Raw genomic sequence first — 57,671 nt, 5'->3', positions numbered from 1 at the left:
TCGGTATAGCGATTGCCACCTAACGGAATATCCCGAGTAAATAGGGACGACCCCGCGCGGATGATATTGACGTTCATGACGCTGGCTCCAAGATTCACCAGCGCGGTCGTTTCTTCTTGTGCCATTGGATAGTTGATCGCATGCATATTCTCGATGGCAAAGGCATCAACATCCATGACCATTGGAATCAACCCCGCTGCCTTGACCAATTCCGTCAATTCATTGATCTTATCTTTTTTCGCAGCTACGAGGATGACCGCCATGTCGCCCTGTCCATCGTGCACCTCGTCAGGAGGCAACACGTGGAAATCAATGTTGACCTCGTTGATGTCAAAGGGGATATACTGCTCAGCAGCCAGCCTTACTTGGCCTTCCAATTCCTCATCCGGCATAGGCGGCAAACTAATCTTCTTGACGATAACGGCATGCCCTGAGATTGAGATGGCCACATGCTTGTTCTTGATGTTCGCTTCATCGAAAAGTTCTCGGATAGCCGCAACCACGCGGCCCTCATCCATGACAGTGCCGTCGACAATCACTTCTGGCTCGAGCAGTTTGACCCCAAACTTTTGTAGAAGGTACCGCCCCTTCGTTTCCTTCAGTTGCGCTACCTTAATTGCGCTCGACCCAAGATCTAACCCAACGAGCTGGCGGCGAGGCGTCAGCATTGAAATAATGTCAGTTTCAACGAGTTTTTTGAGTGAACCCATCATTTTGCGCTACCTGCTCGTCTACGCGACCGCTTTGCGGGCACGAATGACTTTTTCGATTTCATCCACATTCTTCCTCGTGTAGAGACGCCAGTTTCTCCAGTCGCGACCCGGCTGCGTAATCACTCCCTCTCGCTCCCATCGAAAGAGTGTGGCCTTAGAAATATCGAATAAATCGCATATTTCATAGGCCTTAAACCCTTCTTGCCTTGGTACGTTTTTAGGCTTTTTCACTTGCGTAATATTCTCTTAGTAGAAGGCTGTCAATATTCACAAAATTAAGTATAGTCAATATGTTCTACCTGTCAAGGAAAGTGCTGGAACTGGCGATTAGTGGGAAGGAGAAGATTGCAGCTATCGCTCAAATACTCTAGGTTTTATCGATATCTCGGTGCTTGAGTCCGACCTTGTATCCCAGCGTCCCGAGGCTTTCGCAGAAATGGCCAGCAATAGCCACCGACCGGTGACGCCCTCCGGTACATCCAATGGCAATGGTCAGATAACTGCGCCGCTCCCTTTGAAACAGTGGTAGAAGGAACTTTAATAAATTGCCGACGTGGTCGACAAAGGCGGTGGCTTCTGGGTCCGTCAACACAAAGTGACGAACCCGTGGGTCGGTCCCAGGAAGTGGCTTAAGGTCTGGCACAAAGAAGGGGTTCTTCAGAAATCGCACATCGAAGAGGAGATCAATATCATAGGGCACTCCAAATTTATATCCGAAGGTTAAAAATGAAATGGTCAGTCGTCCTTCGGATGATTCTCGTTGAAACTCCTTGGCTAATAGCTCCCCGAGTTCATGAACCGTAAGATCTGAGGTATCGATGATCCGATCTGCACGTCGCCGAAGTTCCGTCAAGCGTTCTTTTTCGAATCGGATCCCTTCCAGGACTGGTAGATGCGGCAAAAGCGGGTGCGGGCGCCTTGATTCTGAAAAGCGCCGGATCAGGACCTCTTCACGTGCCTCAAGAAATAGCAATTTGAGCGAATGGCCCATCGTTTTGACTCGTTCCAGAATGCCCACAAGATCCGAGAAAAACACACGTTCGCGCACATCGATACCGAGTGCAACATTGGCTATTTCATGATGTTGTTGGTCGCACAGGTCCACAAAGGTTGGAAGTAAGGCGGGAGGAAGGTTATCAATGCAGAAATAGCCCGCATCCTCAAACGCCTTAAGCGCGTAGGATTTTCCTGATCCAGATAACCCGCTGATGATCACGAGGTTGAGTCGTGCCATAACACCAAACCGTCTCAGCAGAGATACGAGTTACGGCATCACAGCTGAACCGCAGACGCATATCCCCATTCCTATTTTCTCGAGATACGAGGTGGCGAGGGCTCCTTCTCGATCCAGATTTCCTGCATCAAGCAACCATTCATTTGAATACAACGCCAACACAAACTCTTATACCGTTCTTCTGCGCAGTGTTCAGATCACTAATCATGACTTCTTAGATTTGGCTGGCTTATGATGAACAAGGCGATCTTTCCATTTGCGAAACTGAGCATCTACCCGATCGACAAGTGCATCAATGGTGGCATACATCTCAGGGGTGGAGGTCTTCGCCTGTATGCGCTTTCCGCTCACAGCCCCAGTCACTTCAGCCTTATGTTGAAGTTTTTCAACGCCCAGCACGACCTGGAGAGCCTCCACCTTCAACTCATAGCGATCCAGTCGACTAAATCTCGTCTCTACGTAGTTTCTCAAGGCAGGGGTAAGGTCCATATGCCGACTCGTAATGCGCAAGTTCATGTCCACCTCCAATTTCTTTATTTCGTTGGATGCAGAGCAGCGAGCATCAAAAATATCGTCTGCGTTGACTGGCCGATGGAATATTCAATTCTGCTCGATACTTGGCTACGGTTCTCCTCGCGATACGTACTCCTTGAGTGCTCAGTCGGGCCGCAATTTCTTCGTCTTTCAACGGGCGCTTCCCATCCTCTTCCCCCACCATATTTTTAATTATGTCTCTGACGGATATGGAAGAATGCATACTCGACGGTTCATCGGTTCGCTGGAGTCCGGCATTAAAAAAGAACTTGAGCTCTAACATGCCTTGCGGGCAGTACATGTACTTGTTAGCCGTCACACGGCTAATCGTGGATTCATGCATTCCAATATCCTCAGCCACTTGTTTAAGGACTAACGGCTTAAGGTATTGTACACCATGCTCAAAAAACTGCTCCTGAAATTTCACAATACTCGACACCACCTTGACGATCGTTCTATTCCGCTGTTCAATACTTCGAATGACCCATTGAGCAGCTCGCAATTTTTCATCCATGTACGCTTTTGTTTCAGGGGCCCCGCCCTGTTCAGAGGAAATAAGTTGCTTGTAGTAGGGGCTGATTCTCATCCGTGGGAGCCCATCGTCGTTCAACAGCACCACCCACTCTCCTTCATTTTTGACTACAAACACGTCCGGCACGATCACATAGTTCTGGGTATTCGTGAAGGGTCGGCCTGGTTTTGGTTCAAGCTCACCGATGATTTTAGTAGCCTGGAACACATCTTCGATACTGACGTTTAAAGCTTTTGCGATTTTGGGATACTGTTTCTTCTCAAGGTCTTTCAAGTGGTGCTTGATGACGCTCTCGATGACTGATCCTTTAAGCGCTCCAGGGGGAGATCCGAGCGAACCGAAAAGATTGCGACCTAAATGTCCGAGCTGGAGCAGAAGACATTCCGATAAATCTCTTGCAGCAACACCTGTAGGGTCAAACATCTGAATGTCCCTGAGCACAGACTCGGCTTCCGTTTCCGTAAATGGCGAACCAGCCACAATTTCGGCCATAGGAATGCGAAGATAGCCATCATCATCAAGGTTGCCGATAATCAAGCGACCAAGCTCTTTCTCTCGATCGGAAAGTGTGGACAGAGACAATTGCCACAGAAGATGCTCTTCAAGTGAGATCGCCTTCGCCACCGTTTGTTCATATGAAGGGAAATCGTCAGACGTTCCCGAATATTCAGACTGCCCGTCTCGCCGATCCCTCCCGAAGTATTCTTCCCATCCAGAGGCGGAAGATTCCTCCGGAGATCCTCGTTCTTCCGGTGTTTCTGCTGTACCCCCCTGTTCTTGCCCAGATGAGACCGCGATCTCCCCTACTTTCCCCTCAGTGACCGACGGCTCGTTTTCATCGCCGTCGGATTGGATCTCATCCAACAATGGATTCTCAAGGAGGTGCTGTGTAAGGCTCTGCTGCAATTCAAGCCGTGACAGTTGCAACAACTTGATAGCCTGCTGCAATTGTGGCGTCATGATCAATTTTTGGCTGAGCTTTAGGTCAAGACGCAGTTTCATGGCAGAGTGCACATCCTCTACAACTTGAATTGTTCACCGAGATACACTGCTCGAGCAGTTTCGCTCTGAACGATAACTTCTGGAGTGCCTGATTCCAAGATCAACCCCTCATTAATGATGTATGCTCGATCGACTATCGAGAGCGTTTCCTGCACATTGTGATCGGTAATTAAGATTCCAATGCCTTTATCTTTCAAGCGAGTGATGATCTGTTGGATATCGGCGACAGCGATAGGGTCGATTCCTGCGAACGGCTCGTCCAGGAGCATGAACGACGGCGTGGCCGCCAAGGCACGCGTAATTTCTAAGCGGCGACGTTCTCCACCTGACAGGGCATAGGCCATACTTTTACGAATATGGAGCAGATCCAATTCTTTGAGGAGTACATCCACCCGCTGATTCCGTTCATTGCGAGCATACCCTAGCATTTCAAGAATCGCCAAGACATTATGTTCTACCGAAAGCCGTCGAAAGACCGATGATTCCTGAGGAAGATATCCTATCCCTCGCCGTGCTCGCTTATACATTGGCAAGCCGGTGACGGACTCTCCTTTGAAGGTAATATCTCCTTCATCGGGCTGGCATAGACCCACAACCATATCAAAAATGGTAGTTTTCCCCGCACCATTAGGACCAAGAAGGCCTACCACCTCACCAGCATAGACTTCGATTGCCACACCCTTGACGACTTTCCGACTACGGAAACTCTTGACCAATCCAGTGGCCCGTAGGCAGTCGGCATTGTGGGGTGAGTTCGAATGGGTGAGGGAGTCGGCTCGCGCAGAACCGCTCGGAGTCATGGCGTATTCGCTCCCTCACCCTCGATACGAACGTGAGAGCCACCCTCTACGACGCTGCGTTCTTCGGCTAGGAAAAGCGTGATCTGTTGACCACTCACACGCGTTCCCCGCTCCCATGCCACGGGATTACCGGTGAGCACGACTTTTTCACTGTCGACTAAATAAACGGCCTTTTGGCATGTGGCATTGCCATTCTCATATTCGATCTTAACATGGTGCGAATCCGCCGTCGCTTCGATACGACTGACAGAACGATTCGAAATCGTCGATGCAGCCCCGCTACCACCTTCTTTTGGTGGAGAGAAACTCTGTACCGGTGCTCTGTGGTTTGTGCCATTAGGCGATTTCTGCTTGGGATCGGGCTGACGCGAACGGAACGACACAACCATTTTGTCAGAATGAACAACCAGAGCCCCCCTCGTCAGCACAACCATCCCCTCAAATACTGCCTGACCGTCCTGATTTCGGACGGTCATTTTTTTAGATGTAATGGTAGTTGAGACTCCTGGCGCCTCAACGCTCTGCTTCAGAGTCCCTGATTCTGCGGAAAGTGCGGCGACTGCGCCTTCAATACATAGGACACTAAGAAGCAGGAACGAGATCCACGTGAACATCGCGTAGAACCTCAAATTCTTCTGACTCCATTCTCCCGAGCAACCCAAGACCTCGTACCTCCAATCCATGCCCGACAATGCGCACAGGATCCTCTGTCCGTATTTCTTTGGATTTATCCGTCCAGACCAAATGGTTGGTATAGATCGTGTACCCACTCCTGGTTATCACGGTGACAGGCGCATCACGATTCGATAAGGCAAAGTTTTTGCTCGCGGTATCGAGCATACCCTCGTCGCCATAGACCCTCACCTCCTCACCTTCGCCCCCATAAAAGGTAAGGGAAACATCCTGCAACAACGTTCGCTGGTCTTGTTCAAATACTCGAGCCTGTTTCGCCTGAACTTGCCATTGGACCACCTCGCCTTTCGATTGTGTAAAAGTAAATTCCGAGAGTTTGGCGTCAGCTTGTTCCATGGTTTCAGGGACAGTCGATTGGCTAGTCGACACTACATTTGCATTTCTGACGAGAAGATATCCGAGGAATACAGCCAATAGTACACTCGCTGCGAGAAGAGTGCGTCTCGCAATAAGCTCCCACATAAGTTCGGTGTGCTCCCCTACTCAACTCATAACAATACCTGGCACGATCGTAGCATGCACGGGCAATCATGTAAACGTCTGTTAGGGTCTAGATACGCAAAGCCTCCCACATGTGCTCATGTGGGAGGCTTTGCTAATGCTGACCGACATTGTCAGGAGAGCTTACGTTGATGCGCCCGAATCTCCTGACGCCGGAGGCGTCGGAGAAACAGCCGTTGCTTTCTTGCGAGGACAATTTCTTGGCGAGAAACCAATTCAATTGCGACCATTTCCGCCGCATCACCAACACGTCGGCGCGTTTTGATGATCCTGGTATACCCCCCTGGCCGATCCTTAAAACGTGCAGCGACATCATCGAAGAGCTTGGATACCACGGCCTTACTACGGAGAAAGCCAAGCGCTCGTCGTCTTGCCGGGAGAGTACCTTCCTTTCCAAGAGTGATCATACGATCAGTAAATCCTCGTATTTCCTTGGCTTTAGCCCCGGTTGTTTCGATTCGCTCCTGCTCCAACAATGAAGTAACTAAATTTCTAAATAGTGCCCTTCTGTGCTTGGTCTGCCGCCCAAGTTGTCGTCCATTTTTCCTATGTCGCACGGTGTTCCCCTCGGCTAGAAAACATCATTCAGGTTTTGGACTTCCATTGTGTGGGGTAGCCCCATCATCTACTTTAGTCCCAAGAGAAAGCCCCATCTCCGTAAGAATCTCCTTGATCTCATTGAGAGACTTTTTCCCGAAGTTCTTCGTCCTGAGCATTTCACCTTCCGATTTTTGCACAAGATCGGCAATCGTCTTGATATTCGCATTCTTGAGGCAATTGGCTGCTCGAACCGATAATTCCAATTCATTGACACTGCGCGAGAGATTTCTATTCACTTCTCGCTGAGACTCCTCGTAGCCTGCTTCACTCTTTCCTTCGCTTCGTTCTTCAGGATTGATAAAGATATCCACATGTTCCCGCAAGATACCGGCCCCCGTTGAGAGCGCATCTCTTGGACTGATGGTGCCATCCGTCCAGATCTCCATGGTCAGCTTGTCATAGTCAGTCATACGTCCAACCCGAGCATTCTCCACAAAGAAATTCACTCGTTTAATCGGCGAGAAAATGGAGTCGATTGCAATCACTCCAATCGGCAACCCTTCTTCCTTATTGCGCTCCGCCGGTACATAGCCCCGCCCATGTTTGATGGTCATTTCAATATCAAGTGTCGCATCTTTATCAAGGGTGGCGATATGCAGATCAGGCGTCAAAATCGTCACATCACCGTCATGGAGAACGTCAGAACCCTTTGCCTCCCCTGGCCCCTTCTTTTTCAGCCGAATGGTCTTTGGTTTATCCGTGTGGAGCGCCAAACGCAAACTTTTAATATTGAGAATAATCGCTGTAACATCTTCGGTTACACCGGCGATCGTCGAGAATTCATGGACGACCCCTTCAATCTTTACAGTGGTCACTGCGGCCCCAGTCAGCGACGACAACAAAATTCGACGGAGGGCATTGCCAATCGTCGTACCAAACCCTCGTTCGAATGCTTCAGTTGTAAACCGCCCGAATGTGGGGGACTGTGCATCCTTGTCGACTTCCACCCGCATCGGGATCTGAAAGTCCTTCATCGCTTTGATCATGACCGATCCTCCATACCATCGAGTAACAAACACATTGACAGATGACACTGAACCGACAGAACGAAATACCGAGGTGGCCTAGCGTGAATACAATTCCACCACCATTTGTTCGTTCACCGGTAACGCGATCTGCTCTTTCGCCGGCAAGGACCGCACAACTCCCTTAAATGCACCCTTATCCAATTCGAGCCAGTCAGGAATCCCTCGACTATCGACGGATTCCAATGCGGCTTGGATCGCTACCAAATCCCGACTTTTCTCACGAATCTCGATCACATCGCCAGGCTTCACCAGTGCGCCAGCTACCGTGATTTTCCTGCCATTCAGTGTGAAATGACCGTGACTCACCATCTGGCGTGCCTGCTTGCGTGAAGCACCAAATCCAAGCCGATAGGTTACATTATCCAATCGACACTCAAGAAGGCGTAACAACGAGTCGCCGGTGACGCCAGTCTGTCGTTCCGCACGTTCAAACACGCCACGGAACTGGCATTCCTGCAGTCCATAGATACGTCTCAATTTCTGCTTCTCCCGAAGCTGAAGGCTATAGTCGGAGGTCCGTTGACGCCCCTGCCCATGTTGCCCAGGTGGATAACTTCGCCGTTCGATGGCACACTTTTCCGTCATGCAGCGAGTTCCCTTGAGAAAGAGCTTCTCACCTTCTCGTCGACACAACCGACAGACAGGACCACGATACTTTGCCACTGCGTCCTCCTCCGGAATTAACTTACAGATTCACCGACAGATGACCATTCTGGATTTTCAAAAGAACCGAGCCTTCTATTTCATATGCTTAAACACGCCGCCGCTTGGGCGGCCGACATCCATTATGCGGAATTGGCGTGACATCCCGAATGAGGTTAATTCGCAATCCAGCCCCTTGCAGTGAACGAATCGCGGACTCTCTACCGGAACCTGGACCATTAACATACACGTCGATCTGTCGCATCCCACTTTCCATCGCCTTTCGCGCTGCCGCTTCCCCAGCTCGCTGAGCAGCGAAGGGGGTGCTCTTACGCGATCCTTTAAACCCTTGGTTACCAGCACTGGCCCACACCACCGTATTGCCGCTCATATCGGTGATCGTTACGATCGTATTGTTAAATGACGCTTGAACATGCGCCACTCCGCTTTGAACGATTCGCCGTTCTTTCTTTTTCCCTTTTTTGACACTCATGACAAACCCCTCCTGACGCCCAGGCCGGCTAGGCACCCGCCCCTTTTGAACCCCTTGGTCGCGGTTTACTGCTTACTCCGGCACGACGTCCTTTACGTGTTCTGGCATTGGTTTTAGTACGCTGCCCCCGAACCGGTAATCCTTTACGATGACGCAACCCTCGGTATGTCCCGGTATCGATGAGTCGCTTGATATTGAGGGATACCTCTTTGCGAAGGTCCCCTTCGACTCGATGATCGCGCTCGATAATTTCACGTAGCTTGACGATCTTGTCTTCGCTCAGATCCTTGACACGAATCGAGCCATCAATACCGGCTTCATCGAGGATCTGTTGGGCTGATGCCCTCCCGATCCCGTAGATGTAGGTCAATCCAATATCAGTTCGTTTGTTCCTTGGCAAATCGACGCCAGCAATACGTGCCATTCTTCCTCCAACTAGCCTTCTTCAGCCGTAATCTTTTCAACCCATTTCTTGTTGACTGTGTCCGCCTTGCCACCTCGGGCCTGGCGTTTCACTGGTTCTTTAGCACTCTCCTTCAGCTATCCCTGTCGCTGCTTGTGGCGCGGATTCTTGCAAAGAATGCGGACAACGCCACGACGGCGGACAACTTTACATTTTGCACAAATGGGCTTCACTGATGATTTGACTTTCATACCAATTCCCAACTCCCATTTATTTAAAGCGATAGGTGATACGGCCTCTTGTCAAATCATACGGAGACATTTCAACCGTGACCTTATCGCCAGGAAGAATACGAATGAAATGCATCCGCATTTTCCCTGAAATATGAGCCAGTATGACATGGCCATTATCGAGCCTGACTCGAAACATGGCATTTGGGAGCGTCTCCGCTACCGATCCCTGCACTTCGATAATGTCTTCTTTTGCCACGTCGTGTCGTGTTCTTTCCTATAAATCAATCGCTACATGCTCTACAACTGGCTTAAAATACGAGGATCCCCGGTTGACTGTATCGCGATCGTATGTTCAAAGTGGGCAGACAAACTGCCGTCGACCGTGACAGCCGTCCATCGATCGTCGAGAATACGCACTGCACTCCGCCCCATATTGACCATAGGTTCAATTGCCAACACCATCCCCGGCTGTAATCGAGGGCCTTGACCAGGTTTTCCGTAGTTAGGAACTTGCGGTTCTTCGTGTAATTGCCGTCCGATCCCATGGCCCACGAACTCAGTCACAACTGAGAACCCTGATGATTCAACATGCTGCTGAACGGCATGCGAGATATCCGCTAAACGATGACCAACCACTGGCCTGCTGAATCCCAAATAAAGAGCCTCTTTCGTCACTTGAACTAACTTTTGCGTCGCATCGGGAATCGCCCCAACTGCAACTGTCACGGCAGAATCTCCATAGAAGCCTCCAACAATTGCCCCGAGGTCTAACCCAATGATGTCCCCTTCTTTGAGCTTTCGCTTTGAAGGGATCCCGTGAACGACCTGTTCATTCACGGATGCACAGAGCGTCTTGGGATAGTTCCGGTAACCTTTGAATGCCGGGAGCGCCCCTCTTTTCGTATCTCCTGTTCCGCGATCGCATCAAGCTCTTCCGTGGTAATCCCTGGTTGGACTGCTTTCCGCACAATGTCCAGCGCTTCAGCAACCACTCTTGACGCCTGTGCCATGACTTCAATTTCAGCAGGCGTTTTTAAAATGATCATGCCGTCTAGCGCGTCGTCAAGATACGCACAAGGTTCTGATAGACAGCATCCACCGACTCAGCCCCATTGAGACGGGATAGCAAACCTTGCTTCTCATAAAAGCCGATCAACGGGGCCGTTTGCTCTTCATACACGCGGAGACGCATCTCAATCGCCTCCCGTTGATCATCACTACGCTGGGTTAAGGATTCACCGCACCGTTCACACGCAGTTCCCATTTTTGATGGGGCAAGGTCTACATGATACGTCGCTTGACACTTTGGGCAACTTCGCCGCCCACTCAGACGTTTGACGATTTCCCCTCGAGGAACCTCGAAACTAATCACCTGATCCAGATGTTCACCTCGTTCGCGCAAGACATTAGCAAGGGCCTCAGCCTGTGGAACGGTTCTCGGAAACCCATCTAAGATAAATCCAGACGCACTAGATGCATCTGCCAGCTTTTCTCGGACTAACCCAATGACCACTGAATCAGGCACTAAGCCCCCCCGATCCATGTGTTCTTTTGCTTCTAGACCAAGCGGCGTCTTAGTACGGACTGCCCCCCGAAGCAGATCACCGGTCGAGATCTTACAGATGGAAAACTGTGTGGCGGCCTTATCAGCCTGAGTGCCCTTTCCGACCCCAGGCGCGCCAAGAAACACAAGCCGCATTAGCCTACCCACTTCTTCCACGTAACGGGGCCATCCCTTTTCCTAAGAACCCTCATAGTTGCGCATTAACATGTGGGATTCAATCTGCTGAGCAGTATCAAGACCCACACCGATCACAATCAGCAGCGAAGTGCCACCAAAATAAAAGGGAACATTCAGCTTGTAAATGAGGAATTCTGGAATCACGCAGACAACCGCGAGATAAATGGCTCCTGCAAATGTGATCTTCGTCAAGACGTTGTAAATATAATCAGACGTTCGCTGCCCAGGCCTAATCCCAGGGATAAACCCTCCATACTTTTTCATATTGTCAGCCATATCGACGGGATTCAGAACAACCGCCGTATAGAAGAAACAGAAAAAGATGATTAACCCCACATACATCAATGTATAGAGTAGTGAACCGGGAGCCAGTTGTACCCCAATCGCCTTGACCCATGGCGTTTCAAAAAACCCTGCGATGGTAGCAGGAAACGCAATGATGGACGACGCAAATATGGGAGGAATCACACCTGCGGTGTTGATCTTCAACGGAATATGCGTACTCTGCCCTCCATAAACCTTTCGCCCAACGACGCGCTTTGCATACTGTACCGGTATTTTTCGTCGGCCGCTTTCCAAAAATACGATCGCGGCCACGACCACAACCATCAACACAGCTAGAGCCACGAGCAGGAACGCATTGAGCTGACCGATCTCATAAAGGTTATACGTCTGGGCGACGGCTGATGGCAGACGCGCGACGATCCCAGCGAAAATGATCAACGAAATCCCGTTCCCCACCCCACGCTCGGTGATCTGCTCGCCCAACCACATCAGGAAACCAGTCCCAGCTGTAAGCGTGATGACCGTCATAAGACGAAATCCCCAGCCTGCAGTGAGCACGAATGCCCCTTGATTCATTTGCTCCAATCCAACTGCAATACCAAACCCTTGAATCAGAGCAATGCCGATCGTTCCAAACCGTGTATACTGAATAATTTTTTTTCGGCCTCGCTCACCCTCCTTAGCTAACTTGGTCAAGTGCGGAATGACGACCGTCAGCAATTGAAGTATGATCGACGCGCTGATATAGGGCATGATGCCCAGCGCAAAGATCGTCAGACGCGACAACGACCCGCCTGAAAAAATATCGAGGAACCCCAGCAGCGCGCCACCCTGCTTTTGCAAAAACTCAGATAGCGCATCACCGTTGATTCCGGGCGTCGGTATATGAGACCCGACACGGTAGACCACCAGCATGCCGAGCGTGAACAAAACACGAGTCCGAAGCTCGGGGATCTTAAAGATATTCTGAAAACTGGTGACGAGCCGTTCAAGCACCGCCGATAACCTCGACTCGCCCTCCGGCTGCTTGGATCTTCATTTCTGCAGATTTACTGAATTTATGGGCCTGGATGACGAGTGCCTGTTTGAACTCACCGTTCCCCAGAATTTTGATCGGCAGGTTTTTCCTCTTCACCAAGCCAGCATCAACCATTACCTGCGGAGTGATGGTCTCGTTCTTTTTCCATTCTGCAAACTTTGCAAGATTCACAATCGCATAGTCCACCCGAAATGGATTTCTAAAGCCAAATTTGGGAGTCGCCGCACTAACGGCATCTGTCCGCCTTCGAACCCTGGGCGCTTCCCTCCTCCGGAACGGGCCAGGATACCCTTATGCCCTTTGGTCGCCGTTTTCCCATGACCGGATCCGGGGCCCCGGCCGATTCGTTTGCGTCGTTTTGTCGCCCCTTTTGCAGGGCTTAAGTCATGAAGATTCATGGTCTGACAACCTCGAGCAGATAACCGACTTTATGAATCATCCCTCGCACTTGTGGAGTATCAGGACGAACGACCGTCTGCCGAATATGTCGAAGCCATAACCCACGCAAGACAAGACGATGCCCTTGTGGCGTACCTATTGGACTACGCCTCAGCGTCACGCGCACATGCTGAGGTTTCACTGCAGGAGCTTTAGATGACTGTGCTGCGCCCATTTAAACCGTCGCCCTTTCTCGCCCTTCATCAACGGCCTGGCGGCGGAAGCGAAGGACATCATCCAAGTTTCTGAGTTTGAGTCAGACCGTCGAGTGTTGCGCGAACTGTATTGAACGGATTGCCTCGCCCAAGAGTTTTGGCAATGATATTGTGAGCCCCGACCAGCTCTACAACGGCACGCACAGCCCCTCCCGCGATGATCCCGGTTCCATCAACAGCAGGTTTCAGCAACACATGCTCTGCCCCGAAGAGGCCATGGACTTCATGTGGAATCGTTCCTCCCTTGAGGGGGACATGCACGAGATGTTTTTTGGCCTGTTCGACAGCTTTGGAAATCGCAACGGGGACTTCAGCAGCCTTGCCTTTCCCAATTCCCACCCATCCGTGACCGTCTCCAACGACCACAAGAGCGCAGAAGTTGAAACGCTTCCCACCCTTCACGACCTTTGCCACACGGTTGATAAAAACGACCTTGTCTTTCAGACTCAGTTCATCGGGATTGACTCGCACGCTCTTACCCCTCAGTCCTAAATTCGTCGACCATTCATTTCATTAAGAGGCTTACCTTCGACACGGTACAAGCCTCATACTTCATCTTGAGCTTAGAATTTCAATCCCCCTTCACGAGAGGCATCCGCGAGTGCTTTGATGCGGCCGTGATACATCCGTCCACCACGGTCAAAAACTACCGCGGTGACCTTGCGGCCTTGGCTCGGTCGGCTATCAACTTACCGACTGCTTTCGCCGCCTCAACCCCACCGGTCGACTGAAGGGATTTTCGAAGCGCTTTATCCAGGGACGAAGCAGCGGCTAATGTTTTCCCCTGAATATCGTCTATAACTTGGGCATAAATATGCGCCGCGCTTCTAAAGACGTTCAATCGTGGCCGCTCGGCTGTCCCGAGAATCGACTTTCGCACTCTCCGTCGTCGTCGCTCAAGCTGTTGAACCTTGTTAGCTGAATTCATTGGTGATTCCTACTTTCCTGTCTTGCCTTCTTTTTTACGCAAGACTTCACCTGCGTACCGAATGCCCTTTTGCTTGTACACATCTGGCGGTTTAATGGCTCGTAGATCTGCCGCAACCTGCCCTACGAGACGTTTATCGACGCCTTTGACATTAATGAGCGTCTGTTTATCAACCTTCACATCAATACCGGTCGGAACCTGATACATCACCGGGTTAATGTACCCAACGTTGAAGCTTAACGTCCGACCTTGGAGTTGAGTCTTATAACCAACTCCCGTAATTTCAAGAGAACGTTCGTATCCCTTCGTAACCCCCTGAATCATGTTGCTCAGTTCAGCACGAGTGAGACCATGCAACGCTCTCACCTTTCGATCTTCGCTTGCGCGATCGACGATGAGTTGACCATTATTCACAGCTACTTTCACGCCATCCTTGAGAGACCAATCCAGCTTACCCAAGGGTCCCTTCACTGAAACCGTTGACCCAGCAACCTTGACCTCCACCCCACCAGGAATGGCAATCGGCTTTTTCCCAATACGAGACATGGCTTATTCTATCCTTCGGTCGAGAGTGAACCAGCTCACCACACTGAGCACAAAACTTCGCCCCCTAGATGATTTTTACGCGACTCCTGATCAGTCATAATTCCCTTTGAAGTGGAAAGGATTGAGAGACCGATGCCATTACGAACCTTTCGAATCTCTTGAGTTCCCACATAGACACGACGCCCTGGCTTGCTGATACGCTCCAACCCCGTAATCATGGGCTGCCCCTCACCTACATATCGAAGCCGAACACTTAGAACAGGATGACCATCCCGCACTTCATCGTCGATCGAATCAAGATAACCTTCCCTCCTCAAGATCTCCAAAATAGCACGTTTGAGTTTTGAGGTTGGGACGGTGACGGTTTCAAAACGACGCTGAGCACCATTCTTCAAACGAACAAGAAGATCACCGACTGGATCAGTAACCATACGATACCCTTCTATTCTCTGTTGACGGTCATTGGAACGGAAGTACCTGCTACCAACTCGATTTCCGAACCCCGGGAATCTCCCCACGCAACGTCATCACGCGAAAACAGATCCGACACATCCGGAAACGCCGCAGATATCCTCGCACTCGACCACACACACCACAGCGATGATACTCTCGCGTGGAAAATTTTGGTTTCGCGGCTGCCTTATTTCTTAGCGCTAATCGTGACACAAGCACTCCTCCTATCCCGAAAAACCATCACAGTTCTGTCGTGTTTCACGTACGAAACGGCATACCGAGGTGCTTCAAAAGGGCTTTGCCTTCATCATTTGTCTTGGCCGAGGTGACCACTGTAATATCCATCCCATGAATTGAAGCCACTTCGTCATATTTAATTTCAGGGAAAATAAGTTGTTCTTTCAATCCAAGCGTGTAATTACCTCGACCATCGAACGCTTTCGGTGACACTCCCCGAAAGTCACGAATACGGGGAAGTGCCAATGAGACCAACCGGTCGAAGAATTCATACATGCGCCGACTACGCAGTGTGACCTTCGCACCAATCGGCAGCCCCTGCCTTAGCTTGAAACCAGCGATGGCCTTTTTTGCTTTCGTGATCACAGGCTTTTGACCAGTAATCATGCCTAATTCTGTTACTGCACTCTCCAAAAGCTTGACATTCTGAATGGCTTCGCCCATTCCAACATTCAACACCACCCGCTCAAGCTTCGGCACTTGCATCACGTTCCCATACCCAAATTCTTTCATGAGCGCTGGAACGACCTGCTGCTCGTACATGTCACGAAGCCTTGGACGGAACTTGGATTCCTCGCTCCCCTGGTCTAACTGAGGAGCTGAGGCTTCTTTCTTCGCGCTCTTTCGTTCCGACGGTTTACTTGATCGACTTTTTGGTTCCTTGGCCATCACCTAACCTATTCCACAGTCTCGTTGGATTTCTTGCTAAAGCGCACTCGTCGCCCATCTTCTAAAGTTCGAATCCCGACTCTTGTACCTTTTTGACTCACTGGACAAAAAAACATGATGTTGGAGATCTGCAGAGGAGCCTCTCGCTCCAATATGCCGCCTTGCTTGACCTTCTGATTTGGTTTTGTGTGTCGCTTAATGATATTCAATTTCTCGACGATCACCTTACCAGCACGAAGGTCAATCGAAAGGACCTTCCCTGTCTTGCCTCGCTCACGGCCAGAAATCACGACGACCGTATCTCCTTTTCGAATTTTACTTTTTCTCAGCGCTTCCACGATACTCCTCGCTCGCTTCTTTACAAAACTTCAGGTGCTAAAGAAATGATTTTCATGAATTTTTTCCAGCGGAGTTCACGGGCAACAGGACCAAAAATGCGTGTTCCAATTGGCTCGCCCTCTTTATTGATCAGGACGCAAGCATTCCGATCGAACTTGATATACGATCCATCTTCCCGGCGAACCTCTTTCGTCGTTCGAACAATCACTGCCCGACTCACATCGCCTTTCTTGACGCTTGCCTGAGGGATAGCTTCTTTGACAGCTACCACCACAACGTCGCCCAACGAAGCATAACGTCGCCTGGTTCCGCCAAAAACATGAAAGCACATGGCTTGCTTCGCGCCGGAATTATCAGCGACATCCATATAGGTATAATTCTGAATCATTGCGATCTTCCTACGGGTGTTACAAGTAAAGAGGCTCTTGAGAAGCCTTATCTATTTTTCCGGTTGCCCCTTTTCCATGACCTGAACGACACGCCAATTTTTCTCTTTGCTTAGCGGTCTGCTCTGGACAAGCTTGACCCGATCCCCCACTTTACAGATGCCACCTTCGTCATGCGCTTTCAATCTTGTCACCCGCCTGAGAACTTTTTTGTAGATCGGATGAACGACCGACCGTGAAACAACTACAACGACGGTCTTCTGCATCTTATTACTAACCACATCGCCATACCAATGACGACGCTTCACAACTTCAGCCATAGCGTCCTTTACCTCTTAGGCCCTTCAGCTCGGTCCATCCCCTCCTGAAGAATTGTCTTCACCCGGGCGATATCCCGCTTGGTTTTCCGAATCTGCATAGGATTTTCAAGGCGACCAGCACCGAACTGAAAGCGCAGATTGAACAGTTCTTGCACAAGCTGCTTTTCCTTGTCGGCGAGTTCGTCTGCCGTCATATTTCTCAGCTCTTTAACATCCAACGCCATATACCCAACACTCCTGACTTCTGGTCACACCCGCAAGAACCTATCCGAATTCTCCGCGTACAACCAATTTTGTTGCTATGGGCAACTTATGGGACGCGAGACGAAACGCTTCTCGAGCAGTTTCTTGGGTCACGCCATCCATCTCATACAGAATACGACCAGGCTTTACGACAGCCACCCAATACTCAGGATTACCTTTTCCTTTTCCCATTCGGGTTTCTGCTGGTTTTTTCGTAATGGGCTTGTCTGGAAAAATACGGGTCCAGACCTGTCCACCGCGTTTCACATGCCGGGTAATGGCAATACGTGCAGCTTCAATTTGACGACTGGTGATCCAGCCTGGCTCTAAGGCCTTTAGGCCGAATTCTCCTAGAGTGATTCTGCCGCCGCGGTAGGCCTTGCCCGTCATCCGGCCTTTTTGCATTTTTCTGAATTTAACTTTCTTAGGCGCTAACACTATTCGATCTCCTCACCCAAACCTGCGATCCAATGATGACTCTGCTTTTATAGGCTGAACAGGAAGGAGCTCCCCCTTATAAATCCAGGTTTTCACTCCAATCTGCCCCATCGTCGTATGCGCTTCAGCAAATCCATAGTCAATTTCCGCACGAAGCGTGTGCAATGGAACGCGCCCCTCTCGATACCACTCGGTTCGCGCAATTTCAGCACCACCCAACCGACCAGCGACCATAATCTTGATACCTTGAGCCCCAAGCCTCAGAGCAGACTGAACGCTGCGCTTCATCGCTCTACGAAATGCCACCCGCTTCTCAAGTTGGGTCGCGACATTTTCACTGACAAGCTGGGCATCTAGTTCAGGTTTTTTTATTTCCTTTACGGTGATGTAGACCTGCCCGCCATATTGCTTCTCGAGGTCCGCCTTCAACTTATCAACCTCTGCGCCCTTCCGACCAATAATGATCCCTGGGCGAGCGGTATGAATGATCACCCTAGTCTGATCACCAGAACGTTCAATCTCAATCTTCGCCACTCCAGCATGGTAAAGCCTTGCCTTGACCATCTTTCTAATTTTGACGTCCTGATGGAGAAGCTTGGCATAGTCCTTTCCCGCATACCAACGGGAGCTCCACGTATAGTTATAACCCAGACGATAACCTATAGGATGTGTTTTTTGCCCCATGCGCTATGTGCCTCAATAAAGAAGAATGGTCTATTTTCGCTTGTTCTGATTTTCAGGCGCCGCCACAACAACAGTGATATGACTCGTACGCTTCTGAATTGCATTTGCCCGACCCATGGACCTAGCCCGGACACGTTTATAGGTTGGACCACAATTGACAAACGCCTTGGAGATGACCATGGATTCGCTATCTCCCATCTCCTTCAATTCAGCATTTGCCACGGCAGAACGGACGATTTTTTCCACAACTCTAGCTGCATGTCTCGGAGTATGCTTCAAAATTGCCAACGCCATCGGTACTTGCCTGCCACGAATCATATCGATCACTGGCTTTGCTTTACGCGGCGCAACACGAACAAACCTTAAAATTGCATGTGCTTCAGTCATCTTCAAACCCTGTAATCGGTGAACCGAGACCCGTCAATCTTCTATTTCAGCGCAACAGCCTTCTCCGTTTTGGCCTGGCCATGTCCTTTAAAGAAACGCGTGGGGGAAAATTCACCAAGCTTGTGACCAACCATGTTTTCCGTTACAAACACGGGAATAAACTTCTTCCCATTGTGAACGGCAAAGGTATGACCGATCATATCAGGCACAACCGTCGAACGACGCGACCAGGTCTTAATCAGCTTACGATCTTTTACCTGATTCATCTGCTCAACTTTCTTCAGCAAATGATCGTCGATAAACGCTCCTTTACTTACCGATCTAGGCATTGCGCACCCCTGACTTTCGTCGAGCGATGATAAACTTTTCAGTCTTTTTATTCTGCCTGGTCTTGTAGCCTTTTGTTGGAAGACCCCAGGGGGAAACAGGATGAGGATTCCCCTGCCCCGACTTACCTTCTCCACCACCGTGCGGGTGATCAACCGGGTTCATGACCACACCACGAACGTGCGGCCTCTTCCCCTTCCATCGACTGCGTCCCGCTTTCCCAACGCTAATATTCTCATGATCAACGTTTCCCACTTGCCCAACGGTGGCCATGCAGACACCCAAAATCCGGCGCATTTCACCGGACTTTAGGCGAACCTGCACATAATCCCCATCACGCCCCATAACCTGTGCGAAGCCACCGGCACTTCGGATCAACTGCCCACCCTTGCCGGCCTTCATTTCCAAATTATGGATCGTCGTGCCAAGAGGCATGTTGCTCAATGGAAGCGCATTCCCAGGTCGAATCTCTGCCTGCGAACCGGATTGAACCTCATCATTCAGATTAAGACCCACGGGAGCCAAGATATATCGTTTCTCCCCATCGCGATATTTCAGCAACGCAATCCTTGCAGATCGATTCGGATCATATTCGATCGCTGCAACCTTCGCAGGCACACCAACCTTGTCCCGACGAAAATCAATCACACGATATAGTCGCTTATGCCCACCCCCACGAAACCGGACTGTTACCCGCCCATTATTGTTCCGGCCACCACTCCGCAAATGGAATGAAGTTAATGACTTCTCAGGCTTCTTCTTCGTGAGATCCTTAGACACCACAGCCGTCATACCTCGACGACCTGCAGATGTTGGACGATACACTTTTAATCCCATACACTACCTCTTACGCTCAATTCCTCGTTGACTCGAACGTGCTCAGCGTTAGGCACTCTCATACATCTCCAATTTTTCGCCTTCCTTGAGCGTGACAAAAGCCTTTTTCCAATCAGACCGCTTACCAGAGAAACGACCAAGCCGCTTCACCTTGCCGCGAACATTCACCAGATTCACCTTCTCAACTTTAACCTTAAGAAGCGCCTCAACGGCTTGCTTGATCTGAACACGATTAGCCTCACGATGAACGACGAAACCCACCGTGTTAGTCTTCTCTCGAAGCCCAGTGATCTTTTCAGTCAATAACGGTTGAACCAGGATCCTATGCATATCTACCTTCATGACCAGGCCTCACTCACAGGGCCAAGCTCTCCCTGTGAAATCAAAATCACATGAGCACGCACAATATCATAGACGTTCAGTTGATCGGCACTAAGAACCTTAACATCGGTCAGATTTTCAGCTGCCCGGAAAATTTCTGTCTGCGACTTCCCGCTGATCACCAACACATGCTCACTTCCACAGAAGTGCCTTAATGCTTGAGCCAACAATTTCGTCCTAGGCTGTTGTAGAGATAGATCTGCCACGACAAACAATTTCCCCTCGGCGACTTTGGCTGATAAAGCACTCTGAAGAGCTGCCCGATATTTCTTCCTCGGGATCGAGTAGGCATAGCTCCTAGGCTTCGGCCCAAAGACACTTCCACCGTGCCGCCAAACCGGAGAGCGAAGCGAACCGGCTCTTGCACGTCCGGTATGCTTTTGCTTCCAAGGCTTCTTTCCAGACCCACTCACCTCACCTCGGCGCAAAGTCGAGGCCGTACCTCTGCGTTCGCATGCACGCTGCATGATCACTACCTCATGGACCAACGCGGCACGCGATTCGCATCCAAAGACCTGTGGAGACAGATCAACAGTCCCCACCTTTTTTTTCTGTAAATCCACCAGATCAATAGTAGGCATGCTAACTCTTCTTTGACTTACGCACGACAACAACGCCGTTCGCCGCTCCGGGAATCGCCCCGCGGACAAACAGGAGATTCTCTTCCAATCGGGACTCAATGACTTTCAAACGATGAACCGTAATCCGCTCTGATCCCATATGACCTGGGAGCGTTTTCCCCTTCCAAACACGAGACGGGAACGAACTTGCTCCAATTGATCCAGGAGCTCTGTGAAACATGGAGCCGTGAGATTCAGGACCGCCAGCGTAATGATGTCGCTTAACAACGCCCTGGAACCCCTTTCCCTTCGACACACCGATCACGTCAACCCAATCCCCTCTCTTAAACATCTCCACCGTGACTAACTGCCCCACTGCCGCCTCACCGTCCTTCTTGAATTCACGTAAGATACGGCTAGGCGGGGCATCATTCTTCTTCAGATGACCAAGTTCTGGCTTCGAAAGCTTTCGCTCTTTGACTTCACCAAACGAAAGTTGAATCGCTTCATACCGGTCTCGCTCCTTCGTCCGCACCGCGACAACTCTACAAGGACCCGCCTCAATCACAGTCACCGGAGTCAACCGACTTTCATCGAACACTTGCGTCATCCCGAGCTTCTTCCCGATCAGTCCGTTTGTCATATTCGTCCAGTACTGTATGTTGCGTTCTGCGTGCTATCGCTTAAAAATTGAGCGCTTAGCACCCAGGACTCATAACTTTATCTCGACGTCCACACCAGCGGCTAAATTGAGCTTCATCAACGAGTCCATAGTCTCAGGAGTTGGTTCCATGATATCGAGGAGCCGCTTGTGAGTACGCATTTCAAATTGTTCACGCGATTTCTTATCGGCATGCGTCGATCGCTCAACCGTAATGTTCTCGATTCGAGTGGGAAGTGGAATCGGCCCAACCATCCTTGCTCCACTACGCCGAACAGTTTCAACAATTTCACTTACAGACTGATCGAGAACTCGATAGTCAAAACCTCGCAACCTAATTCTAATTCGCTGATCGACTTTCACGTCGTTACTCCTAATCCATCCACTGGACGCTTGCCAGATTCGTTACGCCAGAATTTCCGTCACGACCCCCGAGCCGACCGTCTTCCCGCCCTCGCGCACCGCAAACCGCAACCCCTGATCCATCGCGATCGGACTGATCAACTCCCCCGTCACACTCACGTTGTCCCCCGGCATCACCATCTCCACCCCCGGATTCAACTGCACCACCCCCGTCACGTCCGTCGTCCGGAAGTAGAACTGCGGCCGATACCCATTGAAGAACGGCGTATGCCGCCCCCCTTCTTCCTTGGTCAACACATAGATCTCCGCCTTAAACTTGGTATGCGGCGTGATGCTCTTCGGCTTCGACAACACCATCCCCCGTTCCACATCCTCTTTCTTGGTCCCGCGCAACAACACCCCAATATTGTCTCCCGCCTGCCCCTCATCGAGCACTTTGCGGAACATCTCCACCCCGGTGACGATGGTGGTCTGCGTTGCCCGCAATCCCACGATCTCAATTTCATCCCCCACTTTCACGATCCCGCGCTCACACCGCCCCGTCACGACGGTCCCGCGGCCACTGATGGTGAAGACGTCTTCGATCGGCATGAGAAACGGCTTGTCGATCGGCCGCTGCGGTGTCGGAATGTAGGTGTCGACGGCCTCGAGCAACTGCATGATGGCCGGCACGCCCAACGGCCCCTGGTTGCCCTCCATGGCCTGCAACGCACTGCCATGAATGATCGGGGTCTTGTCCCCCGGAAACCCATACTTCGAGAGCAGCTCCCGCACTTCCAACTCCACTAACTCCAACAGCTCTTTGTCGTCGACTTTGTCGGCTTTGTTCAAGAACACGACGATGTAGGGCACCCCGACCTGCCGGGCTAAGAGAATATGCTCGCGGGTCTGCGGCATTGGGCCGTCCGCGGCACTCACCACCAGAATCGCCCCGTCCATCTGGGCCGCTCCGGTGATCATGTTCTTGACGTAGTCGGCATGGCCCGGACAATCCACGTGTGCATAGTGCCGGTTGTCGGTCTCGTATTCCACGTGACTGATGGCAATGGTCATGATCTTGGTCGCGTCCCGGCGCCCTTGGCTCTCCGAGGCTTTCGCCACTTCGTCATAGCTGATGAATTTCGCCATCCCTTTGTCCGCACACACTTTCGTCAACGCTGCCGTCAACGTCGTCTTCCCGTGATCCACGTGCCCGATCGTCCCAATGTTCACGTGCGGCTTCTTCCGCTCGTATTTCGCCTTCGCCATAACCCAACTCCCTCCCGTATTTCAGTAACCCCTACTTCTTAATAATGGCTTCCGCAATGTTCTTGGGCACCTGCTCGTAGCGATCGAACTCCATACTGTAGGTAGCACGACCCTGCGTTCGAGACCGGAGGTCGGTCGCATAGCCGAACATCTCCATCAATGGCACAGCGGCATCAATCGCTTGCGCTCCAGCACGAACCTTCATGCCCTGCACCTTACCCCGCCGACCATTTAGGTTCCCAATAACATCCCCCATAAACTCCTGAGGTACCAAGACCTCAACTTTCATGATGGGTTCAAGCAAAACTGGATCGGCCTTCTTGCACGCATCAGAGAAACCCATGGAACCGGCAATCTTAAACGCCATCTCATTGGAATCCACATCATGATACGATCCATCAATAATGGTCACTTTCACGTCCCTAAGAGGATAGCCCGCAACAACTCCGGTCTCCATCCGCTCACGAACCCCTTTCTCAATGGCAGGAATGTATTCTCTTGGAATCGCTCCGCCAGCAATTTTGTTCACAAACTCCAGACCCTTCCCAGGCTCCGCAGGCTCCACCGTCAGCACAACATGCCCATATTGACCGCGACCACCAGTCTGCTTGATGTACTTCGATTCCGCCTCTGCTTTTCGTCGTATCGTTTCTCTAAAGGCAACTTCAGGCTTCCCTACGTTCGCTTCAACCTTGAATTCCCTCAACATTCGATCGACAATGATCTCGAGATGCAACTCCCCCATGCCGGCAATGATCGTCTGAGCAGTCTCCTCATCAGTCCGCACACGGAACGAGGGATCCTCTTGAGATAACTTCTGTAGAGCAAAGCCCATTTTTTCCTGATCTTGCTTAGTCTTGGGCTCGATCGCCATCGCAATAACCGGCTCAGGAAACTTCATAACCTCCAGCAGGACAGGCTGCTTTTCATCAGCTAACGTATCCCCCGTAGTGGCCCCCTTAAGCCCTACCGCTGCAGCGATGTCTCCTGCATGAACTTCATCAATATCTTCGCGCTTATTCGCATGCATCTTAAGGAGACGCCCGATGCGGTCCTTGGTCCCCCTCGTCACGTTCAGAACTGGGGTACCCGTCTTGAGCGTACCTGAATACACACGGAAGTATGTCAATTGACCGGCAAACGGATCCGACATGATCTTGAATGCGAGCGCTGCAAAGGGCTGAGCATCATCCGCCTTACGCTCGACCTCTTTACCGCTATTCGGCTCAACTCCCTTCACTGGAGGGATATCAAGAGGTGACGGAAGGTAATCCACTACGCCGTCCAACAGCTGTTGTACTCCCTTATTTTTAAAGGCAGAACCACAGAGGACCGGTGTAATTTTCATAGAAATGGTTGCGGCACGGATTGCACGCATCACTTCTTCCTCTGTCAACGGGTGGCCATTCAGGTACTTTTCCATCACTTGGTCATCAAACTCCGCGACTGCGTCGAGCATTTTCTCTCGATATTCAGTTGCCTGGGCGAGCAAATCAGAAGGAATCTCATCCACCTTGTACTTAGCACCCAATGTCTCGTCGTCGTAGAAATACCCCTTCATCCGAACGAGATCGATTGCTCCCCGAAACTCAGCTTCCCGGCCGATTGGAATTTGAATCGGGACAGGCTTGGCACCGAGGCGATCAATGATCGATTGAACACTTCCATAAAAATCAGCCCCTACCCGATCCATCTTATTCATGAAGGCAATGCGTGGCACATGATATTTATCCGCCTGTCGCCAAACCGTCTCAGACTGAGGCTCAACGCCCTGCACGGAATCGAAAGCTGCCACTGCCCCATCAAGCACACGGAGCGACCGCTCAACTTCAATCGTGAAGTCAACATGGCCCGGAGTGTCAATGATATTGATGCGATAGTCACGCCAGAAACAGGTCGTCGCGGCAGATGTAATCGTAATACCACGCTCCCGCTCCTGCTCCATCCAATCCATAGTCGCCGCACCCTCATGAACCTCACCTAATTTATGAGTCATGCCGGTGTAGTAGAGAATACGTTCGGTGGTCGTAGTCTTCCCAGCATCAATGTGAGCCATAATGCCGATGTTTCTAGTATGTCCTAGCGATGTTTGACGCGCCACTTTACTCCCCTAAAAACAGCTGTGCCGCAGATCAAGCCGCACCACACTGCTGCGATATTAAGCACTCAAGCCTGCGATCGCAGCACGGCCCGACTGCAGCACAGAACGACGCTACCAGCGATAATGGGCGAATGCCTTATTCGCCTCTGCCATCCGATGTACGTCTTCCCGTTTTTTCACTGCAGCCCCGGTATTATTTGATGCATCCAATAGCTCGGCTGCAAGTTTCTCTCGCATACTCTTACCGGCTCGCGTACGCGCAAATTGCGACAACCAACGAAGCGCCAACGAAACACGACGCGCCGGCCTGATCTCAACGGGAACCTGATACGAAGCTCCACCAACACGACGAGATTTAACCTCAACTATCGGCTTCACGTTGTCAACCGCAGCCTTGAACACCTTGAGCGGGTCGCCACCAGTCTTTTCCTGAATGGCATCGAATGCCCCGTAACAGATGCGCTCAGTAGTACTTTTCTTCCCGTTGATCATCAATGTATTAATAAATTTCCCCACCAGCTTGTCGCGATACCGCACATCTGGAAGCACTTCCCGTTGGCCCAAAAATCTACTGCGTGGCATAATGTCCTATTGTTGATGTCTTGGTTAGAGTCAGGCAACCAGTCCGCCTACCCACTTACTATTTAGGCCGCTTCGCGCCGTACTTTGAGCGGCTCTGCTTTCTATCCGCCACCCCTACTGCATCCAGCGCCCCGCGAACCAAATGGTATCGCACACCAGGAAGGTCTTTAACACGCCCTCCTCGCACGAGGACAATTGAATGCTCCTGAAGATTATGACCCACCCCCGGGATATAGGTCGTAACCTCCATCCCGTTCGTGAGACGAACACGAGCAACTTTTCGCAAGGCCGAATTTGGCTTTTTGGGCGTTGTTGTGTAGACCCGTAAGCACACACCTCTTTTCTGCGGACAAGACTTCAACGCTGGGCTCTTGGTTTTTGCCTTCACAAAAACTCGCCCTTTCCGAACCAACTGATTAATTGTCGGCATCTGTTTAGACCTTCTTCAAAAACCAAAATTACTTACACGCAAGCCCAAAGCCGCAGGATTATAATGATCAACTATACGGCTGTCAAGTGGAGAAGTTTCATTTTCGTCAAGATCGAGCTGCTTCTCCGGTAGCTGCTGGGGCCGTAGCATCTGGTGTGGTAGCTGTTCCTGCAGAACCTACACCCACTGGTACAGGTTCCGGTTTTTCGCTAATGACAAATGTGTCACGATACTCTTCAAATCCCGATCCGGCTGGAATCAGGCGACCTACGATAACATTTTCCTTCAACCCCAACAGATCATCCTCACGACCGTTGATCGCCGCCTCCGTGAGAACACGCGTCGTCTCCTGGAAGGAGGCCGCCGAAATAAAGCTGTCGGTAGTCAACGCGGCCTTCGTAATGCCAAGTAAAACGGGTTTGCCGAGGGCCGGACTTCCATCCTTCTCAAGAACTCGTTCATTTTCTTTTTCAAAGACACTCTTGCTCACCTGGCTACCCGGCAAAAACTGCGTATCACCAGGGTCTTCAACCCGCACTTTCCGCAACATTTGCCTGACGATGATTTCAATATGCTTGTCATTAATCGACACGCCCTGCAATCGATACACATCCTGCACTTCATCAACGAGATACTTTTGCAATTCATTCGGCCCAAGCACATCAAGGATGTCATGAGGATTCGCCGATCCATCCATCAATGGCTCCCCAGCTCGCACCCAATCACCTTCATGCACATTGACGTGCTTCCCCTTGGGAATAAAGTACTCCTTCACGTCACCCATTTTATTATCGACGAGGACCTTTCGTTGGCCCTTCACGAAGCCGCCGTATGAAACTTCTCCATCGATTTCGGTAATAACGGCTTGCTCTTTTGGTTTCCGTGCTTCGAAAAGCTCAACCACACGTGGCAGACCACCAGTGATATCTTTGGTCTTCGTCGTCTCACGAGGAATCTTTGCTAACACATCCCCCGGAAACACAGTGGCGCCCTTCTCGACAAAGATATGCGCGCCAACTGGCAGTAAGTACCGGGCAACCGCGCTCGACCCGCCAGCAGCTTTGGCCGTCTTTCCGCCCTCGTCTTTAATAGACACTCGAGGCCGAAGCGTCTGACCAGTATGCTCGATGATGACCTTACGCGACAAGCCGGTCACTTCATCAAATTCGTCTTTCATGGTGACACCCTCAACGATATCACCGTAAGCGACTCTTCCACCAACTTCAGTCAGAATCGTGAGAGAATACGGATCCCATTCGACCAACTTCTGACCCACAACGACTGGATCGCCATCCTTGATTTTTATTTTGGCTCCGTACACGACTGGATACTTCTCACGCTCTCGCCCACTGTCGTCAACAATTGCAATCTTCGTGTTGCGATTCATCACAACCCACTCACCCTCTTTGTTTCGAACCGCAATCCCGGCGTTGTGAACGTCCGTATTTTTCTTCGCATCGAAGCTCATAAACTTGATTCGTCCGGCATGCTTTGCCTCAAGGACCGTCTGCTCAACAACCTTACTCGCCGTACCTCCGATGTGGAACGTACGCATCGTCAACTGCGTACCCGGCTCACCAATGGACTGCGCGGCAATGACACCGACCGGCTCACCCTTTTCAACCAAACGCCCACGCGCTAAATCACGGCCATAACAGGCACGGCACACACCACGCGGCGATTGGCGTTAGGACCGACCGAATCTCTGACCCGGTCAACTCCTGCTTCCACGATCGATTTAGTCAACTCTTCATTAATCTCTTCGTTCCAGGATACAATGATCTCACCTGTAACGGGATCGCGAATGTCTTCTGCCGCCAAACGACCAAGTACGCGTTCCTCTATCGGCTGGATAATTTCACCGCCTTCGACCAACGCGCTGACAAGAATACCGTCACGCGTTCCGCAATCGATCTCATTAATAATGACATCCTGAGCGATATCAACCAAACGCCTCGTAAGATACCCCGAGTTGGCAGTTTTCAATGCCGTATCGGCAAGTCCCTTACGAGCACCGTGAGTCGAAATGAAGTACTGCAACACCGTCAACCCTTCGCGGAAGTTGGCTGTGATCGGAGTTTCAATAATTTCACCGGACGGCTTGGCCATCAGTCCACGCATCCGCCCAATTGCCTGATTTGCTGCGAGCTCCCTCGAGCACCGGAATCCGCCATCATAAAGATCGGGTTGAACGATTCCTCCTTCGCTGGATCGCCTCCCGCACCGAGCTCTTTCATCATCTCATTGGCGACTTGCTCAGTAACGTGCGCCCAAATGTCGATCACCTTGTTGTACCGCTCTCCGTTGGTGATCAAGCCGTCTGAATATTGTTTCTCGATCTCGCTCACTTCACGTTGCGCTTTCCCGATAAAGTCTTCCTTCTTGCTCGGGATATGCATATTATCGATGCAGATCGACAACCCAGCCCTCGTGGCATTGGTAAATCCAAGGTCCTTGATCTTATCAAGAAACTCGACGGTGTCACGGTGACCGGTCTGACGATAGACGGAATCGATAAGCTTCGTCATCTCCTTCTTGGTCATCAGCTTGTTCGCATTTGCGAATGGCAAGCCCGCAGGAAGGATTTCGGATAACAACACACGGCCGACGGTCGTTTGTACCAGCGCGCCCGCGATGCGCACCTTGATTCTCGCATGCTCTTCTACCTCGCGTGCATCAAAGGCAATCCGAACCTCTTCGGGAGACCCAAATACCTTCCCCTCACCCTTAGCGCCCAATCGTTCCTTGGTCAGCCAGTAGCACCCCAGCACCATATCCTGTGACGGCACGGCAATCGGTTTGCCGTTGGCCGGTGAGAGAATGTTATTGATCGACATCATCAATACCCGCGCTTCAACTTGCGCTTCGACGGACAATGGCACGTGCACCGCCATCTGATCTCCGTCAAAGTCGGCATTGAAGGCTGCACAGACGAGCGGATGCAATCGAATGGCTTTCCCTTCGACCAACACAGGGTCAAAGGCTTGGATACCCAATCGGTGAAGCGTGGGAGCACGATTCAACAACACCGGATGCTCTCGAATCACTTCATCCAAAACATCCCAAACTTCCGGTCGCTCTTTTTCAACCAGCCGTTTCGCGCTTTTAATGGTGGTGGCCGCCCCTCGCGCCTCCAGCTTGTGAAAAATGAACGGCTTGAACAACTCGAGCGCCATTTTCTTAGGCAACCCACATTGATGGAGGCGTAGCTCTGGGCCAACCACGATGACCGTACGGCCGGAGTAATCGACCCGTTTCCCCAGCAGGTTTTGACGGAACCGCCCTTGCTTCCCCTTCAACATGTCGCTGAGCGATTTCAGCGGACGCTTGTTGGGACCACGAATGGCACGTCCACGGCGACCGTTATCAAACAATGCATCGACAGCCTCTTGCAGCATCCGCATTTCATTTCGAATAATAACGCCGGGAGCCTTCAGCTCCATCAATCGCTTGAGGCGATTGTTTCGATTGATCACACGACGATAGAGATCATTCAAATCAGATGTGGCAAACCGTCCGCCATCGAGCGGAACCAAGGGACGCAACTCCGGAGGAAGGACCGGTATAACATCCATGATCATCCACTCCGGCTTATTCCCGGACTTGCGGAACGCTTCCAAGACCTTCAAGCGCTTGGCATATTTCTTCTTCATCGCAGCCGAAGTTGACGCCTTCGCTTTTACTTGGAGATCATCCCACAGCGCATGAATATCGATCTTTCTCAGTAAATCCCGAATGGCTTCAGCACCGATACCGACCTTAAACCCGCTTGATCCAAATTCCGAGATGAGCGTGCGGAGCTTATCTTCCGGAACCAGCTCTTTCTCAGCAAGCTCCGTCGAACCTGGATCCACACAGACATAGCTTTCGAAATAGAGAATCTTTTCCAGTTGCTTGAGGCTCATGTCGAGCAAGGTTCCGATTCGACTCGGGACCCCCTTCAAAAACCAAATATGCGCGACAGGCGCAGCTAGTTCGATATGGCCCATACGCTCACGACGGACCTTCGATTGAATGACCTCAACGCCGCACTTATCACAGACAATCCCGCGGTGCTTCATCCGCTTATACTTACCGCAATTGCACTCCCAGTCCTTCGTGGGACCAAAAATCTTGGCACAGAACAGCCCGTCTTTTTCCGGCTTGAATGACCGATAATTGATCGTCTCCGGCTTTTTGACCTCGCCATACGACCACGAGCGGATTTTCTCGGGCGATGCAATGCGAATACGCATCGAATCGAACGACACAGAATCCCGCTGCTTCTCGAACAATGTATATACGCCTTCCAAGGTAGTGACCTCCTCTGATGCCGGTTTTCCTCCGGCACACAAGCGGTTAGTCTTGCGATTTGACCAACTCTACATCGAGTCCCAAGCTCTGTAATTCCTTGACCAACACGTTAAACGACTCCGGTAAGCCAGGCTCGAGAAACGGCTCGCCTTTAACAATCGCTTCATACATGCGCGATCGCCCCGGCACATCGTCTGATTTGACGGTGAGAAACTCTTGCAGAGTCGACGCCGCACCATAGGCTTGGAGCGCCCAGACTTCCATTTCTCCTAACCGCTGCCCACCAAACTGGGCCTTACCACCTAGCGGCTGCTGGGTGACCAAAGAATATGGACCGATGGAACGAGCGTGGATCTTGTCGTCTACAAGATGGTGAAGCTTGAGGACATACATATACCCGACGGTAACCGGACTGCCGAACGGCTCACCCGTCTTACCATCAACGAGCTGAGACTGACCGCTCAGCGGCAGCTTCGCCTTCTTGAGCAGGTCCTTAATCTCTTTCTCAGACGCTCCATCAAATACCGGGCTCGCGACCTTAATACCCAACGCTTTTGCCGCCCAGCCCAAGTGAGTCTCTAGAATTTGTCCCACGTTCATACGGGACGGCACGCCAAGAGGGTTCAGGACAATTTCTACCGGTGTTCCATCGGGCAAATAAGGCATATCCTCTTCCGGCAGGACTCTCGATACGACACCCTTGTTCCCATGGCGACCAGCCATCTTGTCGCCGACCTGAATCTTGCGCTTCATCGCGATGTAGACTTTGACAAGCTTGATGACACCCGGAGGCAGTTCATCTCCCCGCTTCAAACGACCAACTTTCTCATCGTACAAGGTCTGGAGAATTTCAATCTGCTCTTTTGCCCGCCGTTCGACGTCCTCCAGTTCCTTCTGCTCATCAGGATCGCTGAGAATAATGTGACGCACCGTATCGTCGGGCAATCGACGCAGAATCTCCGCCGTCAACTTCCCCTTCTTTTTCAAGATGACGTCGCCGCTCTCTGGATCCATGAGATCGCGACCCACCACCTTACCAAGTAATAATTTCCGTATCTTCTTCGTCTTCTCTTCATCGATGATCCGCAGCTCTTCGTGGTGATCCCGCTGCAGCTTCATCTGGTCATCGGTCTCGATGCTCTTTGAACGCTCGTCCTTATCCAGCCCTTTACGCGAAAAGATTTTCACGTCGACCACAATACCCTCTACGCCCGGAGGGACGGTCAGAGACGTATCCTTCACATCTCCAGCTTTTTCACCAAAAATCGCGCGAAGGAGTTTTTCTTCAGGGGTCAACTGAGTTTCGCCTTTCGGCGTCACCTTGCCGACCAGAATGTCACCTGGTTTTACTTCCGCACCAACCCGGATAATGCCGCTCTCGTCCAAGTTCCGCAGCGCCTCTTCGCCGACATTAGGAATATCTCGAGTGACATCTTCCTTGCCTAACTTGGTATCCCGAGCTTCCACCTCAAACTCCTCGATATGGATGGAGGTGAAGGCATCTTCACGAACCAATTTTTCACTGAGCAGGATAGCGTCTTCGAAGTTGTAGCCACCCCATGGCATAAACGCCACAAGCACATTTTTACCTAGCGCCAATTCTCCATGATCAATGGCCGGCCCGTCGCCGAGTACCTGCCCTTTCTTGACCGGCTGGCCTATCCGAACTACGGGAGTCTGCGTGATACATGTATTCTGATTCGAGCGCTGGAACTTGATCAGATCATACACATCGAGCCCGGAATCCTTTCCCTTCTTGCCGTCTTTCGAATCGGCCCGCACCACAATCCGAGTCGCATCAACGCTTTCAACGACCCCGGATCGGCGGGATTGGATCACATATCCCGAGTCTCGAGCCACGACGGCTTCCATCCCGGTCCCGACCAGCGGTGATTCGGACGTCACTAGGGGGACAGCCTGGCGCTGCATATTGGAACCCATCAACGCGCGATTAGCATCATCATGCTCCAAGAACGGCACGAGAGCAGTCGCGACGCTGACGACTTGCTTTGGCGAGACATCCATATATTCAATGCGATCTGGATCCGCCAGGACAAAGTCTCCGCCATGCCGACACGAAACCGTTTCCGATACGAGCTTCCCAGACCCATCGAGCTTCGAGTTGGCCTGTGCGATGATGTATTTGTCGCCCTCAATCGCCGAAAGAAATTCGATTGCGTCCGTGACTCGCCCCTTCGCAACCTTGCGGTACGGCGCCTCAATGAACCCAAACTGATTGATACGTGCGTACGTCGCCAACGACGTAATCAACCCGATGTTGGGACCTTCAGGCGTCTCAATGGGACAGATACGGCTATAGTGAGAGGGATGGACGTCCCGAACTTCGAACCCAGCGCGTTCTCGCGTGAGCCCTCCTGGCCCCAACGCTGAAAGTCGACGCTTATGCGTAATCTCAGCCAACGGATTCGTTTGGTCCATAAACTGAGAAAGCTGACTGCTGCTGAAGAACTCTTTCACTGCCGCCACAACTGGCTTGGCGTTGATCAGGTCGTGTGGGAGTACCGTTTCCATATCGAGGAGATTCATGCGCTCCTTGATACTTCGCTCCATCCGCACCAACCCTAACCGGAATTGATTCTCCAGCAATTCTCCCACGGAGCGGACACGGCGATTCCCCAAGTGGTCAATGTCGTCGATTTCCCCTTTTCCGATCTTGAGATTCACCAGGTAGCGGATGACTTCCACAATATCTTGGGCCGTCAAGGTTCGCTGCTCAAGCGGCAAGTCCAATCCGAGTTTCTTATTGAGCTTCAGGCGGCCGACCGGAGACAAATCGTACCGTTTGGAGTTCAAGAACAAATTGTCAAATAACGCTCGGGCGGTGTCGACCGATGGCGTTTCACCAGGACGGAGGCGGCGATAGATTTCGACCATCGCCTCTTCTTTTGACCCTATCTTATCCATCTCCAAGGTATCAAGGATCACCGGCGTCGCCGTGGCCATATCGAGATAGATCACCTTGAATTCTTCAACGTCGCTCTCGGTGATCTGTTCGACAATCTCTGCAGTCAATCGCTGGTTCTTCTCCGCGAGCTTCTCATTTTTTGAATCGACTAATTCCGTGAGAATGGCACGCCCCACCAACTCAGTGGGAAGCATAGGAATTTCTTTCACTCCTGCCGCTTTGAGCTTGGCAATGACCCCCTTGGTCAGCCTGGCACCTTCCCGCACCAACGGTTCCTTGCTATTTTTATCCGTGACCTCGACCGAACATCGAAGTCCATGGTGGATTTCCTGATCAAGCTTACGGAACATCTTCCCCTTCGACACCCGAATTTCTTCGACGGGGTAGTACATCTTGAGCAAGTCGTCACTCGAAAATGCGAACGCTTTCAGTAAAATAGTGGCCGGCATTTTTCGACGGCGATCAATGCGGACATACAGAATGTCCCTGGCATCGAACTCAAAATCGAGCCATGAGCCCCGATAGGGAATGATTCGCGCAGAATACAGGACCTTCCCGCTTGCGTGTGTCCTACCTTTATCATGCGTAAAGGATGCACCCGGCGATCGATGCAGCTGACTGACGACAACGCGCTCCGTCCCGTTGACGATAAACGTTCCTCGCTCAGTCATGAGCGGCAATTCACCGACATAAACCTCTTGCTCCCGCACATCGAGCACTTTCTTGCGAGGACCCTTATCCTCCTTATCAAACACCACTAGACGGACACGCAACTTAAGCGGAACCGCGAAGGTCATTCCCTGTTCTAAACATTCGCGCTCATCGTACTTCGGCGTCCCTAACGTGTAGCTCGAAAACTCGAGCATGGCGGTATTATTATAGTCCGGTATGGGGAAGACGCTGGCCAACGCCGCCTGCAATCCATGATCTTTTCGACGCTCAGGCTCGGCTTCAAGTTGTAAGAACTCTTCATAGGAACGCTTCTGAATTTCGATCAGATCTGGAATATCGATGTTCGTTCGGATGCGAGAGAAATCTTTTCGCTCGACGAAATCTCGCAGAGTCGTTTCGGACATTCCTACCCCTCCACACGGTTAGCGGTGAACAGCAGTCGCCAGCCTTATCACAAGGCAACAGAGCCGACAGATGACTCCATCACTTCTGAATACACAACTGGCGACTATGACGAATTCCTTCGTTATTTGATTTCGACTTTGGCACCGCTTTCTTCGAGCTTCTTCTTCATCGTATCAGCCTCTTCCTTGGTCGCCCCGGTCTTGACCGGCTTCGGTGCACCCTCGACAAGATCCTTCGCTTCCTTGAGCCCGAGACTCGTCAGCTCTCGCACGACTTTAATGATTTGAATTTTCTTGTCAGCCGGTGCGGACGCCAGCACGACGTCAAACGCCGTCTTTTCCTCGGCGGGAGCTGCAGCTCCACCACCAGCCGGTGCCGCGACCATCGCAACCGGAGCTGCTGCCGTTACACCAAATCGCGTCTCCAGCCCCTTCACCAGTTCGGCGAGATCCAACACGCTCATGCCTTCGATCGCCTTAATCAATTCCTCTTGTGACAATTTTCCCTCTGTAGCTGGCATATCCCCTTCTCCTTTCCGTTTATCCTGAATGGCTGCAATGACTCGCACAAATTTCGACAAGACCGCGCTCAATGTATAGACGACTCCACGAATCGGCCCCTGCATGGCCGAAAGCAACATCGCAATAAGCACTTCTTTTTTCGGAAGTTTCGCAACGGCCGTCAGTTCATCCGGCTGGAGAATCTTGCCCTCCAACACCCCGGCCGTCATTCGAAGCTTTTCTTCACGCTTCTCCGCACTGATAAAATCTCTTAAAATCTTAGTCGGTAATACAGGATCATCATATCCAATCACGACACCGGTTGGACCCTTCAGATGCGTCTTGAGTGCGGCTAATACGGTCCCTTCAGCAGCACGAGCGGCAAGGGTATTTTTTACGATTCGATATTCCGCCTTGACTCCACGGAGCTGCTTGCGCAACTCCGTCACCTGATTGACCGGAAGACCGACGCATTCCGTCAAGATGGCTAGACGCGCGCGACCGAACTTTTCAGCCAATTCCGCTATTGCCGTAACCTTTTCTTCCTTCTTCATCGCTCTCCTTCTTCGAACGATCGCCAACCGTCAATCGAGAAGTCCGAAATGATCTGACCCGCCATCCAACGAAAGACGTCGTTCGATTAACTCCATTGCTTCGCCAGTGCGATGGTATCCAATTGCACACCAGGACCCATCGTACTCGAAATCGTGGCACTCTTGAGATAACGCCCTTTGCAGGAGGCAGGCTTTGCCTTGAGGACAGACTCAATGATTGCAGATGCATTGTCATACAGCTTTGTTGGCTCAAAAGACACTTTCCCGACCGGAACATGCACGATGCCGGCTTTTTCGACCTTGAACTCAACCCGGCCCTTTCTGATATCCGAAACCGCTTTTCCAACCTCGAAGGTCACGGTACCGGTCTTCGGATTAGGCATCAGTCCCCGAGGCCCCAGGACCTTTCCAAGTTTCCCGACCGACGCCATCAGATCCGGAGTGGAGATCGCACAGTCGAACTCCATCCATCCGCCCTTAATTTTCTCCATCAAATCATCCGCGCCGACGTAGTCGGCTCCTGCTTGCCTCGCTTCCTGCTCCTTTTCACCCTTCGCAAACACGAGAACCCGCACCTTCTTCCCTGTCCCATGGGGAAGAGAGGCCGTGCCTCGAACCAATTGATCTGAACGCTTCGGATCAATCCCCAACCTGAGGGCAAGATCGACCGATTCGTCAAACTTGACAAAGGCCGATTTCTTGACCGTCTCAACCGCTTCACGCAACCCATAGGCACGCGGCTCTACGTTCTTGATGGCCGCACTCATTTTCTTCCCCATTGCCGCCGCTCCTTCGCTCTAAAATTACCCCTGAATGACGACGCCCATACTGCGGGCAGTTCCTTCAATGATCTTGGATGCTCCCTCGATATCAGCCGCATTCAAATCGGCCATTTTCTTGCGCGCAATCTCATTCAACTGTTGCCGCGTAATAGCCCCCACCTTGTCCTTCTGTGGCACGCCGGAGCCTTTAATGACCCCCGCAGCTTTTTTCAAAAGATCCGACGCAGGAGGCGTCTTCATGATGAAGCTGAAGGTACGATCTTTATACACGGTGATGACGACAGGGATAATACTGTCGCCTTCCTTCTGAGTCTTGGCATTAAACTGCTTACAAAATTCCATGATATTGACGCCGTGCTGACCCAGCGAAGGCCCGACAGGAGGGGCTGGATTGGCTTTGCCGGCCGGAATTTGCAACTTGATCTGCGCCGAAACTTCTTTCGCCATGACGTTTCTCTTTCTCCTTACACGACCGGCAATCAGCGCGCAGTCGCCATACGCGACCACAAACTGACGGTGCTCGATCGGCCTAAATCCGTTCTACCTGTAAGAATCCTAATTCGACCGGAGTCGATCGCCCGAAGATACTCACCATCACCTTCAACCGACTATGGTCTTGATCGACTTCTTCAACCACGCCGTTGAACCCAAGGAATGGGCCGTCGATGATGCGAACATTGTCGCTCTTGATAAATTTAATCTGCTCTCGAGGTTCCGCCTGGCCCGCATCAACCTGCTTAAGCAACGAGTCCACTTCTTCGCTTGTCAACGGGATCGGAACCGTACCGCCCCCTACAAATCCGGTCACTTTTGGAGTTTCCTTGATCATCTGCAAGGTCTCATCCTCCAGCGGCGACTCCAGCTCGATCAGCACATACCCTGGGAAAAATTTTCGTCGCGAAGTCCGTCGTTTCCCATCCTTAATTTCAATCACATCTTCTGTCGGAACGAGCACCTGCCCAACCTTTTCAACAAGCCCCATCTGATTTGCCCGCTCCATCAGGCTGGTCTTCACACGCCCCTCAAAACCCGCGTACGTATGAATGACGTACCAGTTTTTTATCATGCACCACCCTCAGACTTCGATGAACTGCCGATGAGCCTATCTCTTCTCGCTCAGTTCAAATGAGTTTACCGACCAACCATGAAAGGAATGAATCAACGACGGACAAATACATGGACATCAGGATGCAAAAAACAATGACCACTGCCGTCGACCCAGCGGTTTCCCCGCGACTTGGAAACGAAACCTTCTTCAGCTCTGCACGCACGTCAGTTATGAACAGTCGAATCGTGCTAGTCATTCGTGTAAACATCTGAACTCCGTCTCTCGAGATCTATTTCAAAGTTCTACCTGATGGTGCTAACAATTCACCATTCGGGAGAGCTCTTTCCTGTCAACGCAGCAGTCGATACACACCCTCTCTATTACCAACCATCGTCTTACTGACGCTTCTCCGTCAGCCTTACGAATGAGACCGACTGCATGATCAAACCCGGAATGGCAGGGGCACTAGGATTTGAACCCAGACTCTCGGTTTTGGAGACCGATGTGCTACCATTAACACCATGCCCCTCCACTTAGCGCCGAGCACTGAGCCTTCACACGCCACTCCTTAGTTACTCAAAACTCAACCCCGATAGCTCGGCACGTTACTTCACTTCCTTATGAGGCGTATGCTTTCGGCAGAACTTGCAGAACTTGTTACGCTCCAACCGATCCGGATCGTTCTTCTTGTTCTTCATGGACGAGTAATTGCGCTGCTTACAGAGCGTACACGCCATGTCGATAATTTCACGCATCTCTTTCTCCTCGATACAAGCTCACAGGCCTCCACGCCGGCAAACACCGTGGCATCCACACCAGCCAGCCTCTCGCTTGCCAGATTCGTTACGCCAGAATTTCCGTCACGACCCCCGAGCCGACCGTCTTCCCGCCCTCACGCACCGCAAACCGTAACCCCTGATCCATCGCGATCGGACTGATCAACTCGCCCGTCACACTCACGTTGTCCCCCGGCATCACCATCTCCACCCCCGGATTCAACTGCACCACCCCCGTCACATCCGTCGTCCGGAAGTAGAACTGCGGCCGATACCCATTGAAGAACGGCGTATGCCGCCCCCCTTCTTCCTTGGTCAACACATAGATCTCCGCCTTGAACTTGGTATGCGGCGTGATGCTCTTCGGCTTCGACAGCACCATCCCTCGCTCCACGTCCTCCTTCTTCGTCCCCCGCAAGAGCACCCCAATGTTGTCCCCCGCCTGCCCCTCATCGAGCACCTTGCGGAACATCTCGACCCCGGTCACCACGGTGGTCTGCGTCGGGCGTAAGCCGACGATCTCGATTTCATCACCCACTTTCACGATCCCGCGTTCACAGCGCCCCGTGACGACGGTCCCGCGCCCGCTGATGGTGAAGACGTCTTCGATCGGCATCAAGAACGGCTTATCGATCGGCCGCTGCGGCGTCGGAATGTAGGTGTCGACGGCCTCCAACAGCTTCATGATGGCCGGCACGCCCAACGGCCCCTGATTGCCTTCCATGGCCTGCAGCGCACTGCCGTGGATGATCGGGGTCTTGTCGCCCGGAAACCCATACTTACTGAGCAACTCGCGCACTTCGAGTTCCACGAGCTCTAAGAGCTCTTTGTCATCGACTTTGTCGGCTTTGTTTAAGAACACGACGATGTAGGGGACGCCCACCTGCCGCGCCAAGAGAATATGCTCCCGGGTCTGCGGCATCGGCCCGTCCGCCGCGCTCACGACGAGGATCGCCCCGTCCATCTGGGCCGCCCCGGTGATCATGTTCTTGACGTAGTCGGCGTGGCCCGGACAATCCACGTGTGCATAGTGCCGGTTGTCGGTCTCGTATTCCACGTGACTGATGGCAATGGTCATGATCTTGGTCGCGTCCCGGCGCCCTTGGCTCTCCGAGGCTTTGGCCACTTCGTCATAGCTGATGAATTTCGCCATCCCTTTGTCCGCACACACTTTCGTCAACGCCGCCGTCAACGTCGTCTTCCCGTGGTCCACGTGCCCGATCGTCCCAATGTTCACGTGCGGCTTCTTCCGCTCGTATTTCGCCTTCGCCATACGTCACTCCTTTTCTAGAACCGCTGGCGTCTTCCTGCCACACATTCCTAAAAGCGGCAGCGCGAACCAGCTTACATAGATCTAAGAGCCCACGCTTGAGGAGCCACTTACGCCCACACAAAACAGAAGGTGTCTATCCGCTCGCCAGGAACCATCTCATGGCTCGCGGCACAAGCACACTTGGGGTGGAGCCCACGACGCGGATCGAACGCGTGACCTCGTCCTTACCAAGGACGTGCTCTACCAACTGAGCTACGTGGGCATTCAGCGCGTCACACCCCATCTGTAACTTGAGAGTCTTCCAGTAAATTCTCGTGAATACCCGTACTCACAAACAAGCGCACAATGACCGCCCCAGCACCATTTTTTGGAGCGGGCGATGGGATTTGAACCCACGACAGCCAGCTTGGAAGGCTGGAACTCTACCACTGAGCTACGCCCGCCTAATTTTCTTCAGCCCATTTATATCTCTATAATTCAAATTCGCACCAGGCCAAATAAGGCATACGTCTAACTAGCCCACAGACCGTTTTAAAACCAACCTCAAAGCACTTGAGGTACCTACCCAGCTCGCCCACTCTCGAACTCGCCGACACGAGCAAGCTCGACATGGTGGGCAGGCAAGGATTCGAACCTTGGAAGACATAAGCCAGCAGATTTACAGTCTGCCCCCTTTGGCCACTTGGGTACCTGCCCGCAATGAGTCATGAATCTACGTGGGTGAAAATTTATTACTCACCAGCCTGACGCGATCTTCGACTTGTCTAACACAAAGACAAGCAGGCCTACCCGTGCACAGCTTTACTCCTCAATCATTCAAGATTGATTCCACTGGTGTGCTCGGACAGGCTAGTTTACGAAATGCTGGATTCTATTGATGAACTTTCTCCGTGTCAAGAGGAGAATTCGGCTCCGGTCTTTTTATCCTGTTTCCCTTCGACAGTAGAACAGGGCGAGGCCTCCGATGATCCAACCAACGCCATCAGTCGATCGATAAAATTACGCTTAAAACCAAGCACTTGATCCATCAAAACCACCGCTTCATCCAAACCCAATTGAGATTGTTGCGCTAAGTATCTTTTCTGGGCCAGCCGTTGTTCGTCTGGATCCTCGGGAACATAATAACCACGAAACTCTCCGCTCTCAAAAGCCGTTTTGAATCGTTGTATCCAGCGACCGCCTTGCCGCTCCCCCTGAAACATTGACTGCTCGGTCTCGCGCTGCACTTCAAGCTGATTCCAGACCGCCCAACCGATGAAGACCGCCCACGTTTCGTTCAAAGCTTCCCACGACTCCCCCTGCGTCAAATAACGAGATTCCGTCTCATCCTTTCTCTGAACGATCGGTGTGATCTGCACTTCGCCATACCGACACACTTGCTGCGTTCGAGCAACCTGTAATAATTCATCGGACCGACGATCGACCGAATCGGGTTGCGCATCGATGACCACGAGGTAATCCAGATAGGCATGAAACAATTCATGGTAGAGGACTTCCAATTGCTTGGGCGTCATCTTGCTCAGCGGCTTAAGCCCTCTTCCTGCCGCATTGAATGATAAGGACCGGTCGAGCACCATTCGATGCTCACCAGGGTAGTACTCGGCCGCGTACGTCCGCAGATCGTCAAACTCCATCTGGATAAAGTCTGCCGGGAGCGCCTTCAAAAACTTTGTCGGCAGCTGGAACCGTTCCGCGTCCTCGATTAGACGCGCCCACATCCGCTCTCCACTACCCGCTTCATTCCGGGTGGTAGCCGATACCGCTGTGGGCTGCACCCACACGAACCAGTAGCACACTAAGAACAGTCGAGTCGCGAAATGGCACATAGAGATCGGAAGAGGCATGAATGTACGGCGAGCAAGCACGGCGATCAAAAATATGGATCCTGCGCCATCCCCCATCTGTCTCGCCCTCCTTCTTCCACGAGCGCGAGCGTCTCGATCAGGTTCGAGGATACATGATCCAGAAACCGTGACGGCTTTGACAGCAGCATCCCGCTGGTCTTGTCGTAGACATTGATGGGGTAGGTCAAAAACAAATGTCGCTTCGCTCGAGTGACCGCCACGTAGAAGAGCCTCCGCTCTTCTTCCAATTCGTCTTCGGTCAGAAAAGAATAGGCCGACGGGAACCGGCCATCGACGACCCAGATCACAAATACGCACTGCCACTCCAATCCCTTCGCGGAGTGAATCGTTGAAAGCACCATCCGTTCGTCGTCTCGATCACCCGCTTCTACAGCCACCGCACTGCCGTCGGGCGGCTCCAACGCCAAGTCGGCCAGAAACTCGTCGATGCCCTGATACCCCTCGGCAATCGTATGGAGATGGTCCAGATCTCTGGTCCGCTTCGGGTAGTCGTCGTATTGGTCCTTCAGAATTGGAAGGTAATACTCATAGATATGGCTTACTTGATGTTCAGGCTGCCGGTCATCCGATCCAGCCAGGCTCTCCAAGGTATTGGCCAAGCTCTTGAGGCCAGGCCCGGAGCGCCCGCTCACCCCGCGCAACACATCGTAGTACGGTCGATCCGTTTTCATAATGGCGGCGAGCAAGTCCTGAGCCTTCTTGGGCCCCACCCCTTCGACCAACATCAGGACACGGTGCCAACTGACGGTATCGAGTGGGTTTGAAACGACACGCACATGCGCCAGTAGATCTTTGACATGAGCGGTCTCAATAAATTTCACTCCACCGCGTTTAAGAAAGGGGAGCCCCTTGCGTGAGAGTTCGATTTCCAGGTCAAACGAATGGAAACTTGAGCGAAACAGGACCGCCACCTCATCCAGCGGCACCCCTTCTTCCCGAAGTTCAAGAATCTTCTGTGCAATGAACCGAGACTGTGCGTTTTCCCCAGCCGCTTCGACCAGCGACGGCAACGGCCCATCAATTTTCCTCGTAAAAAGCCGCTTCGAATACTTTTCCGTCGCCTCCTCGATGACGCTGTTCGCGAGATTCAAGATCGGCTGCGTGCTACGGTAGTTCTCTTCCAGCTTATAGACCGTCGTACCGGGGAACAGCTGCGGGAACTCCATGATGTTCTTGAACGTCGCACCACGAAATGCGTAGATAGACTGCGAGTCGTCACCCACCACCATTACATTCTGATGCGTCGCTGCGAGTTGACGAATGACCTCCGCCTGCAACCGGTTCGTGTCTTGATACTCGTCCACGAGGATGTACCGATACTGACGCGAAATGTTCGTGCGCGCCGTTTCGTCGAACAACAGCAGTTGCCGCAACATCACCAACAGATCGTCGTAGTCCAAGAGCTGCTTTTGACGCTTGGCCGCCTCATACGCCTTTTGAAGTCGTCCGAGGTCCTCCGAGTGATCGGCAAAATGGCTGAACTCCTCCAGGATGATCTCGTCGAGACTCCTCAGCGTGTTCGCACTCTTACTGATCATTTCCATGATCGTTCCCTTGCGGGGGAATCGCTTATCTTTTTCGTTGAGACCCAGTTGCGACCGCACGAGCGCGATCAAATCTTCTGCGTCGCCGCGATCCAAGATCGTGAACCCAGGCTCGATGCCGATCGATCGGCCATGCCGCCGTAACAGCATATTGGCCACGGAGTGGAATGTCCCGCCGCAGACCCGCCGGCTGCTCACCCCGATGAGATCGCCAGCCCGATCCAACATCTCCTGTGCTGACTTCCGCGTGAAGGTCAGCAAGAGGATGTTCGAGGGGTCTACGCCCGAGTCGATCAGGTAGGCCACGCGATAGACCAACGTACGCGTCTTGCCGCTTCCGGCGCCGGCAATAACCAGCGACGGGCCGTCGCCCGCCGTCGCCGCCGCCAGCTGTTGAGGATTCAGCGCGGCCGCATAGTTGATCGACAGCTTCCGCGGGACGGCCTCCTCAGTCGGCCGTTTCAGTACATAGGTCTTAACTTCTCGTTCCATGGGAATATGGTGAAGGAGCTATCGACGAATTCCTTTACTGGGAAGGTTGGATCTATATCACACCCGACCGCCTATTCCTATCCACCTGCGACCATTCCCCAGAGTTTCGCAACCAGCCAGATCATAAAGGCAATTGCGAGCAACAAAAGCCCTACCGTTCCCCCGATGATCCCGCCCACGTAGAACCAGTCTGTGTGGGTCTCACGATCCGGCTTCATCGCCGCGTCTCGAAGCAGTGCGGCGTTCCTCGAATGACTCCGAAACCAGACCGAGAACAGATCTCCGAAAATCGGAACGGCGCCGACCGTTCCATTGATCAGGAGATTGAGGCTCATACGTGCCAGCACGATCCGGGGAAGTTGCAACCGCGTCGCCAATCCAAGAATCACCGTACCGATGAGATTGGCCAGGACATCCCCAATCCCAGGAATGAGTCCAAGCAACGGATCCAACCCGATGTACCAAGACGTCCCAGGAATCCTGATCGTCGTGTCCATCACCTTGGCAAGAATGTCCGCGATCGCAAGCAGGTGCTCACGCGCCTCATCACGCGGCAAGACCTCAATCGGAGACTTCTTCTCTTTCTCACGAGCTGGAAATATTGAATCTGAGCTCATTGGCATCCCGCAGCGATCAATGTATCGGAAGGACCATGGAACGGCAACTGGAGGGAAAGTCGATTGGAGATGAGACGGACCGCTAATCAGGGCAGTAAGACCCGATCAAGAATATCTGCACCGTCCACGGTGTCAGGTTCCAGGAGGCGATACCAACTCCTGCTCCTTTATTGTCCTCAGCCTTCTATACGTGATTGATAATATCGCAATTTCTACCGTGGCTAAGACGTAACGGAGAACCGATTGTAGGAATGTTAGACCTATCGATGTAACATCGAATGTAGACTGAATTTTATGAAGACTTTCCCCAACGAACCACGACAAGGCAATCCCCATTAAGGCCTGAATTAGTATGGATGCTATGGGAACACAACCTACGAGAAGTGCCACACGCCATCCATTCCCTGCAGACAAGACCCATACGGACCTCAAGGGGGGTCGCAAGTCGATGGCCGTCGCGGAAAGCACTAAGCTCAAACGGCCTACCCAATAGGAAAAAATGACAAGTGACAAAACCACTAAGATCCAGATAATCGAAGACTGCCCCACCATCAGCTCTACGCCTTTTAGCGAGGATCCTAATGCAGTGCTTATGATGCTGACCACGAAGAAAATTGCAGTGATACCTAACTCCGCGAACATGAATCCTATGATGTACACAAGAAGCATCCATAGAAAGAACCGCGTCTCTCTCCAGGTCCAACGAGTCAAGCCAAATTCGGCTACAGCTCCCGCTCCAATCAGAATCAATCGATGGCAAGCCACCCCAAACCAAGCGAGAACCAGGAATACGGGAATGATACTCCCGAACCTACAGATCATTGTGAATGCTGTTTGAGTAAAGCCTTCATAGGAGACAACCGATGCGAGTTCCAGCACGGTGGCCATCGCGACCGGAAGGATCATGAAACGCCCGAATAGCTTTCGGTTGGACCAGCACAATCGGAGAGCTTCAGCTATCGTGGCGCCAATCAAGAGGAGATTGCCCCCTGATTTGGCAGCCCCATGTTGAAAATCGTCACTCACCGATCACACACCTCTCAACGCACGCCTTAAGTCACACTTCTGCCCCACGGCACTCTCGCAGATCGACAACTGCGCATGGCTGTCTCTAGGATGCCGTGAGAGCACTCCACCTTTTCCCCTTTCAAAAGCATCAATTTCTCTGGCAATCCTAACTGTGAGGTACAGAAGGGACAACGAATTACTGAATTCACCTCTTTTTTCCCTTTGCACCTCTCCGCTATAATCCTCGATCGCTAAGAGGAGAGTCATGACTACTGCCACGACTGAATACAAAGAACGCCTTCGCCAGCTGGCCGAACTGATGCTTGCTGTCTCGGGCGAATCGGTCACGATGATGAAGCGCAATGCCCCCGAGCAGGCGCTGAAACTCAAGCGCCAGGATGAGTGGGGCATCTACCTGGAATTCATGAAGATCATGTTCAACCTCACGGATCGGCTCGTAGCCCTGCACATACCCTTAAAGGATCAGATGGAATTCATGAACGGTCTGGAAGACGCCGTGACGCAACAGATGCAACGAGCCCTAGCGCCGGCGTTTGGAAACAATACCGATCAGATGGAAATCGTCATGACCATCGGCACGACCGTGGCGGACAGTCGACAGACCTATGAGCACTACAAGTTCCTGATCTCCGAAGACTCCAAAACCAAGAACGAGATGTTCCGCGAGTTCGGTGAGAAAGTGGCCGACGCGCTTGGCGCGCCGGGCAATGCACAGCTCAGCTCGGCCGCGACACTCTGCGCCAGCGCAGTCGTACCGGCGCTCAGCGCAATCCTGCAAGGACAGACTCCGCCCTCCCAGGAAACACCACAGTCTGTCCCAACGCCTGCCGGGGCCACCACCGATCTCAACAAATCCACCGGGCAGGAGATTAAGCTGATCAGCTTGATGTCGAGCGTGTCTGGAGAGGAAGTCGAAACCCGGTGGGGACTTCACCCACGGTTTCGTGAGGATCTCACGCCGTCCGAACTGCAGCAACTCACCAAACTACTCAACCAAGTCGCAAAAATCCTTGGCGAACGCTATGCCGCCGTGGCATTCTCCAAAGAATGGGCCTCATGGCATAAGGCCGGGCACGCCTGATCCCACCAGTGATCGCCCGTCATTGCCGATATTCGATTCGCTATTTTGACTAAAGGAGTGCTTGTGGATTCTCCCAATGGCAGACATAGTTCGCTCCCCCAGAATCTGAGTCGTCTCCCCGAACTTGCACAGAATTTGTGGTGGAGCTGGACACTGGAGGCGCGCCAGCTGTTTGAAACAATCGATCCAACGCTCTGGTTTCTCACGCACCACAACCCGGTCAAACTGCTGGCCGATGTCAAACCGGACCGATTGACGCGCTTGGCCGAGGATCCATCATTCCTCCGTCAATACTCAGCAGTGTTTCGGATGTTCGACGAATATCTGAGCAATAAGAAGAGCTGGGCCGGGACGCACCAGGCCGATATGACGAAAACAACGATCGCCTACTTCTCGGCGGAGTTCGGGCTACATGCCTCCGTGCCGATTTATAGCGGCGGCCTCGGCATCTTGGCCGGAGACCACTGTAAAGAGGCGAGCGACCTTGGGCTCCCGCTCGTCGGAATCGGGTTCATGTATCCGCAAGGATATTTCCGCCAACGCATCACACCCGAGGGATGGCAAGAAGCGGCCTATGCCCCGTTCAATCGCGACGAGTCTCCGGTCCACTTGGCCCGGACTCCGTCGGGGGAACCGTACCGATTCGTCGTCGACATGGGCGGTCGTCGTGTGACCGCGGCGGTCTGGAAAGTGTTGGCTGGTCGCATTCCGTTATATTTGATCGATACGGATGTGCCGGAAAACAGCCCGGAGGACCGCGCCCTCTCCGCCCGTCTCTACGGCGGCGATCAGGAAATGCGGCTCTGTCAGGAAATCTTGTTGGGGATCGGCGGCGTGCGCATGCTGCGATCGCTCGGCATCTCGCCATCGGTGTGGCACGCCAATGAAGGACATTCTGCGTTCCTGACCTTGGAACGGGTGCGAGAATATGTTCACAAGGGCTCGTCTCACGCGGAAGCCAGCGAGCTTGTCCGCCAAAGCACGGTATTCACCACGCACACTCCTGTGCCGGCCGGGCACGATGTGTTCCCGCACCATCTGATGGATCGGTACTTTGCCGGGTATTGGGAACAACTCGGGCTCTCACGCGACGAGTTTCTCCGTCTCGGCGAGACTCCCGAATCAGGCGGACATGGCTTCAATATGACGGCGCTCGTCATGCGCCTCTCGGCCCATGTCAACGGCGTCAGCCGCGAGCATGGCCGTGTGTCACGAGAAATGTGGCAACACTTTTGGCCGGGATTGCCGAGCGACCAAATCCCGATCCGGAGTGTGACCAACGGCATTCATGTGCCGACATGGATCTCACCGGAACTCCACCACCTGTACGGCAAGACCTTGAGCCCAACCTGGACCCAGACCTGCGACGACCCAGCCATGTGGCAGCGCGTGATGGATGTGCCCGACCATGAGCTGTGGGCGGTTCGACAGACGATGAAGCGAAAACTGATGGGCTTTATCCGTGAACGCGCCAGAAACGGGTGGATGCATGGACATCTCCAACCATCGCAAGTCCTCACTCGTGGAACGCTCCTGGACCCCGAAGCGTTGACGATCGGGTTCGCCCGACGGTTCGCAACGTACAAGCGGGCTACCTTGCTCTTTCGAGATTTGGAACGATTAAAAGCGCTGCTCCAGGACCGTTGGCGACCGGTCCAGCTCGTGTTTGCCGGCAAGGCCCATCCAGCCGATGAGCCGGGTCGGTACTTCATTCACGAAGTGCTGAATTTCTGCCATGACCATAAACTGGGAGGCCGTATTGCATTCCTTGAAGATTACGAGATGCACATGGCGAAGTATCTGGTCCAAGGTGTCGACATTTGGTTGAACACCCCTCGCTTCCCCATGGAGGCCAGCGGCACCAGCGGGATGAAAGCCGCGCTGAACGGCGTCCTGAATCTGAGCATTCTCGATGGGTGGTGGGTCGAGGGCTACAATGGAGCCAACGGGTGGGGAATCCAACCGTTAAGTGAGCCCGCTGACGCGCAGGCTCAAGATCATCATGATGCGGAGCAACTCTATCGTCTATTGGAACAAGAAGTTGTCCCGTTGTTTTACCAGCGCGATCGAGACGATATTCCTCGAGGTTGGCTCCAAATGGTCAAAGAATGCATACGCACCGTCGCTCCTCAGTTCTGCACTACGCGCATGCTCAAGGATTATGTCAGTCTCATGTACCGTCCCGCGACGGTGCGCATGCCGACGACATGGTAGTTTGGTTCGACGCAAGGAACCGGCGCCCTCTGGAGCAATCGCGGAACAATGGAATACCCAGCCTGTGGGTATGGGGCACGCTCGTGCTGAGCCTCATCGTTCCAACGACGCTCCATGCTGCCCTGCCAGAACCCTCTTCAAAGGTTGAGCCCAAGGCTGCGGCTTTGTTCAAAGCCGGCGATTACCCGGCGGTGGCGAGTTTGTTCAGGGAGTTGCCTCCCGACGCAACTCCCTCGAAATCATTCCTCCGGCTGGCCTTGCTGAGTTATGTCCGGCTAGGACGAACAGACGATGCACTGACAATCTACGCAAAGTTGAACCAGGCCAGAAACTCCCATGATCACTCCCTCCTCCGTCCCTTGGCGCTTGGTGTGATCACCAGCCACGTCCGAGACCGCCACGAACATGTTCGCATCGCTGCCTACTCGGCTCTGGCCGAGTTAGGCCTGCCGGAAACCGCCGCGTTGTTGGAAGATGGGTTACTGGATACCTCAGTGGTCGTACGAGCACGAGCCGCTGAAGCGATCGGGAAAGCCGGACTCGCGGCAAAATCCGGCGCCTTGCGTCGCGCATTGAGAGATGAGATGCCGACCGTCCGCATTGCCGCCATGACGGCGTTGGGTGATGCGAAGGCAAGTGATGTTCGACAACGGCTCCTCGACGTCGCCCGCACCGAAGACGGACCTGAAGCCGTCTTTGCCTACGCAGCGTTGGTCAAACTTGGCCTTCCCGAGAAACTGAACGATATCAAGAGCGCCGCGACCTTGCCGGATGCTGAGTCGAGAATGGCGGCGCTCGGAGCGCTGGGGCGCCTCAAACACCCTGGCAGCCTGGCCGTCCTGTCCCAAGCCGTATATGATCCCGACCCATCCGTACGAGCCTTTGCCGCAGGAGCATTGGGAGAATTTGGTTCTCCACACGGCGTCGCTCCGTTGACACATGCCATCGGGGACGAAATAGGGATGGTGCGTGGCGTGGCCGCCACAAGCTTAGGACGACTCGGCATCAAGGAGAATCGGCCCCTCCTGCTGGCGCTCACCCGGGACCCCAATCCTCACGTCCGTGCCAGTGCCGTTGAGGGGTTGCTCCGTCTAGGCGATGGCTCGGCCCTGGCTATTGCAACCGAACTCGCGCGACACAAGGACCCTTCCATTCGCAGTGCAGCGGCACAAGCACTGAGTGCCTCCTCGGACAAGCAAGTCCTGACGCTCCTGCACACGCTCCTCCAAGACCAGCAACCGCTCCCTCGGCTGATGGCTGCTAAAGCATTACGAAAGAGCCGCGCCGAGGCCGTCCCGGTACTGGTCCAAGGGCTCCAAGACTCCGATGAGGCGGTACGCATCGCGTCGGCACAGAGCCTGCTGCAACAGATCATGCATCTGACTTCAGGAACACGTCGCCGTTAACAAGGAAACTATTATGGTGAAATTTCTCACGGTGCTCCTGCTGCTCGTCGGCGCTTTCGGAGCAGGTTATTATATGGGGCAACGACCCGTCGGCACACTGCAGCGAACCGTCGCCGAGCTGCAGCAGTCCTTAAAAGATGTATCCAGAAATGTGTTAGATACCACGCTCGGGATCGAGCGCGATCTCCGCCGTCGTCAAGGGCTCGTGGACGCCAAATCCAGATTGGTACAGACCAAGGCCCACCTAGTCGAGCGACGGTACGGCGACGCAGCAAAGGAGCTGTCGCAAGCCATCGATACGGTGGAAGCCCTGACCAAGGGAGCCAAAGCCGATTCCATGACGAAGGCCCTACGAGATCTAGCCGGATCACTCCAAGACGTGAAGCTGGAGGTTGCCATGGGGAAAGCGGTTACGTTGAAGAAGTTGGACGAGCTTCAAGTCAGGATGGATCAACTCCTGAGCCAGTGACTCAGGCGTTGGTCGTCTGTGAAGGGGACGGTTTCTTCCACTTGGCAAGGATGCGCTCGACGCGCATCTTCACGACCATGTCCGGGTCCTTGAGCAAGGGTTTGATCGCCTCGCGTCCCCGGTCGTCGCCGATGGACTCCAAAGCAGCAGCCGCCGTCAGCCGAGTGAACCAGTCTTGATCACCGAGCATGGTGATGAGCGGAGTGATGGCATCGCTGTTCTTGATCCGCCCCAAGGCCAGCACCGCACTCTTTCGAACGTTTTCATCTTTGTCTCGAAGCGCTGCGATCAACTTCTCGACCGAAGGCTCACCGAGTTCCACCAAGGCATGAATGGCATCATCTTTAAACTCATCGTTCCGAAGTTGAAGCATTAAGGGATCGAGCACCCGCTCATCGCGAATTTTCCCAAGCGCCAAAATAGCATATTTGCGCACTTCCCAGTCGCGCAACAGTTTCAGGAGCGTCTCAACGGCGGGAGAGCCCACCTGCCCCATCGCCTCGATGGCCACTTCACGGACCTGCCAATCCCCATCGCGCAATGCGCGAGCCAATGGCTCCACACATCGTTCATCGCCCATCTCCCCGAGCGTGATGACAGCTTCTCGACGAACGACCCAATCAGGATCCTTGAGGAGATCGATCTGGATATCGATCTCATCCTTAATTTGCTCTTCGTCAAGCGCGACTGCTTCTTGGCCACGACCACCTGATTCAGCAGGTGCGAGCGGCTCGGACTGCGTCGAATCAGCGACGTCGCCATCCAGAGGACTATCACTGGCGTGATGACCAAGGGGGTTCATACCCGGCAATGGAGATTTTTGAGTTTGCTCCATAGAAGTACTACCAGTTCCAACTATCCTAACCACATACCTAACTTGATGCGGTGGCCGCCTCTGCCTTATTTCCAGCCGCTTGCTTCTTCCGTTGGGCAAGGGCCCGCCTCTTCCGTTGCTCTCTTTTCAATCGCTTTTTTAGAGATCTGAGTGCAGTGTCTCCTTGCGAAGACTTGTGGTCGGTGAGCTTGGCGGCAATCTTCTTTTTGATTTTCGCTTCTTCCGGCTCCGCTACCCGCTTTTTGGCCATCGATCTGTGCCTCCCCCTTGACGATAAACGAACGCTCTATCGGTTGGTGCTCTCATTTGAGAATGAGAACCGGCAGTCTAGTGGAGACCTTTGCACACTGTCAACCAGGATAGAATCAATGTCGGTGAGATTAGGCAAGCACTAATGCGGGGACCGGAGATCCCACTGAATGATCGACCGCAAGCATCGCCAGAGCCCAACGATTCCGCCTGGCTACCCAGAGGTCACCCTGAAGATTTCGAGCGTGAGCAGTCATGCCGGATGAAGTCCGGTCAAACCATGGTCTGGCATCCGTCAGCACCGAAGCCGTTCGTCCAGCAAAGGTCTCTTTAAGCCACATGAGCTCCGGACGGCGCTCACCGACGATCTCAATCTGCACATACGTCAATCCCTCATGCTCCATACCCAATTGCATCGCCGCTCTGCGAGACAGATCGATGATTCGCCCTTTTTCATAGGGACCTCGGTCGGTAATCCGCACATGGAGATGTTTGCCATTGATGAGGTTGGTGACACGGACCACACTCCCTAGTGGCATGGTACGGTGTGCCGCGGTCAGAGCTTCCATGTCGAACAGTTCGCCGTTCGCCGCCTTCCTGCCGTGGAACTGCACCATACCAGGAAGCCACTCCTCGATCCTTGATGCCGACGTCAAGTTGCATGTCCCCCTTGGGAACCCATGAGCAGGCCCCCAGGGAGAGGCAGAAGAAGAGCGCAAAAGAACTTGAGGTTGAGAGCCGAGTGCGATGAGAGTAGGTGTTCATGCTATGAGCCGCCTCCCTCTACCGGAATCGTTTACTTCTGGGACGAGTGGAGATCAGAGTATGAAAGGTATGGGCTTTCAACAATACCGACCGGAGTACCTGCCTCCCCCACCTCCGTATGGAAACCGTAGTGGATCCATGAGGAGAGTCACCCTACACAAAACCGACAACGGTCTACTCTATCGGGGTCCAGATATAAATGAGATGAGATCGAAATTCAACACCTTAAGTTGACACGTCCTCGAATGACAAGATCGAGACTCATGAATGAGCCATCCGGAACGGCGAAGAACTGTTCCTGTACGACGACCCCGTTCGCACGAACATTCAGCGTGATGGAGTCATCTGTCACTCTTAAGCCACATGGCCGTCTTGACTGCCTCGGATGTTGTGAGTAATATCCCTGTGGTTGCTGCTCAGATTGTTGTTTTGAGAGCGAGACTGCTCCAAATACCACAGTTGTTCGCACCGATATCACTTTCGTGATCGACGTTCACAACATTACCAAGCGGTACGGCCATCATACGGCAATCGATCGCGTCACCTTTTCGGTGGCCAAGGGAGAGGTGTTGGCATTTCTCGGTCCCAATGGGGCTGGCAAGACGACCACGATGCGGATCCTCACGTGCTTTATGCCGGCAACAGAAGGCCACGCTCGTGTCGCAGGATTTGATTGCACGGATCAGCCACTGGAAGTCAAGCGACAGATCGGCTATCTGCCGGAGACGCCACCCGTCTATCAGGAGCTCACCGTCACCGAGTATCTAACCTTCGTCGGCCGTCTCCGTGGCATGACGGGGCAGGCCCTCACAGCAGGGCTCGACCAAGCCATCGGCAAGCTTGAACTAGGCTCAGTGCGTCATCGGCTGATCGGAAATCTCTCGCGCGGGTACCGCCAGCGCGTAGGGCTGGCACAGGCGGTGCTCCATGATCCCCCGGTCCTGATCCTCGACGAACCGACGGTCGGGCTCGACCCAAAGCAGATCATCGAGATCCGGGAGCTGATCAAGAGCCTGGCCGGTTCCCATTCCGTGATCCTCAGCACGCACATCCTCCCGGAGGCGACCGCAGTCTGCCAACGAGTCGTCATTATCAACAAGGGGCGCATCGTCGCAGAGGACACCCCCGAACAATTGTCGGCCCGATTACGCCAATCAGAGAAGGTTTCCATCACCCTCAAGTCCGTCCCCCCCGACTGCGACATGAAACTTCGCGCGATCCCAGGCATCCTCAATGTGCTGCCGGGACAGGGGGGAGGAAGCTTCCTTCTCGAATGTGAGCTAGGCCGTGATCTGCGAGATGAGATCGCGCGTCTGGTGGTCTCATCCAATTGGGGCTTGCTCGAACTCCGCACCATATCCATGACATTGGAGGACGTCTTCCTCCAACTCACACGCCACGAGAATCACCTCGCAGAACCGGCAGAGGCCATGGTCGGTGCCTCCGCCGAACGGACGGACGCGTAGGTGGATCGATGACCCCTGTGCAAGCCATCATCGCCAAAGAACTCCGCGGGTACTTCGTCTCACCCATCGTGTATGTCGTAGGGGCGGTCTTTCTGCTCATCTTCGGACTGCTCTCCTATCTCTATGTCGGATTTGCCGGGGCACAAGCCATCCAGCTGATGCAAATGCAGGGAGGGGTCGCACAAATCAACCTGAACGACCTGGTCTTCCGAAACCTCTTCGCCAGCGTACGGATCGTGCTGCTGATCATTTTACCGATCCTAACCATGCGCCTGTTCGCAGAAGAACGAAAATTGCGAACCTTTGAGTTCCTGCTCACCTCTCCCATCAGGATCACCGACATCATCATCGGCAAATTCGTGAGTGTTCTGCTGATCTATCTCGGGCTCTTGGGATTTACGATCCTGGTCCCAACCGTCTTGATGCTGTTCAGCGATTTTGATTGGAACCCGATCTGGACCGGGTACCTAGGAATGGTGCTGTTGGGAGCCTTGTTTCTCTCCGTGGGGGTCTTTGCCTCGGCGCTGACGGAAAACCAGATCGTCGCCGCCTTTGTCAGCTTCGGCATGCTGTTGACGATCTGGTTGATCGCCGGTTTGGGCAGTCTGTTCGGCGATACCACCGCCGGCCATATTATTTCATATGTCTCTTACATGGAGCACTATGATCACCTCGTCCGCGGGTTGATCGACACGAGCGACTTCGTGTACTTCGGAAGCGGACTCGCGCTCATGCTGTTTCTCACACATCGTATCGTGGAATCGACTCGCTGGAAATGAGCCTCAAATCCATTCCTCTCGGTCTGATCGGAGTTGCCCTCGGAATCGGTGGCATGATCGCCTATAGCCTTCGGCCTGACTGGTTGTGGGCCGTCACGATTGCGGAAGGGGCGACGCTCCTATCCTTGGTACTGTTCTTCGTCTTGCATTTCGAGACCGTGAAAGCGTTCTCCGGCCGGCGCTCCACGAAGATGGGGCTGAACAGCGCCGTGATGATCCTGCTGTTTTTAGGCATTCTGGTCATCGTGAACTTCCTCGCGTCACGCCACTCCGTACGATGGGATCTTTCGGAAAATCAGAATTTCACACTCGCCCCACAAACCTATCGCGTCCTCAGAACGCTGCCACGCGACGTCAACATCACCGTGTTTACTCGAGAAAAAGACCCCGGCTACCAAGCATTTAAGGAACGGCTGGAGAGTTACCGGCAAGCTTCTACGAAACTCCGCGTGGAGTTCATCGATCCTGAGAAAGAGCCCAAGATGGCCCAGAACTATGGGATCTTCCGGACCGATACGGCTATTTTTGAGAGTGACGGACAGACCATCCGCGTCACCTCACCGTCTGAGGTCGAGTTGACCGGCGCGTTGATTCGTATCTCCAAGGATTCCAAAAAGCGTATCGTCTTTGTCGAAGGCCATAGTGAATTAAGTATCGAAGATAAGGAACGGAACGGCCTGTCGATCGCCAAAGAAGCCCTCACTCGACAAGGGTACGACATCGGCACCGTCTCGCTCCTCAAGGAGTCAGCTGTGCCGGACAGCACATCGGTGCTGGTCCTGGCCGGGCCACGTCGTACTGTGATGAAGGACGAACAAGAGCGAATTCGAGCCTACGTGGATACGGGTGGCCACCTGTTGGTGTTGGCTGATCCCGATACCCAGACCGGCTTGGAATCATTACTCGCCCATTGGGGCCTGGGGCTTGGTCCAGGAGTGCTGGTGGATCTGCAAGATCGATTGGCTCAAGGGGACCTTACCGCGTTACTCGTCCGAACGTTTACCGAGCATGAGATCACGCAGGACCTCACGTCCGCCGTACTGTTTCCGCTTTCACAGCATGTCACCTTCGACGAGGCGATCGGAAAAGACTGGGACTTCGTGCCGCTCGCCCGAACGTCCCCGAACAGTTGGGCTGAAACAAACATGCAAGGCCGGGTCGTGAGTCTCAGTGAAAAAGAAGATGTGAAAGGACCGCTCCCCATGGCCGCTGCATTGGCTCCCAAGCAGGCTCTAAAAGAAGGCGACCCTCGCCCAGCCATCGCCATCATCGGCAACTCAACCTTCGTGTCCAATGCCTTCTTTAACTTTCCCGGCAACAGCGACTTCTTTCTCCATACCATGGGGTGGCTGGCCGAGGAACGAGATTTGATCTCTATCGCCCCCAGAGAACCGGCATTGCATCCGTTCACGCCCAACCCCACCCAGGAACGAACACTGATCTATATTCAGGTCGTCTTCCTTCCTCTCATGACGTTGCTCACCGGCATCATCGTATGGAGAAAGCGCAGACGCCTCTAGCCTATGTCACGCTACCTTTCGACACTCCTGATGCTGGTGCTTCTCGCTGGTCTGGGTGGCTATCTCTACCTGGTGGAGTTTCCGGCCAAGCAACAGGAAGAGAAACGGGACATTGAACAGAAGCAACTTCTTCCTTTTCCGGAAACCGCTATCACCGAACTCTCGATCACGACTGCCCAGGGACTGATCAAATTCAAGCAGGACACCCCAGGGAAATGGTCGATCATAGCGCCGCTTCAAACAGACGCCGATAGCCGCGAAGTGCAGGCGCTTATTCGAGCACTGGTGACAGGAACCGTCACCAGGACTCTCGAGAAACAATCCTCTACCTTGGCATCATTCGGGCTCGAAGAGCCTGTGAGCACCCTGACTATCAGAGCAGGAGGGCAGCAGGAGATCATTTCTATCGGCGACAGCGGCCCCCTCTCCAATACCTTGTACGCTCTTCGGGCGTCAGACCAGCGCGTGTTATTGACGACCCTCGCACCGAAAGATTTCATCAATAAATCGTTGATGACATTTCGCCGCAAGGAGCTGCTGCGATTCACGCAAAACGACGTCGAGAGAGTCCGCCTGACATACCCGACAACTGAAATTGTGATCGCCAACGTGGCGAAGGGTCAGCCCAGACCATCCTGGAAGATCACCTACCCTGTCGAAGCTGAAGCCGATCAGAATGAAGTCCGGTCATTGATGTTTCGGTTGGAGGATCTGAAAGCACTCAACATTATCGACCCCGGCCCTGAACGAGACACCGTTGCCACAACCCTCACGACGCAAAAAGTGAAGATCACCGTGTACACCGCAGGCGGAGACCAGTCCGTCCGACTCTATCAACCGGACCCGCACAGTGGTGAGGCGATCGCGCAAACCACATCGGAGGGGCCGCTCTATCGCATGAACCCTGTTCTGATCAAGGACCTAACGAGAGACCTTTTCAATCTTCAGGACAAGAGACTCCTTGGGCTCGATTCTACGGACGTGGCGATGTTGTCGGTGAAGACACGAGATCAGCAGTACGTGTTGATCCACCAAAACGGTGAGTGGGTGCTCGAAGACCAACCCATGATGCAGGTTATTCAGGAAGCTGCCGATCTCTTCGTCAGCCGGGTAGCGAACCTTCCGGCTGAAGAACGTGTCCTGAAACAATCCTCCCCACTGGCCCCCTATGGGTTGTTGGCGCCAAGTGCTGAATTTGTGGCTACCGGGAAAGACGGTAAAAGAGTCGGAAAACTGACGCTCGGCAACCGGGGAGGCGATCTCCTCTATGCGACCGGCCAACGAATCCATGGGGTGTTCCAAGTGCGTCCGGACCTTCTCACTCAGGTTCCCTCCAAGACCGAACTCCTTACCCAAACAAAGAACGATTCAGAAACCAAGCGCTGACCCGTTCACCGCGCAAACTCAACGTTCTTATGTCATAGGCCGTTTTGTCCGTTCTGTTCGAGAATCGCGTTCATCTTCTCAGCAGCCACATCTTCAAACCCAGCAAACCCTTACCTATGTAGGGCTAGACCGATTTCATCCCTGCCCGTAGTATCGGCAGCTGCGGTTAGGGTTTGTAAGCATGACCGGTTCTCTCTTTCACAACCTCAAGAGAAAGTAATCGGATTTACATGAGACGGGATCTGATCTACATTGGACAACGATTTGTCGTCGCGTTTCTCCTCACACTCAGCTTGAGTTCCAACGGTTGCAGCGACTCCGTGTCAGTGTCGGAGGATGTCAGAGTCCCTCTCGCCAGCTTGGTCGTCACTCCCGGCACACTCCAGCCTGGTTTTTTCAGCAATACGACGAGCTACAAAGTCAATGCGCCCACTTCTGCCGATAGCGTCACGGTAACGGCCACTCCCAAAGGCAGCACG

61 protein-coding genes, 4 tRNA genes and 6 pseudogenes (2 of these 71 cut by a window edge) are annotated in these 57,671 nt (G+C 52.9%); 9 read left to right on the top strand and 62 right to left on the bottom strand.

All coding sequences use genetic code 11. The features are described 5' to 3' along the window. The 59 genes and pseudogenes from pilM to IPM58_13505 all read right to left on the bottom strand — a co-directional run. On the bottom strand, positions 1-713 hold the 5' portion of the coding sequence (gene pilM / locus IPM58_13795; GenBank protein ID MBK9308116.1) for a type IV pilus assembly protein PilM. It extends 394 nt beyond the left edge of the window; 713 of the gene's 1,107 nt are visible here — the first part of the coding sequence; its start codon is at positions 711-713; its stop codon lies beyond the left edge, outside the window. A gap of 18 nt (positions 714-731) precedes the next feature. Then, positions 732-944: a MerR family transcriptional regulator gene (locus IPM58_13790; protein ID MBK9308115.1), complete on the bottom strand. Its 213-nt coding sequence runs from the start codon at positions 942-944 to the stop codon at positions 732-734. Between the two features lie 136 nt (positions 945-1,080). After that, positions 1,081-1,947, bottom strand: a complete 867-nt coding sequence (gene rapZ / locus IPM58_13785; protein MBK9308114.1) for an RNase adapter RapZ — start codon at positions 1,945-1,947, stop codon at positions 1,081-1,083. Between the two features lie 204 nt (positions 1,948-2,151). Further along, positions 2,152-2,463 carry a ribosome-associated translation inhibitor RaiA gene (gene raiA, locus IPM58_13780; GenBank protein ID MBK9308113.1) on the bottom strand — a complete coding sequence of 104 codons (312 nt, stop codon included), beginning with the start codon at positions 2,461-2,463 and terminating at the stop codon, positions 2,152-2,154. A 46-nt stretch (positions 2,464-2,509) separates the two neighbouring features. Further along, positions 2,510-4,015, bottom strand: coding sequence for an RNA polymerase factor sigma-54 (gene rpoN / locus IPM58_13775; protein ID MBK9308112.1), 1,506 nt, complete (start codon positions 4,013-4,015; stop codon positions 2,510-2,512). A 17-nt stretch (positions 4,016-4,032) separates the two neighbouring features. Further along, complete coding sequence (gene lptB / locus IPM58_13770) at positions 4,033-4,815, bottom strand: LPS export ABC transporter ATP-binding protein (protein MBK9308111.1); 783 nt, start codon at positions 4,813-4,815, stop codon at positions 4,033-4,035. Further along, positions 4,812-5,429, bottom strand: a complete 618-nt coding sequence (locus IPM58_13765; GenBank protein MBK9308110.1) for a hypothetical protein — start codon at positions 5,427-5,429, stop codon at positions 4,812-4,814. Before IPM58_13765 ends, lptB begins: the two co-directional genes overlap by 4 nt. Next, positions 5,398-5,970 (bottom strand): LPS export ABC transporter periplasmic protein LptC, encoded by a 573-nt coding sequence (lptC, locus tag IPM58_13760; protein ID MBK9308109.1) that lies wholly within the window; start codon positions 5,968-5,970, stop codon positions 5,398-5,400. The genes IPM58_13765 and lptC overlap by 32 nt, the downstream gene beginning before the upstream one ends. A gap of 152 nt (positions 5,971-6,122) precedes the next feature. After that, positions 6,123-6,566 carry a 50S ribosomal protein L17 gene (rplQ, locus tag IPM58_13755; GenBank protein ID MBK9308108.1) on the bottom strand — a complete coding sequence of 148 codons (444 nt, stop codon included), beginning with the start codon at positions 6,564-6,566 and terminating at the stop codon, positions 6,123-6,125. Between the two features lie 24 nt (positions 6,567-6,590). Next, positions 6,591-7,595: a DNA-directed RNA polymerase subunit alpha gene (locus tag IPM58_13750; protein MBK9308107.1), complete on the bottom strand. Its 1,005-nt coding sequence runs from the start codon at positions 7,593-7,595 to the stop codon at positions 6,591-6,593. Positions 7,596-7,673: 78 nt separating this feature from the next. Next, the gene (rpsD, locus tag IPM58_13745; GenBank protein ID MBK9308106.1) at positions 7,674-8,300 is read right to left on the bottom strand and encodes a 30S ribosomal protein S4; all 627 of its coding nucleotides are present in this window, start codon (positions 8,298-8,300) and stop codon (positions 7,674-7,676) included. 88 nt (positions 8,301-8,388) lie between these two features. After that, on the bottom strand, positions 8,389-8,772 hold the full coding sequence (rpsK, locus tag IPM58_13740; GenBank protein MBK9308105.1) for a 30S ribosomal protein S11: 384 nt from the start codon (positions 8,770-8,772) through the stop codon (positions 8,389-8,391). Positions 8,773-8,800: 28 nt separating this feature from the next. Then, positions 8,801-9,196: a 30S ribosomal protein S13 gene (gene rpsM, locus IPM58_13735; protein ID MBK9308104.1), complete on the bottom strand. Its 396-nt coding sequence runs from the start codon at positions 9,194-9,196 to the stop codon at positions 8,801-8,803. 116 nt (positions 9,197-9,312) lie between these two features. Next, a complete protein-coding gene (rpmJ, locus tag IPM58_13730) occupies positions 9,313-9,426 on the bottom strand; it encodes a 50S ribosomal protein L36 (protein ID MBK9308103.1) in 114 nt (37 codons plus the stop codon). Between the two features lie 19 nt (positions 9,427-9,445). Further along, positions 9,446-9,664 (bottom strand): translation initiation factor IF-1, encoded by a 219-nt coding sequence (infA, locus tag IPM58_13725; GenBank protein MBK9308102.1) that lies wholly within the window; start codon positions 9,662-9,664, stop codon positions 9,446-9,448. Positions 9,665-9,705: 41 nt separating this feature from the next. Then, positions 9,706-10,454 (bottom strand): annotated as a pseudogene (gene map / locus IPM58_13720) (type I methionyl aminopeptidase). A 5-nt stretch (positions 10,455-10,459) separates the two neighbouring features. Beyond that, on the bottom strand, positions 10,460-11,107 hold the full coding sequence (locus IPM58_13715; protein MBK9308101.1) for an adenylate kinase: 648 nt from the start codon (positions 11,105-11,107) through the stop codon (positions 10,460-10,462). Between the two features lie 42 nt (positions 11,108-11,149). Next, positions 11,150-12,430, bottom strand: coding sequence for a preprotein translocase subunit SecY (secY, locus tag IPM58_13710; GenBank protein ID MBK9308100.1), 1,281 nt, complete (start codon positions 12,428-12,430; stop codon positions 11,150-11,152). Beyond that, positions 12,423-12,871: pseudogene (gene rplO / locus IPM58_13705) on the bottom strand (50S ribosomal protein L15). The gene secY and the pseudogene rplO overlap by 8 nt, the downstream one beginning before the upstream one ends. Beyond that, the gene (gene rpmD, locus IPM58_13700) at positions 12,868-13,086 is read right to left on the bottom strand and encodes a 50S ribosomal protein L30 (protein ID MBK9308099.1); all 219 of its coding nucleotides are present in this window, start codon (positions 13,084-13,086) and stop codon (positions 12,868-12,870) included. The pseudogene rplO and the gene rpmD overlap by 4 nt, the downstream one beginning before the upstream one ends. Next, positions 13,087-13,597: pseudogene (gene rpsE, locus IPM58_13695) on the bottom strand (30S ribosomal protein S5). Positions 13,598-13,689: 92 nt separating this feature from the next. Then, positions 13,690-14,054, bottom strand: a pseudogene (locus tag IPM58_13690) (50S ribosomal protein L18). A 9-nt stretch (positions 14,055-14,063) separates the two neighbouring features. Next, positions 14,064-14,600 (bottom strand): 50S ribosomal protein L6, encoded by a 537-nt coding sequence (gene rplF, locus IPM58_13685; protein MBK9308098.1) that lies wholly within the window; start codon positions 14,598-14,600, stop codon positions 14,064-14,066. A 35-nt stretch (positions 14,601-14,635) separates the two neighbouring features. Further along, positions 14,636-15,031, bottom strand: coding sequence for a 30S ribosomal protein S8 (rpsH, locus tag IPM58_13680; protein ID MBK9308097.1), 396 nt, complete (start codon positions 15,029-15,031; stop codon positions 14,636-14,638). A 49-nt stretch (positions 15,032-15,080) separates the two neighbouring features. Beyond that, positions 15,081-15,266 carry a type Z 30S ribosomal protein S14 gene (locus IPM58_13675; protein ID MBK9308096.1) on the bottom strand — a complete coding sequence of 62 codons (186 nt, stop codon included), beginning with the start codon at positions 15,264-15,266 and terminating at the stop codon, positions 15,081-15,083. Positions 15,267-15,311: 45 nt separating this feature from the next. After that, positions 15,312-15,833 (bottom strand): 50S ribosomal protein L5, encoded by a 522-nt coding sequence (rplE, locus tag IPM58_13670; protein MBK9308095.1) that lies wholly within the window; start codon positions 15,831-15,833, stop codon positions 15,312-15,314. Positions 15,834-15,967: 134 nt separating this feature from the next. Further along, positions 15,968-16,297 (bottom strand): 50S ribosomal protein L24, encoded by a 330-nt coding sequence (locus tag IPM58_13665; GenBank protein ID MBK9308094.1) that lies wholly within the window; start codon positions 16,295-16,297, stop codon positions 15,968-15,970. Between the two features lie 20 nt (positions 16,298-16,317). Next, positions 16,318-16,686, bottom strand: coding sequence for a 50S ribosomal protein L14 (gene rplN / locus IPM58_13660; protein MBK9308093.1), 369 nt, complete (start codon positions 16,684-16,686; stop codon positions 16,318-16,320). A gap of 51 nt (positions 16,687-16,737) precedes the next feature. Further along, positions 16,738-17,004, bottom strand: coding sequence for a 30S ribosomal protein S17 (gene rpsQ / locus IPM58_13655; GenBank protein ID MBK9308092.1), 267 nt, complete (start codon positions 17,002-17,004; stop codon positions 16,738-16,740). Between the two features lie 8 nt (positions 17,005-17,012). Continuing rightward, positions 17,013-17,222 carry a 50S ribosomal protein L29 gene (gene rpmC, locus IPM58_13650; GenBank protein ID MBK9308091.1) on the bottom strand — a complete coding sequence of 70 codons (210 nt, stop codon included), beginning with the start codon at positions 17,220-17,222 and terminating at the stop codon, positions 17,013-17,015. A gap of 46 nt (positions 17,223-17,268) precedes the next feature. Beyond that, the gene (gene rplP / locus IPM58_13645; protein MBK9308090.1) at positions 17,269-17,685 is read right to left on the bottom strand and encodes a 50S ribosomal protein L16; all 417 of its coding nucleotides are present in this window, start codon (positions 17,683-17,685) and stop codon (positions 17,269-17,271) included. A 12-nt stretch (positions 17,686-17,697) separates the two neighbouring features. Beyond that, positions 17,698-18,369 carry a 30S ribosomal protein S3 gene (gene rpsC / locus IPM58_13640; protein MBK9308089.1) on the bottom strand — a complete coding sequence of 224 codons (672 nt, stop codon included), beginning with the start codon at positions 18,367-18,369 and terminating at the stop codon, positions 17,698-17,700. Positions 18,370-18,399: 30 nt separating this feature from the next. Beyond that, on the bottom strand, positions 18,400-18,756 hold the full coding sequence (gene rplV / locus IPM58_13635) for a 50S ribosomal protein L22 (protein MBK9308088.1): 357 nt from the start codon (positions 18,754-18,756) through the stop codon (positions 18,400-18,402). A 41-nt stretch (positions 18,757-18,797) separates the two neighbouring features. Beyond that, positions 18,798-19,085, bottom strand: coding sequence for a 30S ribosomal protein S19 (gene rpsS / locus IPM58_13630; protein MBK9308087.1), 288 nt, complete (start codon positions 19,083-19,085; stop codon positions 18,798-18,800). After that, positions 19,078-19,920 (bottom strand): 50S ribosomal protein L2, encoded by an 843-nt coding sequence (gene rplB, locus IPM58_13625; GenBank protein MBK9308086.1) that lies wholly within the window; start codon positions 19,918-19,920, stop codon positions 19,078-19,080. The genes rpsS and rplB overlap by 8 nt, the downstream gene beginning before the upstream one ends. Positions 19,921-19,968: 48 nt before the next feature. Next, positions 19,969-20,262 carry a 50S ribosomal protein L23 gene (locus IPM58_13620; GenBank protein ID MBK9308085.1) on the bottom strand — a complete coding sequence of 98 codons (294 nt, stop codon included), beginning with the start codon at positions 20,260-20,262 and terminating at the stop codon, positions 19,969-19,971. After that, a complete protein-coding gene (rplD, locus tag IPM58_13615) occupies positions 20,259-20,882 on the bottom strand; it encodes a 50S ribosomal protein L4 (protein ID MBK9308084.1) in 624 nt (207 codons plus the stop codon). Before rplD ends, IPM58_13620 begins: the two co-directional genes overlap by 4 nt. A gap of 1 nt (position 20,883) precedes the next feature. Continuing rightward, positions 20,884-21,504 carry a 50S ribosomal protein L3 gene (gene rplC, locus IPM58_13610; GenBank protein MBK9308083.1) on the bottom strand — a complete coding sequence of 207 codons (621 nt, stop codon included), beginning with the start codon at positions 21,502-21,504 and terminating at the stop codon, positions 20,884-20,886. 69 nt (positions 21,505-21,573) lie between these two features. Continuing rightward, positions 21,574-21,885: a 30S ribosomal protein S10 gene (gene rpsJ, locus IPM58_13605; GenBank protein MBK9308082.1), complete on the bottom strand. Its 312-nt coding sequence runs from the start codon at positions 21,883-21,885 to the stop codon at positions 21,574-21,576. Between the two features lie 42 nt (positions 21,886-21,927). Next, complete coding sequence (gene tuf / locus IPM58_13600; protein ID MBK9308081.1) at positions 21,928-23,133, bottom strand: elongation factor Tu; 1,206 nt, start codon at positions 23,131-23,133, stop codon at positions 21,928-21,930. A gap of 31 nt (positions 23,134-23,164) precedes the next feature. Then, on the bottom strand, positions 23,165-25,234 hold the full coding sequence (gene fusA, locus IPM58_13595; GenBank protein MBK9308080.1) for an elongation factor G: 2,070 nt from the start codon (positions 25,232-25,234) through the stop codon (positions 23,165-23,167). 111 nt (positions 25,235-25,345) lie between these two features. Continuing rightward, positions 25,346-25,816 (bottom strand): 30S ribosomal protein S7, encoded by a 471-nt coding sequence (gene rpsG / locus IPM58_13590; protein MBK9308079.1) that lies wholly within the window; start codon positions 25,814-25,816, stop codon positions 25,346-25,348. 58 nt (positions 25,817-25,874) lie between these two features. Then, positions 25,875-26,246, bottom strand: a complete 372-nt coding sequence (locus IPM58_13585) for a 30S ribosomal protein S12 (GenBank protein ID MBK9308078.1) — start codon at positions 26,244-26,246, stop codon at positions 25,875-25,877. A 178-nt stretch (positions 26,247-26,424) separates the two neighbouring features. Further along, positions 26,425-30,538: pseudogene (gene rpoC, locus IPM58_13580) on the bottom strand (DNA-directed RNA polymerase subunit beta'). 46 nt (positions 30,539-30,584) lie between these two features. Next, a complete protein-coding gene (rpoB, locus tag IPM58_13575) occupies positions 30,585-34,541 on the bottom strand; it encodes a DNA-directed RNA polymerase subunit beta (protein ID MBK9308077.1) in 3,957 nt (1,318 codons plus the stop codon). 122 nt (positions 34,542-34,663) lie between these two features. Continuing rightward, positions 34,664-35,596, bottom strand: a complete 933-nt coding sequence (gene rplL / locus IPM58_13570; GenBank protein MBK9308076.1) for a 50S ribosomal protein L7/L12 — start codon at positions 35,594-35,596, stop codon at positions 34,664-34,666. Between the two features lie 86 nt (positions 35,597-35,682). Further along, on the bottom strand, positions 35,683-36,375 hold the full coding sequence (locus IPM58_13565) for a 50S ribosomal protein L1 (protein MBK9308075.1): 693 nt from the start codon (positions 36,373-36,375) through the stop codon (positions 35,683-35,685). Between the two features lie 24 nt (positions 36,376-36,399). After that, on the bottom strand, positions 36,400-36,825 hold the full coding sequence (gene rplK / locus IPM58_13560) for a 50S ribosomal protein L11 (GenBank protein ID MBK9308074.1): 426 nt from the start codon (positions 36,823-36,825) through the stop codon (positions 36,400-36,402). Between the two features lie 82 nt (positions 36,826-36,907). After that, entirely contained in the window at positions 36,908-37,444 is a 537-nt protein-coding gene (gene nusG, locus IPM58_13555) for a transcription termination/antitermination protein NusG (protein MBK9308073.1), read from the bottom strand. A 55-nt stretch (positions 37,445-37,499) separates the two neighbouring features. Beyond that, positions 37,500-37,694, bottom strand: a complete 195-nt coding sequence (secE, locus tag IPM58_13550) for a preprotein translocase subunit SecE (GenBank protein ID MBK9308072.1) — start codon at positions 37,692-37,694, stop codon at positions 37,500-37,502. 186 nt (positions 37,695-37,880) lie between these two features. Beyond that, positions 37,881-37,955: transfer RNA gene (locus IPM58_13545), tRNA-Trp, on the bottom strand. Between the two features lie 76 nt (positions 37,956-38,031). Then, positions 38,032-38,181 (bottom strand): 50S ribosomal protein L33, encoded by a 150-nt coding sequence (gene rpmG / locus IPM58_13540; GenBank protein ID MBK9308071.1) that lies wholly within the window; start codon positions 38,179-38,181, stop codon positions 38,032-38,034. Between the two features lie 88 nt (positions 38,182-38,269). Continuing rightward, positions 38,270-39,475 (bottom strand): elongation factor Tu, encoded by a 1,206-nt coding sequence (gene tuf, locus IPM58_13535; protein MBK9308070.1) that lies wholly within the window; start codon positions 39,473-39,475, stop codon positions 38,270-38,272. A gap of 186 nt (positions 39,476-39,661) precedes the next feature. Beyond that, positions 39,662-39,737, bottom strand: a tRNA-Thr gene (locus IPM58_13530). Positions 39,738-39,843: 106 nt separating this feature from the next. Continuing rightward, a tRNA-Gly gene (locus IPM58_13525) sits at positions 39,844-39,918 on the bottom strand. A gap of 167 nt (positions 39,919-40,085) precedes the next feature. Further along, positions 40,086-40,171: transfer RNA gene (locus IPM58_13520), tRNA-Tyr, on the bottom strand. 197 nt (positions 40,172-40,368) lie between these two features. After that, the gene (locus IPM58_13515) at positions 40,369-41,376 is read right to left on the bottom strand and encodes a hypothetical protein (GenBank protein MBK9308069.1); all 1,008 of its coding nucleotides are present in this window, start codon (positions 41,374-41,376) and stop codon (positions 40,369-40,371) included. Next, entirely contained in the window at positions 41,346-43,376 is a 2,031-nt protein-coding gene (locus tag IPM58_13510; protein ID MBK9308068.1) for an ATP-dependent helicase, read from the bottom strand. Before IPM58_13510 ends, IPM58_13515 begins: the two co-directional genes overlap by 31 nt. A 77-nt stretch (positions 43,377-43,453) precedes the next feature. Next, positions 43,454-43,993, bottom strand: coding sequence for a DUF4112 domain-containing protein (locus IPM58_13505; protein MBK9308067.1), 540 nt, complete (start codon positions 43,991-43,993; stop codon positions 43,454-43,456). 1,273 nt (positions 43,994-45,266) lie between these two features. On the opposite strand from IPM58_13505, the gene IPM58_13500 reads away from it, so the two are divergent. From IPM58_13500 to IPM58_13485, 4 genes are all read left to right on the top strand, one after another. Continuing rightward, a complete protein-coding gene (locus IPM58_13500; protein ID MBK9308066.1) occupies positions 45,267-46,103 on the top strand; it encodes a hypothetical protein in 837 nt (278 codons plus the stop codon). A 57-nt stretch (positions 46,104-46,160) separates the two neighbouring features. After that, on the top strand, positions 46,161-48,317 hold the full coding sequence (gene glgP, locus IPM58_13495) for an alpha-glucan family phosphorylase (protein MBK9308065.1): 2,157 nt from the start codon (positions 46,161-46,163) through the stop codon (positions 48,315-48,317). 83 nt (positions 48,318-48,400) lie between these two features. Continuing rightward, on the top strand, positions 48,401-49,723 hold the full coding sequence (locus IPM58_13490) for a HEAT repeat domain-containing protein (GenBank protein MBK9308064.1): 1,323 nt from the start codon (positions 48,401-48,403) through the stop codon (positions 49,721-49,723). A gap of 13 nt (positions 49,724-49,736) precedes the next feature. Then, positions 49,737-50,192 carry a hypothetical protein gene (locus IPM58_13485; GenBank protein MBK9308063.1) on the top strand — a complete coding sequence of 152 codons (456 nt, stop codon included), beginning with the start codon at positions 49,737-49,739 and terminating at the stop codon, positions 50,190-50,192. A 1-nt stretch (position 50,193) separates the two neighbouring features. Here the strand turns inward: IPM58_13485 and IPM58_13480 are convergent, their stop codons facing one another. The 3 genes and pseudogenes from IPM58_13480 to IPM58_13470 form a co-directional block, all read right to left on the bottom strand. Next, on the bottom strand, positions 50,194-51,027 hold the full coding sequence (locus IPM58_13480; GenBank protein MBK9308062.1) for a HEAT repeat domain-containing protein: 834 nt from the start codon (positions 51,025-51,027) through the stop codon (positions 50,194-50,196). Positions 51,028-51,064: 37 nt separating this feature from the next. Beyond that, positions 51,065-51,277, bottom strand: a complete 213-nt coding sequence (locus IPM58_13475; GenBank protein MBK9308061.1) for a hypothetical protein — start codon at positions 51,275-51,277, stop codon at positions 51,065-51,067. A 130-nt stretch (positions 51,278-51,407) separates the two neighbouring features. After that, positions 51,408-52,041: pseudogene (locus tag IPM58_13470) on the bottom strand (septal ring lytic transglycosylase RlpA family protein). 482 nt (positions 52,042-52,523) lie between these two features. On the opposite strand from IPM58_13470, the gene IPM58_13465 reads away from it, so the two are divergent. From IPM58_13465 to IPM58_13445, 5 genes are all read left to right on the top strand, one after another. Next, complete coding sequence (locus IPM58_13465; GenBank protein ID MBK9308060.1) at positions 52,524-53,507, top strand: ATP-binding cassette domain-containing protein; 984 nt, start codon at positions 52,524-52,526, stop codon at positions 53,505-53,507. Positions 53,508-53,515: 8 nt separating this feature from the next. Beyond that, positions 53,516-54,286 carry an ABC transporter permease subunit gene (locus IPM58_13460; GenBank protein ID MBK9308059.1) on the top strand — a complete coding sequence of 257 codons (771 nt, stop codon included), beginning with the start codon at positions 53,516-53,518 and terminating at the stop codon, positions 54,284-54,286. Beyond that, on the top strand, positions 54,283-55,806 hold the full coding sequence (locus IPM58_13455) for a GldG family protein (protein MBK9308058.1): 1,524 nt from the start codon (positions 54,283-54,285) through the stop codon (positions 55,804-55,806). The genes IPM58_13460 and IPM58_13455 overlap by 4 nt, the downstream gene beginning before the upstream one ends. A 3-nt stretch (positions 55,807-55,809) precedes the next feature. After that, positions 55,810-57,192, top strand: coding sequence for a DUF4340 domain-containing protein (locus IPM58_13450; protein ID MBK9308057.1), 1,383 nt, complete (start codon positions 55,810-55,812; stop codon positions 57,190-57,192). 230 nt (positions 57,193-57,422) lie between these two features. Further along, a protein-coding gene (locus IPM58_13445; GenBank protein MBK9308056.1) for a cadherin-like beta sandwich domain-containing protein crosses the window boundary here: on the top strand, positions 57,423-57,671 show its start. It continues 1,398 nt past the right edge of the window; only the first 249 of its 1,647 coding nucleotides appear in the window; its start codon is at positions 57,423-57,425; its stop codon lies beyond the right edge, outside the window.

Origin of the sequence: Nitrospira sp. (assembly GCA_016715825.1) — a bacterium.
Lineage (GTDB): Bacteria > Nitrospirota > Nitrospiria > Nitrospirales > Nitrospiraceae > Nitrospira_D.
This window is presented reverse-complemented; position numbering and strand designations above follow the sequence as displayed.

Bases quoted from the DNA above. Each gene is read 5' to 3' on its own strand.
- rplB (MBK9308086.1), bottom strand. From the start codon at position 19,920: ATGGGATTAAAAGTGTATCGTCCAACATCTGCAGGTCGTCGAGGTATG.
- IPM58_13620 (MBK9308085.1), bottom strand. From the start codon at position 20,262: ATGAAGGTAGATATGCATAGGATCCTGGTTCAACCGTTATTGACTGAA.
- rplL (MBK9308076.1), bottom strand. From the start codon at position 35,596: ATGAAGAAGGAAGAAAAGGTTACGGCAATAGCGGAATTGGCTGAAAAG.
- IPM58_13485 (MBK9308063.1), top strand. From the start codon at position 49,737: ATGGTGAAATTTCTCACGGTGCTCCTGCTGCTCGTCGGCGCTTTCGGA.
- rpsS (MBK9308087.1), bottom strand. From the start codon at position 19,085: ATGCCTAGATCGGTAAGTAAAGGAGCGTTTATCGACGATCATTTGCTG.
- IPM58_13500 (MBK9308066.1), top strand. From the start codon at position 45,267: ATGACTACTGCCACGACTGAATACAAAGAACGCCTTCGCCAGCTGGCC.
- IPM58_13750 (MBK9308107.1), bottom strand. From the start codon at position 7,595: ATGATCAAAGCGATGAAGGACTTTCAGATCCCGATGCGGGTGGAAGTC.
- IPM58_13765 (MBK9308110.1), bottom strand. From the start codon at position 5,429: ATGTTCACGTGGATCTCGTTCCTGCTTCTTAGTGTCCTATGTATTGAA.
- rplK (MBK9308074.1), bottom strand. From the start codon at position 36,825: ATGGCGAAAGAAGTTTCGGCGCAGATCAAGTTGCAAATTCCGGCCGGC.
- rpsH (MBK9308097.1), bottom strand. From the start codon at position 15,031: ATGGTTACTGATCCAGTCGGTGATCTTCTTGTTCGTTTGAAGAATGGT.
- rpoN (MBK9308112.1), bottom strand. From the start codon at position 4,015: ATGAAACTGCGTCTTGACCTAAAGCTCAGCCAAAAATTGATCATGACG.
- nusG (MBK9308073.1), bottom strand. From the start codon at position 37,444: ATGATAAAAAACTGGTACGTCATTCATACGTACGCGGGTTTTGAGGGG.
- rpsQ (MBK9308092.1), bottom strand. From the start codon at position 17,004: ATGGCTGAAGTTGTGAAGCGTCGTCATTGGTATGGCGATGTGGTTAGT.
- IPM58_13565 (MBK9308075.1), bottom strand. From the start codon at position 36,375: ATGGGGAAGAAAATGAGTGCGGCCATCAAGAACGTAGAGCCGCGTGCC.
- tuf (MBK9308070.1), bottom strand. From the start codon at position 39,475: ATGGCGAAGGCGAAATACGAGCGGAAGAAGCCGCACGTGAACATTGGG.
- lptC (MBK9308109.1), bottom strand. From the start codon at position 5,970: ATGTGGGAGCTTATTGCGAGACGCACTCTTCTCGCAGCGAGTGTACTA.
- rplV (MBK9308088.1), bottom strand. From the start codon at position 18,756: ATGACTGAAGCACATGCAATTTTAAGGTTTGTTCGTGTTGCGCCGCGT.
- IPM58_13450 (MBK9308057.1), top strand. From the start codon at position 55,810: ATGTCACGCTACCTTTCGACACTCCTGATGCTGGTGCTTCTCGCTGGT.
- IPM58_13475 (MBK9308061.1), bottom strand. From the start codon at position 51,277: ATGGCCAAAAAGCGGGTAGCGGAGCCGGAAGAAGCGAAAATCAAAAAG.
- rpsM (MBK9308104.1), bottom strand. From the start codon at position 9,196: ATGGCACGTATTGCTGGCGTCGATTTGCCAAGGAACAAACGAACTGAT.
- IPM58_13715 (MBK9308101.1), bottom strand. From the start codon at position 11,107: ATGCGGCTTGTGTTTCTTGGCGCGCCTGGGGTCGGAAAGGGCACTCAG.
- rpmD (MBK9308099.1), bottom strand. From the start codon at position 13,086: ATGGGCGCAGCACAGTCATCTAAAGCTCCTGCAGTGAAACCTCAGCAT.
- rpmG (MBK9308071.1), bottom strand. From the start codon at position 38,181: ATGCGTGAAATTATCGACATGGCGTGTACGCTCTGTAAGCAGCGCAAT.
- IPM58_13505 (MBK9308067.1), bottom strand. From the start codon at position 43,993: ATGAGCTCAGATTCAATATTTCCAGCTCGTGAGAAAGAGAAGAAGTCT.
- IPM58_13460 (MBK9308059.1), top strand. From the start codon at position 53,516: ATGACCCCTGTGCAAGCCATCATCGCCAAAGAACTCCGCGGGTACTTC.
- rplC (MBK9308083.1), bottom strand. From the start codon at position 21,504: ATGACAAACGGACTGATCGGGAAGAAGCTCGGGATGACGCAAGTGTTC.
- rpmJ (MBK9308103.1), bottom strand. From the start codon at position 9,426: ATGAAAGTCAAATCATCAGTGAAGCCCATTTGTGCAAAATGTAAAGTT.
- rapZ (MBK9308114.1), bottom strand. From the start codon at position 1,947: ATGGCACGACTCAACCTCGTGATCATCAGCGGGTTATCTGGATCAGGA.
- IPM58_13455 (MBK9308058.1), top strand. From the start codon at position 54,283: ATGAGCCTCAAATCCATTCCTCTCGGTCTGATCGGAGTTGCCCTCGGA.
- IPM58_13585 (MBK9308078.1), bottom strand. From the start codon at position 26,246: ATGCCGACAATTAATCAGTTGGTTCGGAAAGGGCGAGTTTTTGTGAAG.
- IPM58_13480 (MBK9308062.1), bottom strand. From the start codon at position 51,027: ATGGAGCAAACTCAAAAATCTCCATTGCCGGGTATGAACCCCCTTGGT.
- rplE (MBK9308095.1), bottom strand. From the start codon at position 15,833: ATGTACGAGCAGCAGGTCGTTCCAGCGCTCATGAAAGAATTTGGGTAT.
- rpsG (MBK9308079.1), bottom strand. From the start codon at position 25,816: ATGCCACGCAGTAGATTTTTGGGCCAACGGGAAGTGCTTCCAGATGTG.
- rpsC (MBK9308089.1), bottom strand. From the start codon at position 18,369: ATGGGGCAAAAAACACATCCTATAGGTTATCGTCTGGGTTATAACTAT.
- secE (MBK9308072.1), bottom strand. From the start codon at position 37,694: ATGTTTACACGAATGACTAGCACGATTCGACTGTTCATAACTGACGTG.
- rpoB (MBK9308077.1), bottom strand. From the start codon at position 34,541: ATGTCCGAAACGACTCTGCGAGATTTCGTCGAGCGAAAAGATTTCTCT.
- tuf (MBK9308081.1), bottom strand. From the start codon at position 23,133: ATGGCGAAGGCGAAATACGAGCGGAAGAAGCCGCACGTGAACATTGGG.
- rplN (MBK9308093.1), bottom strand. From the start codon at position 16,686: ATGATTCAGAATTATACCTATATGGATGTCGCTGATAATTCCGGCGCG.
- rpsK (MBK9308105.1), bottom strand. From the start codon at position 8,772: ATGAGTGTCAAAAAAGGGAAAAAGAAAGAACGGCGAATCGTTCAAAGC.
- rplF (MBK9308098.1), bottom strand. From the start codon at position 14,600: ATGTCTCGTATTGGGAAAAAGCCGATTGCCATTCCTGGTGGGGTGGAG.
- raiA (MBK9308113.1), bottom strand. From the start codon at position 2,463: ATGAACTTGCGCATTACGAGTCGGCATATGGACCTTACCCCTGCCTTG.
- rplD (MBK9308084.1), bottom strand. From the start codon at position 20,882: ATGCCTACTATTGATCTGGTGGATTTACAGAAAAAAAAGGTGGGGACT.
- lptB (MBK9308111.1), bottom strand. From the start codon at position 4,815: ATGACTCCGAGCGGTTCTGCGCGAGCCGACTCCCTCACCCATTCGAAC.
- IPM58_13510 (MBK9308068.1), bottom strand. From the start codon at position 43,376: ATGGAACGAGAAGTTAAGACCTATGTACTGAAACGGCCGACTGAGGAG.
- IPM58_13515 (MBK9308069.1), bottom strand. From the start codon at position 41,376: ATGGGGGATGGCGCAGGATCCATATTTTTGATCGCCGTGCTTGCTCGC.